We start from the raw sequence: 57,671 nt of genomic DNA, 5'->3' as shown, positions 1-57,671 counted from the left end.
GGCAAACATATGATTCTGTTGTTTCGGTTAGCGGATCTTGTATCTGCTATTCCCATATAGTTAGAGACCTCCTTTGGCGGGATGTGTCTCTAACTATATAAAATTATTAGTAAAAAGTCTAGACTCAAATCTTCAATAATATCAACATGTTGTGTTTTTGTCGGGGGATAGGCCACTGTATGTTCGGCTTATTGGAATCAAACTCCCCAAAATCCGTTATAATCAGCATAATTTTTATGTGTGGTCACACTGGCCCCGGGCGTCAGTACAGGAACAATCTTGGAAATCGTTCCTCCCTTGGCCGTTGACCGCTGAACAATAAAGCCCTTACCCTCGGGGCACATGGTGACGCCGGTGGCGAAATCGGCCTGGCCGCCGCTACCGCCCCAGATCACCGTGCCGATACTCTCCGAAGCACATTGACCGAACAGGTCCACCTCGATGGTACCGTTTATGCTGACCATCTTATGGTTCTTGGCGATAACGTGCGGGTCGTTGGTATAGTCCACCGGGTGAAGTTCAATGACCGGATTGTTGTCAATATAATCAAAGAAATTCCTTGTTCCCTCGACAATGGTGGCCACGATCTTGCCTTTGTGAATGGTCTTTTTGCTTCCGTTGACCGCCCCGCTCTCCAAAAGGCCGATCACATAATCACTGACCAGCTCCGTGTGAATGCCGAGATCCTTCTTGTGCTCCAGAAACTTGCATACCGCAGCCGGAATTCCGCCGATACCGACTTGAAGCGTGGAGCCATCTTCGATGAGGTCGGCAATGTAGGCACCGATGGTTTCATCCATCTTGGTAATTGTTGGCATGGGCAACTCGACCATCGGTTCGTCACATTCGACGAGCAGGTCGACCTGGGAGATATGAATATTGTTGTATCCGTTGGTTCTGGGCATGTTCGGGTTGACTTCGACAATGATCTGGCGCGCCTTTTCAATGGCGGCAGGCGTATAGTCACACCCCAGGCCAAAAGTGAGATTGCCATGCTCGTCCATGGGAGAAACCGTCATCACCAGCAAATCGACACGATCGCTCTGCCTGATTTTTTCGGGGATGTCACCGAAGTTTGAAGGCACATAGGTCGCATAGCCCTGCTTGACCAGTTCGCGCACCGAATCGGTGACGAAGAAACATTCAATGAAAATATGCGGAGCAAAGGAAGGATCCATGTGCGTGTGGTTGCGACGGGATAAAAACTGCCGGACAACAACCCCTTCCAACTCCTCCTTCCGTTCGGCCAATGCGTTCCAGAAAACGACAGGCTCATTGGAAGCCGGTGGCGCCCAGATGACATCTCCCGATTTGACGATTTTTGCCGCGTCTTCCACGCTAACCTTCTTCTGCCGATACATCTCATTTACGCTTAACATGATTGTACAATACCTCCCCCAAATTTGAATTGACCAATAGCAATTTCAATTAATCAGAATGAATCGGTTTTGTTTTTCCGCACACCGGGACAACCGTCTGACCGGATCCCTGGTCCACCCGGACGGATCCCGAACGCAATCGGAAGCGCGGCGGTTATTCAGTTGCCGGAACGCCGACCATCAGGTCGTTTTCCGTCGCCTTTTTTCTGCGCAACATCAATCCGGCCAAACCGGCCACGGCGCAGGAGACGATATAAACGATGAACAAGGCCGAGAAATCCCCAGCCCCGAGGCCGCTTTTCAGGTGCCCGGAACGGTCCAGGATGGCGCCGGCCAGCGGCTGGTACAGGGCGCTGCCGGCCATGGGGAAGACGTAAAGCAGCCCGGTGGCGGTACCGCTGATTTCGATCGGAAAACGCTCCTTGACCGCGGCAAAGCACACGCCGGCCGGACCGGCGCCCAGAAGCCCGAAAAGGGAATTGAAGGTGTAAAGTTCAATGACGGACATGGTTCCATTGCGCAGGTAGATCCAGATGGAGAGCAGGGCCATGCCAAACATGCTGCCGCCCAGAATGCGGCTGTTGGACGGAAAGCGGGTGGCCAGCCAGCCGAAAGCCAGCGGACCGAAAATCCAGCCGAAGGAAAAGATGTTGATGAAATTGCCGGCGGCAGTTTTGCTCATGCCGTAAACCTGCATGAAATAAGGCCCGGACCAGAGGCCGGCAAAGCTGAACAGGACGGCGCCGTTGAAGAAGAACCAGATGGCCATGAGCCAGAAATCAAGGCTCCCCAAAATGGTGCCGAAGGACCGGCCCAGGGGCATGCTTTTGGCCGGGCCGCTGGATGGGGCGGGCTTTTCCACCGCCGGCAGGCCGAAATCCTGGGGTTTGTTGCGCACCAGAAACCAGACCAGGAGGGCGGTGACCAGGGTCATTCCGGCGATGACATGAAAGCTGCCACGCCAGCCGATCTGTTCACTCAGCCATCCCAGGGGTGAACCGGCGACCACACCGCCCAACCCGGCCACGGAGATGACAATGGACGTGGCCATGACATAGTGTCTGCCCGAGAACCAGGCCGTCAGGGCTTTGTAGCTGGGAACCAGCACGGCCGAGAGCCCGAGTCCCACCAGCACCCGCGCCATGAAGGCGGTGGTCACCGTATCGGCCAGGGCAAACAGCACCGATCCCACGCTGGCCACGATCATGCAGATGGTCACCAGCAGGCGGGGACCGAGCTTGTCGGCCAGCACCCCCGAGGGAACCTGCATGAGGGCGTAGGGGTAGAAGTAGGCCGATGCCATGAGCCCGGCCATGGCGCCGGTGGCGTTGAAGCTTTTGATCAGGTCCTGGGCCAGCACGGCCGGGCACATGCGGTGCACATAGACCATCAAATAAGAGAACGAGAGCAGCCCGATGACGATCCATCGGTATCCGGATTCACGATATTCCCTATCTCCCTGAGGGGTCTCTTTGGTTTGCGTTTCGTCCTCTGCAAACGGCACTGCCGTCCTGTCCGGTACATCTACTGTTGCCTTTACATCCATGGTTGCCTCCGCTTGGCGTATGTTAGGATCGGGGATGAAATGAATTGAGCGTAATTGCGCCGGGCTTGTGTTCGTCTTCAAGGCGCATCAAGGGTTGCATACCGGGAGTATGTGGCCGTTGATGCAACGCGGAAGACGGACTCAAGAACAAGCAATTTCGTTTAATTAATAAAATTCCCGATCCTTAAGGTCAATTGATGGGTTACGGCAATAAAATGCCGCAGATTATGAAACGTTGAATATCCGTTAGACTCTGAATTCGGATGTTTTTGTGATCAGTCCTCCCTGCCGTGTCAGTCGACCATCTAAATGGTTTGAAAAGTGCTCCCCAGCAGCCGTAGACAGCGAGTCATGGTGATAAGGCGATTTCTGTCAAAGAATATACCCGCCTGCTTGTCTTTTCATCCGTCTTCTGCGTTGGGCTTTTTCACACATAGCCCCACTATGCGTAAAAAAGCCCGTCTTGAATACGAATGAAAATCCTGCGCATCCTGGTATGTTCTTTTCCGCCAATCGCCTAAAACCCATGTTGTTCCATATAGTGAACCCACGTTCCATCGTTTGGAATATTAAACCCGCGTTGGTCTGTCAAGAGATAAATGAATATGAATTTAATTCAATCTGAAATGATCGGGGAAGTATGCCAGCCCGTTCATTGAGGATCAAACCAATGCCGCAAAAATACACGGATTGGAGATCCGTTTTCTATTTTTAAAGAAAAATGGTCCTGGGGACGCCAACTGGCATCCGTTGCGATTGTATTTGCTGCAAAAACAGCCAGATGTAATTTGGCATGACATTTTTGCAATAAAAAAACAAAATAAACAAGCAGTTGTGTTTTATTTGAGTTGATTGACTTTATTTTACAAAAAATTATTGACATTAAATTTTATTAAATTTAGCCATAAGGACAAAAATAGTTAAAAAATAAAATATGGAGATGGCCTGTGAAAGACAACGATATCGATATCATCGATAAACAGCTCATCAAGTTACTTTCCCAGGACGGCCGCATGCCGGCCAAGGAACTGGCCCAGAAGCTGGATGTTTCCGCACCGACAATCAACTCCCGAATGAAAGCGTTGGTCAAACGGGGGATTCTCAAAGTTGCCGGTCTGGTAGATACGTTCAGGACCAAGAACATACTGGTGGCCATCATTGCCATTCGTGTCGATGACGTTTCCAAAATGGCAAAAATTATCGACCAATTGATGGAGTTCAAACAGGTCCATTGGGCGGTGGCGGTAACCGGACGCTACGACATCTTTGCCGAGGTCATCGTAACCGAAGGCATCGAGTGGATGTTTAAATTCTATGCGGATGAGATGAGTAAACTGGACGGGGTCAGCCATTCCGAATCGTTCATGGTAACCAACACTCGCCGTAAATGGACCCTGCTGCCGCCCGATATCCAGGGGTGGGTTTAGGATCACGGAAAAAGGCAACCACAGATATGAAGATGAAAATTGTCAATGTTCAATCCTGGAAAGCGGACCTGAAACTCACGCGCCCTTACACCATTGCATACCAGCGGGTCGACGCGGTCGAGAACCTGTTCGTACGCATCGAAGCGGAGAACGGGCATGTCGGTATCGGTGCCGCATCCCCTTCCGAAGATGTGACCGGGGAGAGTACTCAGGCCTGTGAAATGGGGCTGGCCGACCAGGTGGCGCCGATTCTGATGGGGGCCGACCTGCGCTGCTGCCGCTCCCTGTTGCGCCAATTGGATGTTGCCCTGGCGAAAACCCCGGCCGCCCGCGCTGCCGTGGATATCGCCCTGCACGATCTGGTTGCCGGCAGTCTCGGTCTTCCCCTGGTGGACTTGCTTGGCCGCGTTCATGATGCCATGCCCACCTCCATCACCATCGGTATCCTGCCGCTGGACGAGATGCTTGCCGAGGCGGCCGAGTATATCGGCCGCGGTTTCCGCTGCCTGAAAGTGAAAACAGGCATCAACGTGGAGGAGGATATCGAACGGCTGATCAAGGTCCGCGAGCAGGTGGGGGCTGCGGTGACGATCCGCGTGGACGCCAACCAAGGATACTCCCCTGAGGAATATGGGCGCTTCATCCGTGAAACGACCAAGGCCGATCTTGAATTTGTCGAGCAACCCCTGCCCCGCTCGGATCTGGACGCGATGCGGGTGCTTCCCGAAGCGGTGAGAAAATTCTCCGCTGCCGATGAAAGCCTGATCGGTCCGGATGATGCGCTGACTTGCCTTATCCCTCCCCACCCTTTTGGAATCTTCAACATCAAGCTGATGAAGTGCGGAGGGATTGCTCCGGGGATGGAGATTGCTGCCATGGCCGCTCGGGCCGGCATCGATCTGATGTGGGGCTGCATGGACGAAAGCATCGTCAGCATTGCCGCTGCCCTGCATGTGGCGTTGGCCTCACCGGCCACCCGCTACCTGGACCTGGACGGCAGCCTTGACCTGGCCGTCGATCTCGTGAAAGGCGGCTTCATCCTGGAAAACGGTACCCTGCGGACCACCGCCGACCCCGGGCTGGGGGTGACCTGCATATAGACAATGGCCGGGTGCTTTTTCTCACCTGGGCACCAATCGGACCTTTTGCTACACAGCCAAAAACAGATATGGAATTGACCAAAATGACTTTTTCTACTCGCAGCATGCGGATTTCCAGGGAGACGACGCCATGATGGGAACGGCCATTATCCTGACCCATGGGAGCCTCGCCCAAATTGACGCCAAAACCGCCCACGGGTTGATTCGCGGTACCGAGCGATTCAACATCATCGGGGTCATTGATGGCAACGCGGCCGGCCGGGATGCCGGAGAAGTGCTCGACGGCAAGCCCCGCAACATCCCGGTGTACGATACCATTGAAAACTTTATGCGGGCCACCGGCATCAAACCGGATTATTGCATCATCGGCGTAGCCCTGAGTGGCGGCCGTTTGAACGACGCCTGGCAGGCCCTGCTCATGGACGCCATCCAGCGGGGCATATCCGTGGTCAACGGCATGCACATGCTGCTCGGCGATATTCCGGCCTTTCGGGCGGCAGCCGAAAAATATCAGGTCGAAATCGTAGACATACGGCGGCTTACCCCTTTCGATCAGCGCCATTACTGGTCGGGCCGCATTTTTGAGATGACGGTGCCGCGCCTGGCGGTGCTGGGTGTCGACTGCGCTGTTGGCAAGCGGACCACCTGCCGGCTGCTGCTGGAGGCCTGCCGGCAGAGCGACATCCATGCGGAGATGATCTATACCGGCCAGACCGGCTGGCTCCAGGGCAGTCCCTATGGATTCATCCTGGACGCCACCTTGAACGATTTTGTCAGCGGAGAACTGGAAGCGGCGGTGGTCCGATGTGAAATCGAGGCAGCACCCGATCTGATTCTGATCGAAGGCCAGTCCAGCCTGCAGAACCCCATCGGGCCATGCGGTTCGGAAATGATCAAATCGGCCAATGTCAAAGGGGTCATTCTCCAATACACGCCTTTCAGGAAATACTTTGACGGGGTGGAAGAACTTGGCTGCCGCCTGCCGACCGTCGATGATGAAATCCGCATGATCGAGATGTATGGCTCCCGGGTGGTGGCGATTACCCTGAACGGAGAGGGGGGCACGGCGACGGACTTGGCGACCTTCGCGGGAGAATTGGAGGCACGCATCGGATTGCCGGTGGTCATGCCGCTGGAAGAGGGGTTGGACCGGATCCTGATCGCGGTTCGCCGGTTTATGGTGGCGCACACCGGGTATCCCGACACAACCATACTGAATGCGGCTTGCTGACGACCGGGAAAGGAACTCCATGTTCGATACCATCATAAAAAACGGTCTGGTCATCGACGGAACCGGCGCGCCGGCCTGCAGGGCCGACATCGGTATAAAAAAAGGCATGATCATTGACATTGCCCCGAGCCTTGACGCAGCGGCCGATGAGATCATCGATGCCGCCGGCAGTGCGGTCACTCCCGGTTTCATCGATATACACACCCATTCGGATTTCAGCCTGTACCTGGATCCCCTGGCGGAAAGCAAGGTGTTTCAGGGGGTCACCACAGAGGTGACCGGCAACTGCGGCGGCTCCCCGGCACCGGTTTTGGCCGACCGGCGGGATGACTGCATGGAGTATATGGCCAGCCTGGGGCCGGTCTGTGTTCGCACGATCCCTTCATCGATCTGGAACTGGACCACCCTGGACGCCTTTTGTGACGACCTGCATGCAAAAGGTGTCGCCGTAAATACGGTCCCCCTGGTGGGACACAGTACCCTGCGCAGCAATGTCATGGGCTACGACAACCGGGTGCCTGCGCCCGATGAAATGAAGAAGATGACGCGCCTTCTGGAGATCGAACTGGAAAAGGGCGCTTTCGGCCTTTCCACAGGGCTGATCTACCACCCGGGCGCCTTTGCCACGGTCGATGAGTTGAGCGCACTGGCCGCGGTGGTGGCGGATGCCGACGGGATGTACAGCACCCACATGCGCAGCGAAGGCCGGTTCCTCTGGCCGGCGGTGGAAGAGGCCCTGGCGGTGGCCGCGCGTTCCGGTGTTTCCCTTGAGATATCACACCTGAAATGTGAATCTCCGGAGCGCTGGGGCAGTGCCGGGCGACTGCTGCAACAGATCGACGAGGCTCGCCAAACCGGCTTGCGCATCGATTTCGACCAGTACCCCTATACGGCCTACAATTCCGGCATGCTGGAACTTTTCCCCACCTGGGCCAAGGAAAACGGCACCCGAAAAATGATTGCCGTGCTCAACGATCCCGAACAGCGCAAGGCCGTGGTGGCCGACATGACCACCGCGTGTGCGGACTGGGAGAACCCCATGGACGGGCTTGGCTGGGATCAGATTCTGCTGACCGGGTACGTCACGGCGCAAAACCGGTCGTTGAACGGGTTGAGCGTTGCGGACATGGCTGAAAAGCGGGGACAGCCCCCCTTGGATGCGGCCCTGGATGTCTTTGTTGAAGAAGCGGGCGGCCTGGGCATGATCGTTTTCTCCATGCACGAAAATGACCTGATCACCATCCTCAAGCACCCGGACGGCATGATCGGTTCGGACGGGCGCGCGGTTTCGCCCTCCGGCCCCTTTTCCGCCAGTCCGGTCCATCCACGGTTTTACGGAACCTTTCCGCGGGTGCTGGGCCGCTATGTGCGCGAGAAACAGGTGCTTTCCCTTGAAACGGCGGTGCGCAAGATGACCGGGCTTCCCGCCCGCAAGCTGGGGCTGAAGCGCCGCGGTCTGCTGCGGGCCGGCATGGCGGCGGATATCGTCATTTTCGATCCGCAAACGATCACCGACAACGCCACTTTCGAAGCACCCCACCGGCTGGCTTCGGGAATCAGCCATGTGCTGGTCAATGGGCAGACCGTTATCGACAATGGCCGTCACACCGGCTGCCTTCCCGGACGGCGGCTGCGCCGGGGGGAATAGGGCATCGTTGAAATAATGCAGGAACCTACCGCTAACAACGGAATTCATATTTACGGTACTCAAAAGGAGGTAACAATGAGGAAAATGGTCGGTGGTCTACTTCTGGTCATCCTGTCCGCGGCATTCTTGCTGATACCGGCTTCGGCCATGGCCGAGAAGGTGCTGTACGCAGCTGGAGATCCCAACGAGCTGGGAGTCACCACGTTCAATCCCATCAAGGTGGAACTGAACCACGAAGCCGTGTCCCTGATTTACGACAAACTGGTCGAGTGGGGACTGGATGGAAACTATTATCCCGGTCTGGCCGAGTCCTGGAGCATCAGTGAAGACGGCCTGGTCTGGAAAATGAAACTCAAGCAAGGCGTGACGTTTCATGATGGCTCGCCCTTTAATGCCGAGGTGGCAAAATGGTTTCTCAAAGAGATGGAAACCGGTCCTTCCGCGTATATGGTCGGTGCCATCGATCATGTGGATATCGATGGACCCCACGCGATTACGATCCATCTGCAGCATCCTGAGCCCAACATGCTCTTTAACCTGTCCCAAACCTTCATGGCTGTTCCCAGCATGGAAGCCTATAAAAAATACGGCGAGGATTTCGGCACCAAGTATGTCGTCGGATCGGGACCTTACATGTTCGAATCCTGGTCTCCGGGCGATAAGCTGGTCCTGACCAGGAATCCGAACTACACCTGGGGCCCGGGGTTTGCAAAAAACAAGGGGCCGGCAAAAATAGACAAGGTCGTCTATCGTGACATCAAAGAAGAGTCGACCCGTTTTCTGGAACTGAAAACCGGCAAACTGGATGTCGTTTTCGCTCTGCCGACAATGTTCATCGAAAAGGTGGAACAGGACAAATCGTTGCGGGTGGTTCGGCTGCCCGGCGACCAGCTCTACCACATGGTCATGAACACCCAGTCACCGCCCCTGGATGACCGCCTGGTCCGCAAGGGTATCGCTCTGGCCGTGGATCAGGTCAGTATTACCAAAAACGTCTTCGCCGATGCCGGCAAACCCGCGTTCACATACCTGATCGACGCTTTGCCAGCCAGCAAGATTGCCGAAAAGGACCAGGTCCGGTTCGATCCCGAAGGGGCCAAGGCCGCTCTTGAGGAAGCCGGCTGGACGGTGGGCAAGGACGGTATCCGTGTGGACAAGGATGGTAATCGCCTGACGTTGAAAATGCTGGCCAAGAACGAATCATCCTACCGCCGGACCGCCGAAGTGATCCAGGCACAGCTGGCCGAGGTGGGGGTGGAGGCCAAAATCACCCTTCTTGATCCGAGCACCATCCGGGCACATCTCAAAAACGGGGATCATCAGTTGGTGGTACGCTCCTATGAATGGGAAAACGCAGATATCCTGGAATGGTTTCTCAATTCCACCCGCCTGGGGTATCCCAATGCCGCTTTCTGGCATGATAACGAGTCCGATTACCTTATGCAGAAAGCCATGACGCGATCCCGGTCTCAGCAGGAGCGCATCGACAATTTCAAAGAATACCACACTTATCTTCTCAACCAGTATGTATGGGCACCCATCTATTTGCCGGATACGATTTTCGGTGTCGGCAAACGGCTGGTGCTGTCGGAGGGATGCCTTGATCGGCGGTTTCTGGGCATGGGCGTCTTGGACTATGATTTGAAATAAACAATTACCGGCCAACCATGCCGCCGTTTCCCGCTGATACCCGGCCGGAAGCGGCGGCATGTGACTGCTGAATTTTCTTGGAAATGCGGACGACTATGTGGCGGTATATCCTGCGCCGGGCGCTGCTCCTGATCCCGATTTTTATCGTGATCTCCATGATCATTTTTTCCTTGGTGCACATTGTACCGGGCAATCCCATCGACAATCTCATGGGACCCGGCATGACCAAAGCCCACGAGCAACGCCTGATCGAAAAATATTACCTGGACAGGCCCATCCCCGTGCAGTACCTGATCTGGTTCAGAAACATGATCCACGGCGATCTGGGGCGCTCCATCGTGGAGAAACGGCCGGTTAGCGAACTGTTGATGCATCACCTGCCGTACAGCCTTTCCCTGGGTCTTACCGCCATTGCGATCTCCTTTGTGCTGGGGGTTTCCATGGGCATTGTTTCTGCGGCCAGAAAGAACAGCCTTTGGGATCACATGGCTATGCTGGTGGCCCTGTTCGGGGTGACCATCCCATCGTTCTGGCTCGGATTGATCCTGATTCTGATTTTTGCCGTCTGGCTGACCTGGTTTCCGGTTTCCGGTTCGGGCAGTCTGCTGACCCTGATCCTGCCGGCGGTGACCGTTGGTCTGGGCGGTGCCGGCCTGGTGGCTCGGGTGACCCGGGTCAGTATGCTCGAGGTGGCCTCAAAGGATTTTATCGTTCTTCTGCACGCCAAGGGATTGGGTAAAACGGCCATTTTGCTCAAGCACATCCTCAGAAACGCCCTGATCCCGGTGATCACTATCCTGGGGCTGAGGATCGGCTGGGTGCTGGGCGGGGCGGTGACCGTGGAGATCGTTTTCGGCCGTCCCGGTCTGGGGCAACTGTTGATCACCGGACTCTACCGGCGCGACTATCCGGTGGTGCAAGGGGCCATGCTGCTACTGGCCCTGGGCATCATGCTGGGCACCTTTTTGGCTGATCTGCTGTATGCCTATGCGGATCCGCGGGTAAGGGATCAGCACAAATAGTTGGCGCCCGTCCACCAAAACCGCTGTCCTGTTTCCGGATTGACACGAGTGAAGACTCGGAAGACCCCGAGAACCCTGTGCACTGCTTTCAGGAAATACCATGACCTCCGTTGAACCGTCGGAAAGCGTGGCTCCGCCAATCAACCCCTGGCTACGCCGTCTCAAAAAGATGAAATCGAACAAGGCCGGTGTGGCCGGCATTGTGATCATCTGCATCCTGATCGGCGTGGCCGCCAGTGCCGATATCCTGGCGCCCTATTCATACAAGCAACAGAATCTAACTGAGATGAACCGTGCGCCGTCGATGGCGCACTTCATGGGAACCGATGAATTCGGACGGGATGTGTTCAGCCGGATCATTCACGGATCTCGGATTTCGGTCTATGTGGGGGTGGTTTCCGTGGGCCTGTCCGTGCTGATCGGCGTAATCATCGGCAGCCTTGCCGGATATTACGGCGGGTGGCTGGATCAGTCGCTCTCCATCGTTACCGATCTGACCTGGTCGCTGCCGGAAATTCTGGTGGCCCTTCTGCTGGTGGCCATTGTGGGCGCCGGCCTGGAGTGCGTCATTATCGCCATTGCCCTAACCTATTGGGCTCAGTATGCGCGCTTGATCCGGGGGCAGATTCTGATGCTGAAAACCGAAGTGTATGTGGAGGCCACCCGTTCGCTGGGCGCCACGGATTTCACCATTTTGTTCCGGCATCTGTTCCCCAATGCCATCGCGCCGGTACTGGTGGCTGCCACCATCGGGATCGGGCAGGCCATCGTTCTCGAAGCGACCCTGGGTTTTTTGGGCATGGGTGCCCAGCCGCCCCTGCCCAGCTGGGGCGCCATGATGAGTAACGGCACCGCCTACCTGTTCATCTCGCCGTGGGTAATCGTTTTCCCGGGACTGGCCATGATGGTCACGGTGCTGGGTTTCAATCTTTTCGGTGACGCGCTGGTCGATATTCTGGATATCCGTGAGGACACCAACCGGTAAGGCGATTGGCGGATAAGCATATACCAGGATGCGCAGGATTTTCATTCGTATTCAAGGCGGGCTTTTTTACGCATAGTGGGGCTATGTGTGGAAACGCCCAACGCAGAAGACGGATGAAAAGACAAGCAGGCGGGTATATGCTTTGACAGAAATCGCCTAAGGCCCACGTGCGGGCATGGGTTAAGGCCAGCGCATACAGGACGCCTGGTCCATTAACGACAGGGATCGTTTATCATGACATTACTGCAGGTAGACGGCCTCCGGGTGAAGTTCATGACCCAGGAGGGAAGTGTCGAGCCCCTGGACGGGGTCAGTTTTATGATCGAACCGGGCCAGATACTAGGGCTGGTCGGTGAAACCGGATCGGGAAAATCGGTTACCGCCCAGGCCATCATGGGGCTTCTGCCTTTTCTGAACGGCGAGATCAGCGGCGGCCGGATCTGGTTCAGGGGGCAGGACATGCTGGGCCTTTCCGAGGAACAGTGGCAGAAAATACGGGGCAACCAGATCTCACTGATTTCCCAGAACCCCATGACCTCACTGGATCCGGTATACCGTGTCGGCCACCAGATCGTCGAGGGCATGCGGTTGCACCTTTCGATATCTGCCGCCAAAGCCCGCCAGCGGGCCATCGATCTGATGGCCTCCCTGCAGATTCCCGATGCAGAGCGGGTTTTTCAGCAGTATCCCCACCAGCTTTCCGGCGGGCTGAAGCAGCGCATCGTTATCGCCATGGGCCTGTGTGCCGATCCCCAGCTGCTCATTGCCGATGAACCTACAACGGCTCTGGACGTCACCGTGCAGGCCCAGATTGTGAACCTGTTCAAGGAAACCACCCGCAACCTGGGGGTTGGCCTTCTGCTGATCACCCATGATCTGGGCGTCATCGCCCAGATTTGTGATACCGTGGCTGTGATGTATGCCGGAACCGTTGTCGAGTCCGGTGATGTCAGCTCGGTGTTTGCCTCTCCCCGGCATCCCTATACCCGTTCGCTGCTGGGGTGTATCCCCACGCTTGGCATGTCCAAGGGGGGCTTGATGGCGATCCCGGGAAATGTGCCCAGTGTGCGCACGTTTCCGCAAGGCTGCCGTTTCCATCCACGCTGCTCCGAGCGGCGATCCTGCTGTGCCACTCAGAAACCACGGATGATCCCGCTGGATCATGAAATTCTGGTGGGATGCCTGAAATATGATCCGCAAAGGAGGAATTGCTGGTGAAGCCCCTGGTTCAGGTCCGTCATCTGTCCAAACATTTTCCGGTGACCGCCGGTGTCCTGCATCGGACCATCGGTGCGGTCAAGGCGGTCGACGATGTCTCTTTCGATATCGGCTGCGGCGAAATCCTGGGAATTGTCGGCGAATCTGGATGCGGGAAATCCACTCTGGCCCGTCTGATCCTGCGTCTGGTCGAACCCACCAGCGGGCAAGTGCTGTTTGGCGGTAAAAATGTCAGCCGGCTTGCCAAGGGCGAGTTGCGCCACCTCAGGCGCAAAATGCAGATGGTCTTTCAGGATCCCCACTCCTCACTGGACCCGCGCAACTCCATCTACCGCAGCCTGATCGAGATGTTTCTGATTCAAAAAGTGGACATGACGCCCCAGGCCATTGGCGACCGGATTGCCGAGCTATTGACCATGGTGGGGCTCAAGCTGGAGCATGGCCGGGCATACCCGCACCAGCTCTCTGGCGGGCAGAAGCAGCGGGTGGTTATTGCCCGAGCGCTCTCCCTGCAACCGGAATTTATCGTTCTGGACGAACCCACCGCGGCCCTGGACGTTTCGGTCCAGGCCCAGATTACCCTGCTTCTCCAGAACCTGCGGGACAGCTTTAACATGACCTACCTGTTCATTTCTCACGATCTGGCCCTGGTTGACTATTTCTGCCACCGAATTGTCGTGATGTACCTGGGACGCATCGTGGAAATCTCACCGGCCAATTTTGCCGACCGCACGCCGCGCCACCCGTATACGAAACTACTGATGGACAGTGTTTTCGTGGCCGATCCGAAATTGCGCAAAACCATCGACCATCATAGTGGTGAGGTCTCCGTCGGTGAAAACCTTTACAACGGATGCGTTTTTGAGCCGCGTTGTGCGTATGCCAGGCCCCTATGCCGCCAAGAGGTACCGCCCTTGGTGGAAACGGCGGCCGGAGAGCATGTGGCCTGCCATTTCCCGCTGCGTTAGGCGATTGGCGTCAATCGGCCGATGCCAGACATGCTCCGGTGGAATTGCCTGTACGGGTGGATATCTGGAATATCGGGTCTTTCGAGATAACCCGCTCGATACCGCCAGGAGCCTCTCTTTTTTTTCAAGAGAAATGCACAAGCAAAGGGTTTGTGCATATACTGCACATTGTAAATTACAGACAAACAGGCAAAGAATCACCCTGTATCTTCAAAATATGGCCTAATTATATTGAATCCTATGACATATTCGTAGAATGGACGACAAGTCAAGCATTGGTTAGGCGCCATAATCGATAAAAATCATCTGCGCAATAATTTCCCATTTCCTCATAATTTTACAATAATGTCGGTCCCATTTTTCCCGCAGCATGTTCCATCCATGCCCCGAATTTATCCAAAAGAAAGATCCTGTTCGGCACTATTTTATAAATATACTTTATGATAACAGCCTAATACAATTTTTGGCAGCATTCCAAAACCGAAGTCGATGTCTGGCACGCTGATTGCTTACGAATTACACCCTTTATGCCTCCAACAGTGAACCATGGCATTAAATTTGGCATCTGACGGATTATTTTTTAATAATTTAGATAGTTAATTAACCAACACCACGAAAGGATGTTTCATGAGTAAATTGAAAGTTGATCATATTTTTACTTCCGAATCGGTCAGCGAAGGGCACCCGGACAAACTCTGCGATCAGGTTTCCGATGCGATACTGGATGCCTGTCTCGAGCAGGATCCCCGCAGCAGGGTGGCGTGTGAGACTGCGGTAACCACGGATTTTGTCATCAACCTCGGAGAGATCACCTGCAGCGGTTGGGAGAAAATCGATCCGGAAGCCATCGCTCGAAAGGTCGTTCAAGAGATCGGCTACGATAGAAAAGAACTGCTTTTTTGCCACGACAGTTTCAAATATCAATGCCTCATCCATCCCCAATCCAGCGACATTTCCCAGGGTGTATCTGAGGATGAAGGACTGTTCAAGGAACAGGGTGCAGGCGATCAGGGCATGATGTTCGGCTATGCCACCAACGCCACGCCATCGTTAATGCCCGCACCGATTCATTACAGCCACATGCTTCTGGAGCATTTGCAGAACATTCGAAAGCAGGGGGATATTGACTATCTCCGTCCGGATGCCAAAACTCAGGTGTCCGTGCTGCACGAAAACGGGAAACCCAAGGCCATCACCAATATCGTCATTTCGCATCAGACGGCGGATGTTCCCCTGGAACGAATCCGCAAGGACATGATCGATGTGACCCGTAACCTGCTTGAACCTACCGGTTTGCTGAACAAGGAGACCACCTATTTCGTCAACCCGACAGGTAAGTTCGTCATCGGCGGCCCCCACGGCGACGCGGGCCTCACCGGACGGAAGATAATCGTGGATACATACGGCGGTGTGGGATGCCATGGCGGCGGTGCTTTCAGCGGCAAAGACCCCTCCAAGGTCGACCGGTCGGCGGCCTATTACGCCCGATACGCGGCCAAAAACATTGTTGCCGCCGGCCTGGCGGAAAAATGCGAGATCCAGGTAGCATATGCCATTGGTGTGGCAAAGCCCCTGAGCATCAATATTGACACGTTCGGCACCGGAACGGTGGATGAGGCTGAAATTCAGAGGATTTTGGAAGATGGGTTGGTCTTCGATTTTCGGCCTGCATCCATCGTAAAGGATCTGAAATTAACCGAACCTAAAAATTGGAGCTACCGCCAAACCGCGGTGGCAGGACACTTCGGGCGGGATCTCTTTCCATGGGAACAGACAGACAAAACCGCCGCTCTGCAGGAAGCCCTCGGCGTCCGAGAGCGTCAAGTGGCGTAACAAAACTCCTGGTTCAGTCATTCAGTCCCGCCAATCGATAAGGCCTTTCGGCGCAGCAGGGTACCGGGAAATATGTCCCCTGGTGTGCCCGAAAGGCACCGGATCGATACGGAGGGTAGCGAAAAATAAATTTCTACTCCTCATTCCGTGAAACTTTAAAAGAGAGAGGTACCATGATTTATCCTTATGAACTGGAAGATGGTAAGAACTACCCCAGCAAAGAAGATTTCACGATTAATCATTCCAGGACAACAGGCAGCGGCATTTATGTAAAACGAAATTTCAAGAAGGGGGAGATGGTTGCAAGAATGACCGGGGTTACGGTCCCCTATATTCTTCAGCACACCCTTCAGATTACACCCTGCCTGCATCTCCATGACCCTCACTTTTCAGGGCTTTTGTTACATTCGTGTGATCCGTTGGTATTTTTGGACATGAACAAGCTTGAAATCTGGGCATTGCAGGATATTGAAAAAGGAGATGCGTTGACCATGGATTACGCCTCAACAGAAGACATCTTGTTCAGACAATTTCCTTGTGCCTGTGGCTCGATTAACTGCCGGGGATGGATAACCGGTCGAAAAGAAACGATCAATGAACACGGTAGGAGATATCTTCGAGACCTGGAAAGGAAGTGTGGATGAACCCACAAAAAGATCGTTTGTGGTGGGAAAGAGATGATCTCTGTTACAAAGACGGGCAGTTGTTTTTTTCAGGGAGTTCAATGGCCGATCTGATCGGTTTAACTGGAACACCGGCCTTTTTTTATAGTGGAAGACGGATTTCGCAAAATATCGAGCGGCTGCACAATGCCCTGAGCCAGCTTGACGCGCATAAAATTTATTATGCCATAAAAGCAAACCGGTTTGCCCCGATTCTGACGTCTATTAAAAGCGGGAGGAAATGCGGGGTGGATGTATGTTCTCCCGGTGAATTGTTACATGCGTTTTCCTGCGGCTTTGAGCGCAGCGAAATCTCATACACGGCGAACTCGATGACCAACGACGAACTCCGGTTGCTGGCTAATAATCCCGACGTGGCGTTAAACTGTGACTCGTTAAGCACCATCCGGCGATTGGGCCAGTTCTGCTCCGGTCGCAAAATCGGAATCCGGGTCAACCCGGCTCTGGGTATTGGCTACAGGGACAATGAGACCCTCAGATATAGCGGAGAAAAAACAACCAAGTTCGGCATATACAGGGATCAGTTTGAGGAAGCCTTGCGACTTGCCAGTGAGAATAACTTCATCGTGGATACCATCCATTTCCATACCGGATGCGGGTATCTGAGCAATCAACTGTCCATATTCAACGGGATCCTGGATGAGACCCATTGGTTTGTGGACCAAGTGAAGGACCTGGCGTGCATCAATTTGGGTGGCGGCCTGGGGGTTCCCCATGACAGGGATGATGCACCGCTGGATTTGGATGCCTGGGTTTCTATTATAAAATCCCATTTTGGAAACAAAGGGGTCACCATTTGTGTTGAACCCGGAGATTATATTGCAAAAGACAGCGGACTTCTGGTTTTGGAAGTCAACACCGTCGAGAGAAAGCAAGAAACGGACTTCATAGGAGTCAACGGCGGGTTTAATCTGGCCATCGAGCCTACTTTTTACGGGTTGCCCTGTGAGCCTGTTGTTCTCAAGCAAAAAACAAGCAAGATGAAACCGGTGACGGTCGTGGGCAATATAAACGAGTCGCTGGATGTATGGAAAGACAATTTCCAGATGCCGGACCAAATACAGGAAGGCGACCCACTTGTTTTTATCAATGCGGGTGGATACGCGTCTTCAATGATGTCCAATCACTGTATGCGGGGACAGGTTTCTGAAAACTTCTTATTTTAAAGGTCATTATGGATCTAACAAAAAAAGACAAAAGGCATGTTATTCATCCGTGGTCGGACTTGGGAAGCGATGCCGAACCCATGGTTATTGAATCCGGCAAAGGCGTCCATGTTTTTGATAGTGATGGGAATCGATATCTTGATTCGATATCCGGCATGTGGTGTGTGAATCTGGGGTATGGCAATGAAGAAATGGCAAAAGCGATTTCCGACCAGTGTGTTCAGTTGGCTTATTATACACCATTTGGCGCCATGGCAAGTCCGCCCTCTATCCAATTGGCCCATGAACTCAGCCAATTGACGCCTGGTGACTTAAACTTTTTTCAATTTACCAATAGCGGCTCGACCGCTGTTGAGTCCGCGATTCGATTTGTGCATTACTATTTTAATTGTCTTGGTCAACCTGAAAAAAAACATATTATCTATCGTGAAAACGCCTATCACGGCAGTACCTATCTGACGGCTTCCTTGAATGGCAAAAAATGTGACCGAAGCTATTTTAACTACATTACCGATATTGTTCATTCTACCTCTGATCCCAATCCTTATAAAAAACCCGAGGGAATGAGCATAGAGGACTTTTGCGACCTCAGGGTACGCGAACTAAAGGATAAAATTTTAGAGATCGGGCCGGATAAGGTGGCCTGTTTTATCGCCGAACCGGTGATGGGTTCGGGAGGGGTTATTGTTCCTCCGCCGGGATATCACAAAAAGACATTGGATGTCTGCCGGGAATACGATGTGCTTTATATCTCTGATGAGGTCGTGACCGCCTTTGGAAGACTGGGGCACTATTTTGCATCCGAAGACGTCTTCGGCATCGTTCCCGATATTATTACGGTGGCGAAAGGGATCACATCCGGTTATCAACCCTTGGGTGCGGCAATCATTTCAGACAAGTTGGTCAATCGGATAAGCGGAGAATCCGCAAGTGAGAATTCCTATTACACAAATGGATTTACTTATTCAGGACACCCGGTGACGTGTGCTGCGGCCTTAAAATATCTTGAAATAATGAAGCGCGAAAAAATAAACGATCATGTCCTCGAGGTCGGTTCTCATTTCATGAAGCGTCTGAAAACGTTAAAGGAATTTCCCATCGTCGGTGATGTCAGGGGAGTTTGTTTGATGGCATGTGTGGAATGCGTGGTCTCAGATAATGAAGAAGAGAATATAGCCGTTGCTCAACGAGTGGATGAACATTGCCAGGCAAAAGGTTTAATTGTCAGGCCATATGAAAATTTATGCATATTATCGCCGCCTTTAATTATTGATAAAGCGGGTGCGGATCAAATTGTGGATATTTTAAGAGATAGCATCATTTCAACAATGAACGAAATGGGATAGTGGCAATTGAACAATCGGCGCTGGCAGGGTACAATAACCCCATGCAAGCGCCATCCACTTTTCGGCACGCCCATTTGGCGCGCCTGTTGCTGGTCGTCCTCCTGACCTGGGTTTGGGGCTGTGCCTCTTCCACCCACGGCACGCCATCGACGAAACCGCCCGGAACAATCGGCAAACGGGCGGATTTGCCGACTCCCCATATCCAGACCATCGGCGTCACCATTCAAGTGGGCGCTTTCGCCAGCGAGCGCAATGCTTCGGCCTATGCCCGGCGGTTGCAATCCCAGGGGTTGGACGCCTACCATTTCATCGATACGGACCGTCTGTACAAAGTGCGTTTCGATCGTTTCCCCACCAAGGCAGCTGCCCTGAACCGCGCCCAAAGGCTGCAGTCCGACGGTATTATCGACGTCTACTACATCGTGCGCGCCTTGTTGTACGAGGATATTGCCGGTGCGACACCGCAATTGCAGCATGATTTGATTCAGACGGCACAGCGCTTCATCGGCGTCGAATATCACTGGGGCGGCACCACCGTGGAAACCGGGATGGATTGCAGCGGGTTGATCCAAACGGTCTACCGCCTTAACGGCATCAATCTGCCCCGTACCGCTCGTGAGCAGTATGCCGCCGGTGATCCGGTATCGCGCAACGACCTGGCCAAGGGCGACCTGGTCTTTTTCGATACCAGCCGCTGGGGCAAAATCAACCATGTGGGCATCTATTGCGGCAACAACGCCTTCATTCATGCCCCCGGCAGCGGCAAGCGCATCCAGACGACGTCACTGTCCAAGGCCTATTACAGGAAGCACTTTGCCGGCGCCCGTCGCTATTTTTGATGGGGGACGGCCTGTAATCAGCTTCAGGAGCCCCTTTCTGCCAACGCGCTGATACCCTCTTCTGACTTCATGCCCTGCCGTCACCGATACCACACCCATTTTGCCGTCCCCTATTGATCAGTACCCAATATGAGTTTTTAAGTTTGTTATATGCTACCTCATTCTGTCTTTTCCTGCATGATCGTCGCGCCTTTGTTCATATGGAAATATCGCCTCCAAAAAGACGAGGTTTGTCAACGCTTTGAAAGCCCCCTAACCCGGCATATGGGCGGTAGTTTTTTTTTATCATTGGCGATTTTTTTATCGAACGGAGTTATGCTTTGGAAACGGTGAATGGTGTTTTCTTGTAAACGAGGAGAAAGTACAGCCCGACTCCGATACAAAGTCCCCACGCCGGTCCAAATTTGGCGATTACCATGCCGACAAAGAAAGCATATCCTTGGCTTGCCGGTTTATTTACCATAGAGATGGCAATATATGCACAGGCAAATCCCGTCAAAATCAGTGTAATGGATAAGGCTACGGGTAGAAGGGGCTTCATGAAAGTAACGACGGGGACAAGCAGAGACAGGATAAATGCCGGCCAGTACCAGTTGAAAAGTCCATCATACAGGGATTTCATATTGCGGTGCCCGGTTTTATACCGCTCGATTAAGAATACATGGACGCCTGTCCACATGGGACCATGTAGCGGAATAAACGGGCCCGCCATAAGAAAATGACCGATATTCTTAAAGAAAAGGGTGAAATGCGTTCGTGTGTTGTTCACGATAATCTTCTCGTCTTTCCGAACGGCAGAGGCTTGTTCAATCAAAGTATTTCCCAGAACGAGATCTCCAAATACGAAGATATAAATCATTATTGCCAGCGGTAGCGCCTTTATAAAGACGTCTATACCCGGCCACCCTACCGAGAAGGGAGAAACGGCTTTGATGTAAGTACCTAATTGGGGAATATGCCATCCCATTTTTATGTCGAAGGAAAGCTCACCGAAAAGCGGACCCACGATAGCAGCCACCAGAAATCCAACCAACAATGCCATGCTGGCCATTATTTTGAAGAACCTAACCTTGTCCTTGGCCTTGGAAAACCAAACGGAAAACATGAGCAAAAAAACAATCCCCCAGACGATTGGAAGGGTGTAGGGCATTTTCTCTAACCTGCCAAACTCTGCATTGAAGGCGGAAATGGCGCCACCGAAGATAATGGCCGCCCTAAGTTCCAGAGGTACCCATTCGAAAAAGCGTGAGCCCAACCCGGTAACGGCGAAAAACAAAAAGATAGCACAGACACATATGGTGACGGCAGTCATTGCCTGGATGGCGGCCAGACCAGGTTCGAACTGTGCCAGAAATCCCATTACCAGCGGAAGGGCGGGCGTTATCCAACCCGGTGCGTATGGCTCACCAAACAGCAAGGTATGGGCAACCAGCCAGAACAACTGAATGAACATGACCGCCCAGGCCACCTCGAAAGGAACATTGAAATACTTCATGGTCAATGCCGCGACGACACCGGCCGTGGCCGTTGTCAATAGTCCCCCTTGAATGATTTCAGGAAGAGAGAAACCAACGTGAACACCCGGAATACGAGCAGTAAAAAGCCACCAATTGATGCCTGGTTGTACCTGTCCGTCTTCTCGCCTTATGGTCATGAATTCGTCCTCCATGGAAAGTTGGTAAACGGTCAATGAACAAACGTTAGGCCTTTCCAGCCGCCTCCAGGGCGGCTTTAATTTTGTCCGGCGTCGCGGGCAGATTTGTGATCCAAACGCCGCAGGCGTTATGGATGGCGTTGATCACGGCCGGGGCCGTGGAGACCATGGCCATCTCGCCGACGCCGGTGGCCCCCAGGGTGCCCCGCTTGCGCGGTGTTTCCCGGGTAATCACGGCCGTGTCGAAGGCGGTCTTCATGCTCGGGAAGGCAAAGGTGCGCCAGTCGGCGGTCTGGCCGGCCTCGTAGCGCTCCCGCAGGGCATAGCCCACCCCCATGTCCATGCCGCCCTGCATCTGCCCCTCGAGATTGTTGGGGTTGATGATCGGCCCGGCGTCCACCGCCGCAGTCATCTTCAACACCCGCACCTCGCCGGTCTCGGTGTCGACCTCCACCTCGGCCAGCTGAATGGCGTGCACGTCGGAGTCCGAGGACGGGCCCTGTCCGGTCTCTGGATCCAGCGGCGCGGTATTCAGCGCCGCCTTATGGCCCACATAGCGGGTGGCCAGCCCGGCGGCGACGAAGGCCGCGTGGGTCTTGGCCCCCACCTCGTCCATGGCTTGTCTGAGCCGCTTCAACGCGTCCACGGTGGCCCCGCCGATCATGAACGTCACCCGGCTGCCCGAGGCCGGTCCGGAGGCGGCCGTGCGCGCGGTGCTACGGGTATCGGCCCGCACTCGGTCCAGGGGCAGTTCCAACACCTGGGCGGCCAGCTGGGTGAGCATGGAGTCGTTACCCTCCCCGGGGTCGGCCGCGGCGGCATAGACCGTCACGCAATCATCGGGCTCCAGTTCCACGGCGCTGATGGATTTGTCGCCCGGGAAGGCGATGCCGAAGGCCGCCGCTCCCAGGCCGATGCCGCGTTTGACCGGTCCGTCGACAGCCTTGGCTGCATCGGCCGTGGCGCGTGCGTACTCGGGTTGGATGGCCTCGCACAGGCCCTCGAAGGCCCACTCGTCGATCGCATGCCCGGTGGCTTTTGTCTGGCCCGGCGCCAGAGCGTTGAGTTTGCGCAAGGCCAACGGGTCCATGTTCAGCTTATGGGCCAGCATGTCAACGGCACACTCCAGGGCGTAGTGCGCCTGGGGCGGCCCGGCGCCGCGGGCCGCGCTGCCCCAGGGGTTGTTGGTGTAGACGAGCCGCGAGGCTACCTTGATGTTGGGAATATAGTAGGAACTGGAAAGCATGTGCAACGCGCGGTTGATGACCACATTGCCGATGGAGTTGTAGGCGCCGTTGTCCACGGTCATGTCCATGGCCATGGCCGTGATTTTCCCTTCCGCGTCGGCGCCCAGGCGAATTCGCATATCGAAGGGATGGCGCTTGGAGGTGATCAACATGGATTCGGCGAGGCTGGGGATGTAGCGCACCGGCCGCCGGAACTTCAAGGCCGCGGCCGCGGCGATGCCCTCGGTGAAAATTTCCAGCTTGATGCCGAACTGCCCGCCGGCAAAGGCCTCCTCGTAGCGGATGTTCTCAAAGCCCAGGGCCGCCTGCAACATGGCCATGTGCAGGTGAATGTTGATACTGCGGCCCATGACGACCAGCTCGGCCTCTTCCCCCTCGCCCTCCATGAAGGCCACGCTGTTTTCCGGTTCCATGGGCGCCTGGTGGTTGATCTGGGTGGTGAAGCGGTTTTCCACCACGGCGTCGGCCGTGGCAAAAACCGCATCGGCATCTCCCTTGATCACCGGCTGGCGAAAGCACAGGTTCGGCCGGTCGGGATGAATCTGGGGGGCATCCGGTGCCAGGGCCTGGGCCGGGCTGCGCAATTCGGTCAGCGGTTCGTATTCCACTTTCACCGCTTCGGCAGCGGCCTTGGCCTGCTCGCGGGTCTCGGCCACCACCACGGCGACGGCGTCGCCCAGGGTGCGCACCCGGTCCTCGCACAGGATCGGCCGGTCGTCGACGATGTATTTCAGCCGGTTGGTGCCCTTGACGTCCTTGGCCGTGAGAGTACCCACTACGCCAGGCATGGCCTCGGCTGCCGCAGTATTGATGGATTTAATGATGGCATGAAAATGGGGACTTCTCACAACCACGATCTCGGCGGCCCCTGGCATCTGAACGTCCGCGGCGAACGGGGCCGTGCCGCAGGCCTTGGCCAGGGCCGAAGGCCGCGGGTGAGATACTCCCATCTTCGCATCGGTGACCTTGGGGCGAATCTCCTCGGGGGCGATCTCTCCTCTCAGGAGACGGCCGGCCAGCCGCACGGCGTCGATTATTTTGGCGTACCCAGTACAGCGGCACAGGTTACGGCGCAGGGCGTGCTTGATCTCTTCGGCCGAAGGGTCGGGTGTTCTGTCCAATAGTGCTTTGGTCGCCATGATCATGCCGGGTGTGCAATATCCGCACTGGATGGCTCCAGCCAAGACGAAGGCCTCCTGGATCAGGTGGCGGTTGTCAGGCGTTCCCAGTCCTTCCACGGAAATAATATCGGCACCATCGAGTTTTGCCACTTTGGTCAGGCAGGACAATACCGCTTTGCCGTTGACGATGACCGTACAGGCCCCGCACTGTCCCTTGCGGTCGCAGGACTGCTTGGTACCGGTCAGGTGGAAATGCTTTCGCAGCAGATCTAGCAAAACCAAATCATCGTCAACAACGACCTGTTTTTGACGACCGTTGACTGTAAGAGCAATCTTTTTCAAAACTTCCTCCTGAACATCATCTTGAGTTGCGATTAGACGTCTGTCTAAACTGCTCAAGGCATTTTAGGTCTTCTGTACAGGCGCATGCATCCGAATAATACTATAATCCCTTGGTCGGTCTGCGGTGCCAGTAAAAGGAGGAGGCCGCAAGCCTCCCCCTCTTTATTTTTTCGCTATTCTCCGTGAACCTTTACCGCAAATTGCGCGAAAACTTCCGGATCGTGTCCGAATACAACGTTAGCATTTTCTTTAGCAGCTATATTTTTCAGCTTCACAAGGCTCTTGTACCATCCTGACATATCACGTATAAGCCACCCCGGAGGCGTCTCGTTAACCCAGTTCTCCTTGAAAAAGATAGTATCTGAAGTAAATAGAAATGACTCTAGTTCATTTAGTCTTGCTTTCATGGATAACATGCCAGGAGTATGTCCGGGAGTTTTGTAAAGCGTGATGCCTTCAAAAAGTTATACTTCATTCCCATAGACAGGCTGCCAATTAAAAGTGGAATCTATGTAATGGGGAATATAAGCGCCAAAGTCCTGTTTAGTCGCAATCGCATAGAAAGCATACTTGATTTCATCTTCATGGGCATAAACCGGAACATCCAAGCCCCGGAACAATTCCAAACCACCGGCATGGTCCAGATGCATATGGCCGATGATTATGGCTGACACATCGTTCACTTTGTATCCGGCTTTTTCCAATTGTTTGTCCAACCGGTTTTCTTCTTCATATCGGGTGATATCGAAAACCTCTTTAACCGGCTCGGGCCAGAGTTCGGTGTGGTTGGGAGCCGGACCGACTTCATAAAGAATCAGTCCGTTTTTAGGGTGCTCAATCAAAACACCAATCATCTGGTAAGCGCGTCTTTTTGATTTAGGATCAGGATTGCTTTTCGTAGCTACGCCGGAAGCTTCAAAGACCCAACCTTCATCCGCTGTCAATGTCCCAAAATCTAAAAGCTGTAGTTTCATAGCAATAGCTCCCTTCCAGTAAATGCTTTGATAGGATAATCCATTGGGCTATCAACGGAAATCAGGATAACCATGTGCAGCTGCTCTAAAAGTACTTTAAAAAAGTAGCCATGGCAAAAACCGATCAATATTTAATGCTGCCAAACCCTTCTGTTACTAATCCACCTTCGTCTATCCACTGCTGCATTCCACCCCATTTAAAAGGTCCATAGAAACCCTGGGCAACATCAAGACGATCCCGTTGAGCACCGCCCAGCCACATCTTTACGATTTTGTAATCACGCATGTATTTTTCAATGTGCCCTTCATATACATATCCGTACGACCCCATCAACTCCATCGCACGGTGGGTGCAAAATTCTGCTGTATCTCCCGCAAAGGACCTTGCTGTTGAGAATTTAGCAATCATTTCTCGTGTCCATGGCTCACCGTAAGTATTCGGTTGGGTTACCTGCCAGGTGACAGAAAGAATATAATTCCTGACAACTTCGATTTTTCTAGCCATTTCTGCCAGGATAGATGCAAAGTATGAACGTTCCCTGACGGGAATGCCGGCAATTTCTCTACCACCAGTCCAATCCAAAGCAATTTCAAAGACGGCTTCAGCGACACCCAGCAATCTCGCCGCACCAGCCAGTCGGCCTAGACCGATAACGTATCCTTCAATTATTTTTGCACCCAGGTTTGGTTGATCGAGGTCCAGGACATACCGTTTGGGCAGTCTGACATTATCGTACACTAACTCCGCATTTTCATCTGAATATGTCATTCCCATTTTTTCAAAAGGCATCGTACAACTGAAGCCCTTTGCATCCGGTGGGACAAATATAATTCCAACACCTTCTGCTCCTTTCCGGGGATCACGCTGTGCGATGGTCCAATAGCCGATATGGCCTTTCAAATATTCACTTTCGAATCGATCGTTGGGTCCCGCAGGGCCGGGCCATATCTTGCGCCCGTTAATGACGACTTCGTCTCCCTGAATCTCCATTCGTGTGCGAATCGTTCGAAAATCAAAGGCAGGATCTTCTATGCTGGCGCCGCCGGAATGTTCGCTGATTGCCGTGCATGCCGTCCATGCGTCTTCACCAGCTATCCTAGGCGCGAATTCCTCAAGCAAATCGTCTCTTTTTGCTGCCATCATAAAGGAGACAACCCAGTGTATCTTCCCTACCATTGTTGCCAGGCCTATCTCAGCTCTGGAAAGTTCAATATTAATCATTTGCCTCACAACCGGCGATAATCCCAATCCGCCAAATTTTTCCGGGAGGTTCGAAGCCGTCAATCCCAGTTTCACACACTCTTTGTAGTACTTGTGCAGTGTTTGTAGAGCCACTTTTTCATCTTTATTCCAGCCACCTTCAAAATCATGACGAACCGGCATCAATGCTTTATTGGTAAATTCCCTGATCGATACTGCCATGGCAATGTCTTCATCAGTGCAGTAACATTTTGCGTATTTATACTTCGGATCAAGCATCTTGTAATACCCTAGGCCTACTGTTTTGCTCATTGTTTCTCTCCTTTACTTTGTTTGTGTAGCGAGTTGTTTGTTAAAACGCGATAAGTCTGAAAGGTTGTTACATATGATCTGGCAATAGGCACTATGCATGCCAGGATAGGGAGGTATGTGCCCAAGGATGCTGATGGAATTTTAACAAGCTGGTTTTATTGATATAATATGGCATTTTAATATAAAAATACCATTCATCTATCAAATTTCACTTTATTAACAATTGTCATAATGATAAATGATAGCTTATCTGGACCGTGCTATTTTACGAAATTAAGAATCACAATTCAAAATGGCTATCTTCAATAGGCGACTGCATATATTGGAGAAGATAAAATGAATAACTACTTGGATCAAAATAAATATTCAATTCAATCGTTATGCAATATTATGAAACCGATTATTGGGGCAGAACTGATGGTGATTAACCGTGCCATGATAGCGGTTGCCGGAACCGGCCCGTATAGAAAAAATATCGGTTTAAAGCGACCACGAGACTCTTATGTGGATTTAACCATAAAATCAGGCAAAGGTTTTCTGATCCATACGCCAAGGGAGGAGAAACAATGTCTGCAGTGTGAAATAAAATCATTCTGTCCCTATACCTCGGTTATCTCCTGCCCTATTATATATCGGGATAAAATAGTCGGTCTTTTTGGGCTTCTGGGCTACGATAAGAACCAGCATAAAAGGATGCTGCGAAAGAGCCTATTTTTATCAAAACTGTCTGATGATATTGGGAATTATATCGCCGGAAAATTCTTAAAGAATGATGTCCTTTTTTATGATTTTGTTAATTCAGAAGCAATGAACAATATTGTCAACGCCATTGATAAAGGCATTATTATTACGGACCATAAAAATAATATCATTAATGCGAACCAATTCGCAGAAGAAGCGATGGCGTTCAAGCGAGAAGAATACATAGGCAAGGATATCGAATTGTTTGGTGACGCACTGAAAATTATTGATTCTTATACAATATCAGATGAAAATGGTAATATTTGCAGGTCCAAGTTTCTCGCAAAGGCAGCACCAATCCATTACAATGGCTCTACTGTCGGCAATGTCCTGCTGCTTAAAAATAACGCAAAAAACAAACCAGCTTCAACCTTCTTCACTTTCGGCAATAGACCGAATACACTAAGGTTTGTAGGCACATCCGATCCGATCATTAAAATGAAGGAACTCATGGCCAAAGTAGCGGCCAATAATTCGCGAATCCTCATCAATGGAGAAACGGGTACCGGAAAAGAACTTGTTGCACAACTCATACATTACAATAGTCCTAAATATAAGGGGCCTTTTGTTGCCCTGAATTGCGGCGCAATTCCTGAAACACTTATTGAAAGCGAATTGTTTGGATATGAAAAAGGGGCTTTTACCGATGCCCGAAAAAGAGGAAGGGCAGGGAAGTTTGAAAAAGCTAACGGCGGAACGATTTTTCTAGATGAAATTGGTAACCTCTCCTTAACTGGGCAGGCTAAAATACTTCGAGTCCTGGACAATGCGATCCTCGAAAGGATTGGCGGTGAAGCATCGATAAAAATTGACGTGAGGGTTATATGCGCAACCAATAAGAATTTGCCTGAAATGGTGAAAAAAAAGCATTTTATGGAAGATTTGTACTACCGTTTAAACGTTGTTCAAATCGAAGTTCCACCCTTGAGAGAAAGAAAAACAGATATCCCTCTACTACTGGATTTCTATCTAAAAGAACATAATCAACAATTCGGCGGCAACCTTCGCGGTTTCAGCAAAAGGGCAATGAGCTATCTTGTCCATTATCAATGGCCTGGCAATGTACGCGAATTAAGAAATGTTACGGAGTATGTCTGCAATCTAAAAACAAATGGATTTGCCGACATAGAAGATCTTCCCCCCTATATATCCCCACTCAACAAAATCCCCGAAAAAGACACGATAGAACCCATCGATACTGAAGAGCTAATGGTCGAAGAAGCTTTGCGCCTATTCGGCAATTCCACCACTGGAAAGCAGGACGCTGCTAAATATTTAGGTATCAGTGTTTCCACCTTATATCGGCGGCTCAAATTGAGGCAAAAACAAAAAAAGAATACACTTGAAAAACCCTTTTAAGCGACCACATGCGAGCCTCAATATCGACATTATCCCAAAGGTTGGTCATAGGCAAAGGCCATCTTGAGTATATTGGCCTTGCTCCACTTGTTATAGAAAGACCTTGACTGCCATCGGTTTGTTTGATTTTGGGCACGATGCCAGCATAAGACGTCAGCTGATCAGTCGACCGTTGAGCCAGAGGGCTCCCGATTTCAAGGACTCGCCGTTCATCGTGGCAATTAACAAAAACGTCAAGGCCCCGATCTTCCAGGTGGCCGACATGGGGCATCCAGGCCGGCGTCCTCGAATTCCTGCCCGGGTTGACCGCGGCGATCAGATAATTGTAAATATTCCTGGGCGAACAGAGAACCATGGTTTGTTGATATTATGAAAGCGGGAAAAAGAGAAGGATGACTGATTTTAAAAGCCCATTGTTCGGACATCGGTTTTCTGGTTCGTTGACACCACCCTGCCCCACACCCAGGCCAGGATCGGCAGTTGTCTGCGCCAGGGGCGGGAAGTCGTGGACATCCCGGATAATGGCTTCTAACCCACCGGATCCTTCAATTGACACTTGGATTTTTACATGTGGCAGTGATTGAATCGGGGTGGTGGGTGTCTGATCACACCACCAAAAAAATACATCAAAATGCGGTTCCCCTGTGGACCTCGAGGTTGATTATTTTAATGATCTCTCGTATCGTTGGGCTGCAATTTTTCGGCCCCATCCGAAAAAGCGTCGGCGATCATCATTTTGTAATTATTAATTAGTTATCCTTTACGCGGTAACGATGTGAGCATCCGTTTGTTAAACGGATTTTTTTAAATATGAGTGAGACCAAAAATACGGTTCCGGCGATCGAACGTGCCGTTGATGTTCTTGAGTGCATCTCCTCGTCTGACAGGGAGATGTCGCTTTCCGACATCATTGAACAAGTCGATATCCCCCGCCAGTCGCTGATTCGAATCCTCAACACCCTGTGTTCAAAAGGGTTCCTTGATAAATCCGGGAAAAGAGGACTCTACCGGATCGGTTTGAAATTTTTGTACTTGGGGCATCGCCTCCATGACAAATACGATCTGCGTAATTCCGCCTGGAAACACATGAAGGCGCTGTCGATTCAAACGCGAAAAACAATTGAACTGGCGACCTTGGACCGCGATCAGCTGATCCTGTTGGAGCAGATTCGTGGAAGCGAGAGCATGTCGCTCTATTCTCGCGTTGGCAGTGCCATCCCATATCTTCATGCCGTTAGTGTCGGCAAGGTTTATCTCTCCTTGATGAGCAAAGAGAAAAGGCGTCAGGTCATCAAAAAAATAGGCATGCCGGCCATCACCAAATATACGATTACCGATCCTGAAATTCTCGAAACCGAGCTTATCCAGGCAAAAAAATGCGGCTTTGGATTCGAGGACCAGGAATTAAGGGAGGGGGTCAGAAGGATTGCCGCCCCGATCTTTAACTCTTCCGGAAAGCATGTGGGATGCATCGGGATTTCAGCTCCCATCTTTAATTTTGACCTCAAGGATAAAGAAAAGTATGGTGAACTGGTGGTCGATGCCGCCCGGAAGACCTCAGCGGATATGGGATACCCGTACGATCCCAAATAGGGGGAAATCGGAATATCGCGACGCCCGCTATTTCAACCGGCTTGCCAGGGGTGAATGGTTCACGAGGTGATCCGCCAGCTCAGTGACCTCCTCCCGCACCAACGGATCCAGGCGCCGGACCCACCGCCGGGGAAAGCTGGAGAGCCCATAAAACGCGCCGGCAATCATACCGGCAATGGCACCGGTGGTGTCGGCGTCGCCCCCCTGATTGACCACGCCGATAAGACAATCCGCAAAGCTTTCCGTGGAGAACAGGTAGTGGAATACGGTCTGCATGGTATCCACCACATAGGCCGAGCTGCCGCCCAGATAGGGGCGATAGCGAAATTTGGCGAATTGGCCGACCAGTTCGTCGGCAAGGGTCTGCAACTGATCCAGGGATGCGCCCTGCATGGCCTGATGAACCATGCGGCCGACGGTGATGCAGGCGGCATCGGACATGGGATGGTGGTGGGTGAGATGGGCCTGGGCCACGGACCATTCGGCCAACCGCTTCTCGTCACCCAGGCTCGCCAGTGCCACCGGCACCATGCGCATCACCGCCCCGTTGCCCGCATCCCATTCGTTGGGCGGCATTTCCAGAGATCCGGTGTGCATGAACTCGCGGATGCCCCGGGCACAGGTGGCGCCGATGTCCACGGGGCGGCTTTTCATCCAGTCGACAAAATTTTGGGCAATGGCGGTCAGATCCCAGCCGCCGGCATCCCGAATGGCCCGGGCGATGCAGACCGACATTTCCGTATCGTCGGTGACCCGTCCGGCCTTCAGATAGAGCCAGCCCCCGCCGACGATCTTCTTGTGAACGCCATACTTGAACCGGATCTCCATGGGCGTCATGAACTCGGTCGTGGCCCCCAGGGCGTCACCTATAGCCATCCCCAGAAAAGCGGCCCGGCCCCGCTGCTCAATCGTTTGCCAATGTTCGGGTGAAAACTCGACGGGCATCTGTTTTACCTCAGTACGATCGAAGGGTGACATCATATTCGCCGCCGATCACCAGTACCTCCTCTTCTCCCTGGAGGATGCCGGCGTGCAGGAAGGCGCCATCGAAAAAGATCTTGGGAACCGGCACCCGCGCTTCAATCACCAGGGTACCGAATTCCCAGGCCCGCTCAAAATCGCGGGTGAAGGAGTTCAGGTTGTTGAGCCGTACCACGGCATGGGTGTTGTCCGGCTGTTCGACGATTTCGTGTTCGGCAAAATCGTAAACGCCACGATACAGGGTCATGTGGCGGCGCTCAGGATTCCGGCGCGCCAGTTCGTACTGCACGAACTCGTACAACAGATCCAGTTGCGAAAGGATGGCATTGGTACGCGCCGCCCCGTTCAGGCGCTCACGCATGTAGTCAAGATAGGCGTCGCTCTCCCGGCTCTGGATGCGCTTGCCGTGAAACGTGGGCGGAATGCCCAGGCGGCTCTCCACCCAGCCCTTCATCACCGCTCCCTCAACGGAGTTGGCATCGTAGAGCCAGCCGCGCAGGAATCTCAGGTAGCTGTTCTTGAGGCTGAGCTGGCCGCTGGGGTCTTTCTGCCGGCGCCACTGGTGGAGATGAAAGGCCACCTCCATATAATCCTGATAACTCCGTGCGCGTTCGTCCCAGGTCTCCAGCCGGTCCAGAAGTTTGAAAAAATGACGGTGGGTGGACCGCACCCCCTGGATATGAAGGGGCCTGGGGCACTCGTTAAACACCCGGGAGGCGATCTCCCATGGTGGCAGATCGCACATGTTGGTCAACGGACGCATGGCACTCTCAGGCAAACAGACGGGTAATCTCATCCGCATCAAAACAGGGCCAGGGCACCGACACCTCATTTTCAACGGCGTCGATTCCGGGGCCGCTGTCGGTGACTTCGCCGATATCGGTCACGGCAATTCCATACTCGCGCAGGTCGGCGACCAGCGTTGCAGCAACTTCGGCACGGCAGCTGATCAGCAGGCTGCCGGAACCAATCAGGCCCAACGGGTCGATGCCGAGAATCGCCCCCATCTTTCTGGTTTGGGGATACACCGGAATGGCATCGCGCCGGACACGGATACCCCGGCCGCCCGCCTGGCTCAATTCGGCCAGAGCGGTGGCGAGTCCCCCCTCGGTAACATCGTGAAGCGCGGAAACACCGCCCACCCGCCAGGCGATGCGCGCCTCGGGCAGGATGCTGATCATCTGCTGGAAAGCGGCGCAGCAATCGATCTCGTCCGCCGGCATCCCTTTTTCGATAAGCAGCAACCTGAACTCGGCGGCAATAATGGCCGTTCCCTCCACGGCAACGCCCTTGGTCACCAGCACCCGGTCGCCGGGGGCCATACGGCCCTTGCGGATCAAATCGTTGCGGGCAACCGTGCCGGCCATCATGCCGGCCACCACCGGCCGGCGCACGGCATCGGTGATCTCGGTGTGCCCCCCGCACAGGGTGATGCCCTGGTCGGTACAGGCATCGTGCAGGTCGGCAAAAATCCGGCGCACCTGCGAACGTGAAAAACCGCAGGGCAGCAGCAGGGTGGTCAGCATCCAGCGGGCGGCGGCACCGGCGGTGGCCATGTCGTTGGCGTTGATCGAAACGGCGTAGCGCCCGATGGATTCGGTAGCAAAGGTGATCGGATCGGTCTTGAGCACCAGAACCGCTTCGCCTTCGATGTCCACGGCAGCCGTATCTTCGCCCACCGTCGGTCCCACGATCACCGAAGGATCCGTCATCGGGTACTGATCCAGAAGTTCCCCCAGAAAGAGGTTGGGCAGCTTGCCGGCCGGCAGCACCATCCCGTCGCGGATAACCGGTTTCAATTCGTCCAGGGAAGCCACCACGAAATCAGCGCTAAGTGCGTCCGGCACCCCTGACCCGTTGCTGAGATAGGCGGTCAGGGCGCCGGCCCGGCGGCCGGCTTCGACATCGAAAAGAAAATCCCCCACCATCAGTACATGTGCCGGGTCCACGTCCAGCCGGGCGGCCGCCAGACGCACCCCTTCACCGGACGGTTTGATTTTAGCCGGATCCTCGCGGGTCACCAGCACATCGATGCCGGCCGCGGAAAAACCGGCAAAATTCTCCAGGGCCTTGATGACGGATGTCCGGCTGTTGCGGGTGAGAATCCCAACGGGCAGCCCGGTGGCCTTTATCCAGGCCAGCAGCGCTTCGGCACCGGGATTGGGCATCGACACCGCGGCGCCCTGCATTTCGAACTGTTCCAGCTGGATGGCCATCTCGGCCCGGCGGGCCCTGTCGTCGACCCCGGCCATATACTCCAGCACGGGGGTATGGTCGGGGCAGCCAATGGTCCGTTTGATCACGGAAAAATCAAGGGCACCCGGACAGGTCAGGGTGCCATCGAAATCGAAAACCACCGCATCGATGCGATAAGCGAAAACCGGAACCGGCTCAACCGGCATCGGCTTCGGGGAAGTACTCAACAGATCGCTCCTGAAGTTTGTATTTCTGTACCTTGCCGCTGGCGGTCATCGGAAAGCCGTCTACAAAGGCCACGTACTTGGGAATCTTGTAACGGGCAATCTGGCCCCGGCAAAAATCCTTCACATCCTCGCCGGTGATGTCGGCGCCGGCCTTCCGAATGACGAACGCGCCCACCTCTTCGCCGTACTTCTTACTGGGAATCCCCACCACCTGGATATCCGAGATGCCGTCCATGCGGTAGAGGAACTCCTCGATCTCACGCGGGTAGATGTTCTCGCCGCCACGAATGATCATGTCTTTATGGCGGCCGGTAATGGCCAGGTAGCCGTCTTCATCCACCACCCCCAGGTCGCCGGAGTGGAGCCAGCCGTCGCTGTCGATGGCTTTTTCCGTGGCCTCGGGCATTTTATAGTAGCCCTTCATCACGCTGTATCCCCGGCAGCAGACTTCACCCTGCTGACCGGACGGCAGCACCACGCCGGTTTCCGGATCGACGATCTTCATCTCGATTTCGGGCATGGCCCGGCCCACGGTCTCCGTCCGGCGCCGGATATCGTCATCGGGCAGGGTCTGGGTCACCACCGGAGAATTCTCGGTAAGTCCGTAACAGATGGTGACCTCGCTCATGTTAAGCTGGTCGATCACCTGGCGCATCACCTTCACCGGGCAGGGGGAGCCGGCCATGATCCCGGTGCGCAGGGTGGAGAAGTCGAACTTGTCGAAGAGTTTATGCTCCAGCACGGCGATAAACATGGTCGGCACCCCGTATAGCGCCGTACAATGCTCCTGCTCCACCGAGGCCATCACCTGCACGGGGTCGAACTTCTCCAGGATTACCGTGGTCGCAGCGTGGGTCACGATCGCCATGATGCCCAGCACACAACCGAAGCAGTGAAACAGCGGCACGGGCAGACAGATCCGGTCCTTGGCGGTAAACCGCTGGTTCTCCCCGATCCAGAAACCGTTGTTGCCGATGTTGTAGTGGGTCAGCATGACGCCCTTGGGAAATCCGGTGGTCCCCGAAGTGTACTGCATGTTGACCACGTCGTGGGCGTCCAATTCGGCCTGGCGGGCGGCGTATGCATCCTTGCCGGTCATGGACGCCAGGGCCATTACTTCCGGCAGGCTGTACATCCCGCGGTGCTTCTCCTGTCCCAGGAAGCATACCCGTTTGAGTTCGGGGAAGCGCTCGCTGGCCAACCGGCCGCGCTCCTGGCTTTTCAGCTCCGGCACCAGATCGTAAATCGTCTGAAGGTAGTCGGTATCCTGGTAGCCGTCGATGATGAACAGCGTCTCGGTGTCGGACTGCTCCAGCACATAGGCCACCTCGGCGCTCTTGTAGTTGGTGTTGATCGTAAGCAGGATGGCGCCAATTTTGGCCGTGGCAAACTGCAGGGCGACCCAGTAAGGAATCTTGGTGGCCCACACGGCCACTTTCTCTTCCTTGGCAACGCCCATGGCCATCAGTCCGCGGGCCAGCTGGTCGACCACATGGGCGAACTCGTTGTAAGTGAGGCGAAAATCCCGGTCGACATAGACGATCGCATCGCCGTCGCCGTTCTCGGCCACCGCGCGATCCAGGATCTGCCCCAAAGTCAGGGATTCCAAAGCTGGTCTCGTCATGGGCACCTCCTAACGCGGGATGTAGAGCACGGCATAGATCGACGCCGGCTGGGCCCCCTTGCAACTCACGTAATGGGGCACGATGGAATTGTAGTAAATGCTGTCGCCGGCTTCCAACTCGTAGACCTCGGTGCCGTAGGTCACTTCCACCCGGCCGGAATAGACCACGATAAACTCCTCGCCCTCGTGGCTGGAAAGGTCCTTGGTCTTCTCCGACTCCGGCAGCAGCTCCACATAGAAGGGTTCCATGTGCCGGTCGCTCTTGCCGCTGCCCAGGGAGTAGAATTTCAGGGCCACGGGTTTGTCCTTGCCGCGCAGCATGCTGATCTCCTCTTTGCGCGCTTCACGCCGGACCACCAGGGGATCCTTGCTGATCTGATCGTCCAGGAAGGTTCCCAGACGCACGTCCAGGGCACGGGCAATCTTGAGCAGAGGGCCCAGGGAGGGATAGACGTCGTCGTCAACAACGGTGGAAAGAAAGCTGACGTCAAGGCCTGTCCGTTCTGACAGGGTTTCCAGCGTCAAATCCTGCCGCTCCATGAATGTCCGGATTCGCTGACCGACTTTTTCAGTTTTCATAAATCGTTCTCCTCCCTTTCTGTTCAAGTTCATTCCTGATGTTTCGCTTGGACGCCGGATATGTTACTCTGCCCGAAAAACCAGCAAGCTGTCCCTATAACCCAAACCGTTTCACAGGCAAAGGCTTTTTTGGAACCGTCATGTCCCCTCGCCCGAATCCATTGCCGGAACAGGCCGAAGCATGCTTCCATCGGTTGATAAACGCCCTGTTCCGCCGCTGGCCCCGTCCGGCCCCGCCGCGGTGCCTGCTGCGCGGCTGCCGCATCGTCGCCCACCGCGGGGCGCACGACAACCGGCACTGTTTGGAAAACAGCCTGGCGGCTTTCGACGCGGCAGTGGGTGCCGGCGTTTGGGGCATTGAGCTGGATGTGCGCGGAACCCGGGATCAGGTGCCGGTGGTATTTCACGACGCCGATACCCGGCGCCTTTTCGGCCAAAATGCGCGCATCGCCGACATGCCGCTGGCCGCCCTGATGCGCCACTTTCCCCGGATTCCGACCCTGTCGGCGGTAATCCGGCGCTATGGCGGCCGCATTCACCTGATGCTGGAAATCAAGGGGCACGAAAATGACCGGCCCGCCGTTCCGGCCCGTCGCCTGCAGCCCATCCTGGCCCCTCTTTCCCCCGGCCGTGATTTTCATTTGATGAGCCTGCATCCGGAAATCTTCGCCGATTTTGATTTTCTTCCTAAAAAGGCGCTGCTGCCCATTGCCCGACTGTGCACCGACCGGTTCAGCCGCCTGGCCATCGCTCGGGAGTGGGGCGGAGTGGCCGGCCATTACCTGGCGGTTACCCGTGGCATGCTGAACCACCATCACCGGCTGGGCCAGGGCATCGGCACCGGTTTTGCCGACTCCCCGCGCAGTCTGTTTCGGGAGGTGAGCCGGGGAGTGGACTGGATTTTCTCCAACCGGGCGGTGGCCATGCAAGCGCTTTGCGACACCGCAAAGCGACATGCCCAAGGCAAAAACCCAAATGACATTTGATCAGGCGACTATTTGTCTGGTTCCCTCGCTGCGTGGGAACCCCACCTGATCAGATACAAAACAACGCGCTCCCACGCAAAGCATGGGAGCGAGGGGAAATGTGTTATAAGGCGGTTATTTTCCCGGCGGGCGGGTGATGGTCTCCAGAATATCGAAATTCTGGGTTCGATTGAATTCTTCCATGGGGTCGACCATCCACTGGTTTTCCGGTCGTAAGAACGATCCACCGGGAACGGCCAGTCCTTCGTCGGACAGGCCGATGAAGATGGAAAGCGGCTTGCCCCTGCCGGCGACGGCCGCCCGGGCGACGTCCTCGAGCCGGGGAGGAAGATAATCACCGGCGGTGAAGGCAGTGGCCAGTGCCGTACCGGTGGCGACGTAGGTGGGATTCAGATGGATATTGATGGTGGTGCCGAGTTCAGCGGAAACGCGGCTCAAATAATCGATGGCCTTATGGATATCCGTCACCGCTTCGTCGTCGCTGATTCCCGGTACCGGCTTTTGCATGAAGTAGCATTTGAGCGAAAAATTGTATTTCGCCAGTTTTTCGGCAAGGGATTCAAATGCCTTCAGGGTCAGGCCCTTGTCAAAAACATCGTTGCGGATATGATCATCGAAGGCCTCGAACCCGATGGCGATCTCAAGGCCGGTGGGCGTGTCTCCCTCGGCCAATGCCCGTGAGATGAATTCCAGTTCGGCAACCTCCACATATTCCGGCCGGGATTCCATGCACACCATGGACAGGTTGGGCATAAACTGATTCAGCCTGGCAACGAGATACATGAGCGCCGTGGAGGAGAAGGTATCTTCATCCAGCACCGATCCGTTGTTGCTGATGATCACCTTCTTAACGTCCTTGAGATGCTTTTGCACCTCGGGGTCGGCAAACAGGTTGTCGACCTGCTGTATCAAGGATTTGTAGTCCACATGCTCCTGGGAGACCTTGGAGGGCAGATTGCACCCCAGGCAACGCGACCAGCGACAGGCCTGGGTATAGAAAACGACAAACAGGACCAATCCCTCGGGCGAATTTTGAAACCACATCTGGGCGATCTGCGACGGATCATGGTCCTGGTTGAAGTTATAGGTCTTGCCGGCCTTGGTGTTGCCGTAAACAATCTGCCGTTTGACCGCATTGGATTCACGCATATTCACGATTTCCTTCTGTTTTTCTTTACGAACCATAAGAAATATGAACCATAAAGAGTATGAGCCATAAGCGTCAACAATCAGGCGATGTCCAGTGACACCACCGGTTCCGCCCGGGTTCCCTCTTCCATCCGCTGAATGGCGGCTTCCGTGGCCTTGGTCAGCGCATCCATTTCCAGAATGCTTCCGGCCATCTGGGGCAGGGCCTGTTTGCGGAAACTGGAAATGTCGTCCAATGCCGCATTGATATCCACAAAAGCCTTTTTCAGGGTTTCCATGTCCAGCTGGGTGCTGCTGGCCCGTTTATGGATTTCCGTCCCCTGGGTACGGAGTTGGGAGGCGGTCTGGGCAATCAACCGGTTGGTGGTTTTGTTCACCGCATCGATCTTATCCAAAACGATCCGCTGATTGGCCAGGGCCAGGGCCACGGTGACGGCCACATTCAGGGCGTTGATGGTGACATGGATACCGCGGTCGACGCCCTTGACCAGCTCCTTGTTGTTGCGGATGATGATCTCGATGGCCAGCACGCCCTGCTGATTGACGGCCAGTTGCTGCTGAAGATCCTGGATGCGCTGGCGCAAGGGAAACAGGATCTCATCTTCGATGAACCGCCGGCGCGGGTCCTCTGTCGGGATTTCACGTTCCAGGGCATAGGAGAATTTCTGGTCGATGAGCATGCCCAGCTCGATGGTCTGCTGAAGCCGGTGGGTCAGCTCACGCATGGCCTTCTGATCCTGGTTCAGGGTGACATTGTCCCGCTGAAGAACTTTCTTCCCCTCTTCCAGGGACCGCATGATGGCATCGATAACGGTCTGGGAAGATTCGAAACGGGTGAAGAACCGTTTCAGCGGAGTGCCCACGCCCGGCAGAAAACCCAGGGTGCGGCTGAACCAGCCGGCCTTGAAATCGAACTGGCCGGGGTCGAGTTCCTCGACTGTCATCTTCAGGTTGACCAGGGCGTTGGCCACCTCGCCGCCGTCCTCGCCCCTTGCGGCGAGCTTGCTGATGGGGTCTTTGAGCATGGCGGATCGGTGGGCGGCCTCTTTCTGGCTCTTGCTGCCCAGGTGTTCCACCGCCGCCTTGTTCTGCTGGCAGGCATCGAAACTGGACGGCACCTCGGGATTCAGGTTTAAAACGGCCTGGACGAAAGCCGTGGCCTGCTGGTCGAGCTGGGGGTCGGGTGTTTCGGAGACGGTAATCGTCTGGGGATCAACCAGTTCCACGTCATGCCGGATCGCCAGCGGATCGGCCAGAACCAGCGCCTGGCCGGTCTGACTGGGGGTTGCGGTCATCAATACCTCCTTTGGGTTGGGTCAAGGGTCTCATAATCATGGGCCTGGGAAGCCAGGGCATGCAATTGCGCGATGGCGGATTCGATGTCGCTGTCGGCAAATTTTCGATCCTGGGGCCACCGGGCGACCGCCGCGGAGATGCGCTCCATCTCGGTCATGGCGGCTTCGTTGCCGGCCATCAACCGGTCGATCGTCTCGATCTGCCGGTTCCATAAATCCAGACGCGCCTGCAGCGACGGGCGCGGGTCGGCGTCCTCCTGGCCCGGCTGCGATTTTTCGTCGAGGTCCCGCAAGCGTTCATGGATGTAAGCCAGATCGATGGATGCAGCGCTTTTCAGGACACTGGCCACGGTATTCAGATTGTCCAGTACGCTCAGTGACACCTGTTCCGCGGCCCCCAAAAACCGGCCATGCGTGATTTCTCCGGGCCTGAGCTTCTGCCCCAGAAGCGCCTTGACATTGTCCAGCTTGATCTGGATGTTTTTGAGTTGGGCGATTCCCGTGTTGGCGGCGCGCTCTAGTCCGTCCACCGTGATGCACGACCGCAATCCATCTTCGATTCTGCCGATCAGGCGGCGTTCGTACTGTTTCTGTCTGTGGTGAAGCGATTCAAGGTAGCGGCTGCCGATGGCCTCATGTCTGAAAAAGATCTGCAGCACGGCCCACGCCGGGCCAAGCAGCGTCAACCCGACGGCCGCCCCCAGAAGTACCGGAATATCGAACAGGCTTCCCACCACACCGACGCTGACACCCAGGGCAATGGCGTAAATGGTGACGGGGTGGGCCAGACCGGTCCGGACCACGGCCTTCTGGATGGCGGCGGGAAGATAGTCACTGGTATCCGGCGGCCCTGAACCCGGACGGGTGGATGGTTCGTCTGTCATGTTACCTGCACTGAGCAAAATTAGTAGTCTTCCCGCGCCAACACCATTTCCACCCGGGGCAATCGATACATCCAGGCCCGGCGGGACTCCCCGGGGGCCTGCGGCAGGGGGTGGCTGCCGCCGTATCCGATGACGCGCAGTCGGTTGGCATCGATGTGGTAGTTCGTCTTCAGGTAGCGGGCCACCGCATCGGCACGCTCCCGGGACAGCCGCTGGTTCTCGCCGGCATTCCCGCGCACGTCCGTATGCCCGTTGATCATGACCCGGAAATGGGGATAGTGCTTCAGCCGCGCCACCGCATCGTCGAGCACCCTTTTGGCCATCGCATCGAGTTGCGACGTCCCCTGCTGAAATACAATCGGATCGACCTTCAGCGTACCCACCGTTTTCAATGCATGCCATTGGCTGTCGCTCAAAGGGGAAAATGGCGTCTCCAGCGAACTGACCACCCCCGCAGCGCCACTATTGCCGCCGGGCGTGGTGAAGGAACCGGTCAGGCCTTTGGCAAAGAGGGTGCTCAGAAAGCGGCTGTTGGTCAATCGATACGGGTCGTCATCCGGAATCGGGCTTTCGGGAAAATTGCCGGCATTCACAAGAATCCGGGCGCTGGCCGTAATGGTGTCCACCAGCCCTTCGTCGGCGACCTGGCCCGGTGCGGCAATGCCGAACCACGCTTCGCAATTATCACCGAAGTTGGCCCACCGAACGCCTTTGAGCATGGCCACGACGGCGTCTTTCTCCAGCCCGGTGGCGGACTCGACCTGGTCGGTGAGTAGGTCGGGATTGTCACGGTATTTTTTCAGCACCCGAAAGTAGGTGCCCACCAGCAACCGGACCACTTCCGGCCTCTTCTTGAGGGTTTTGCGTCCGGCGATCAGGATATCCACGATCAGCCGCTCGGTGTCCTCGGTACCCAGCAGTTTGACGATGCCCGGATCGTTCAGGGCACGCGATACATCGGGCTCCCAGCAGACGGCCACATCGGTCTGACCGGCCAGGAGTTTATCCACGGCATCGCGGGAGCCGTTGGTCTCGATGCGCAATTTACCGCGCGGCAACAGCTCCGGTGCATTGAAGTGATCGGCGGCCGCCTTGGCCAGATGATGGCTCGGGCTGTTCGGAGTGAACGCCACGCGGATATCCGCACTCCCTTTGAGTGCATCCAGGCCGGCCACCTTGTCTTTGCGGGCCAGGATGGCGTCTCCGCCCTTGGACTCGTCGATGACCATGACCATGGCCCCGGGGAAGTTGCGGGTCGCCCCGTTGAGAATGAATGAATCCACGGTGGCCACGGCGAAATCGATATCGCCCGCTTTCAGCCGGTCCATCCGGCGACCATAATCGGCCTGGTCGTCTTCGCAGATGAGAATATAGCCGGCCCGGCGCATGGCCGCTTCCATCTCCGGCGACCGCAGGATAAAGTAGCCGACCCAGTTATCCAGGGCCACGACGATTTTGCCTTTGGTTTTGGCTGCGTCGGTGGTGGCCTGCTGTTCGCTGTTTTCAAAATAGGGCAGAAAAAATTTGACCGCCAGGGCGCCAATGACAACGATGACCACCATGAGCAGGGCACCCACGAGATTTCGATTCATTCCGGCAACACCTCCTGTCGCTCGTCATGCTGGAATGGGGATGCGGCAGGCAGCCGGCTATTCGGAGAACGCATCGTCGTCAAAGGATTCCGATTCCGCCAGGACCGCTTGCAGTCCCTGCTGCAGCTGCGCCGGATTGTCCGCGGACTTGTAGATGGTGCGACCCGGCTGGTTCAGGGCGTGTTGCTCGCCGATACAAAACCCGATGCTGTAGATCGTGATCGGCGAGGTGGACAGAATTTTTTCCACCACATTCCGGAGTCGCTCGCTGGAATCGGCGTAACCGTCCGTAACCACCACAATGGTGTATTCGCCATAGCCCAGTTGGCGTTGTCCCTGTTCGGTAAAGGTTTGATACGCATGGATCATGGCGTCGGACAGGGGGGTTTTGCCGCCAGCCTGGATCAGGCCGATCGTCCGGATAAAGGTATCACGATTGCCGGTGGCCAGCGGCAGGGTCAGCAGCCCCCGCTTGTGGAAGGCATACAGCCCCAGATTGGCGTCGTCCGGTACGCTCTTGGACCAGGCCATTACCGACTTTTTGGCCACATCGATCTTCCGGCTTGCCCCGGAGCACTCACTGTCGTCCATGCTTCCGGATCCGTCAAAAATCAGCAGGTAGTTCCTGGCCATCATATTTTCAGCCAGGTCGCCGCCAGGCTCCTCCTCAGATAAGAACGGCCAGTTGGCCGATTGGGCGACCGGCTGGGGCGGCGCCTGCGGTGCGGGGGCGGCCGGTTGGGGAATTTTATGCGCAGCACCGGCCTGGGGGGGAGGCGGGGGCTCGTCGGAGCAACCGATCAGCGCAAGCGCCAACACCACCAAAAAGAGAAAAAACGGCTTGGTCGTCATTTTCGTCCTCCGTTGACCCATCTTTCAGTCCAGGGGAATAAAGGCCTCGTCTTCGGCTTCGATCTGGATGATCCGGAACACCACCCGCATGTTGCTCAACCACTCTTCCTTGGTCCGGGGCTGCGGGTATTTTGGCTGGTCGATCCCGTGTCCGATCACCGTGAACTGACTTTGATCCAGCGGAACGCCCGCATCCTTTGCGAACCGGATGACACTGTCACGAACGGCAATGGACCGGTTCATGCTCAGATTCTTGGCCGCCTGCCGGGTCCGCTTCAATTCAATGGGAGTGGCCCCTTTCTTTTCCAGGCGACGATATTTATGCGGGTCGCTGTGCCCCTCCACCGTGATCACGGCACCGCCATAAGTCGAGGCCAGATCGACGATCCGCCGAAACCCATCGGCGTACAGGTTTTCCGGGAAGTCATTCTGATTGGGCTGGAAATTGATTTCCAGGCTGAACAATTCCCCCTCACCCAAGGTTCCCATGGCCTGCTTACGGGCCACCACCTGGGCCACGGCAGCCGTTTTGAAACGGGGTGCCGGTACATCGTCGATCCCCGTCAGGCCCTCACGCAGGGAGTCGTAATTCCACCGCGCCTGTTCCAGAGGAGAATTGCGGCCAAGCAAGCCGAGGGTGATGAAGGAGGATTGGATTTCATTCACCAGCCGGTTCATTCCGCGCGGCCATTTCTCATCGCCGAAAAATCGGACGTTGCCCCTGAAGCCGGCAAACTCGCAATCCCCGTACAGGGCTTCGGCATCGGCGGTGGCCTGGGCGCTGTCAAGCAGGATGGCGGCCGACGTCGAAATCAGCGACTGGTAGGCGGACAGGTCCTTCTCCTTGTGTCCGAAACGTGCCTTGAGTTCCTGGGTGCCCAGCAAGAGACCGTGCACGAAGGCTTCGACCCGATCCCGATGGGCCTGGAAGAAGTCGCTGCGAACGGCATACACATCGGCGATGATCCGGTTGGCCGTTTTCGTGGAGAGCATAATGCGAGCGCCCCTCACCGACCCCTCGGCACCGGTGCCTACGGTGCCGTTGGAAGTCAGCATCAATCCGTCGGGGATGATGACGAATGCCGCGTCCACATCTTTTTCGAAAATGGCCTCGGCCGGGGTATCGGCAGTACCGCTCAGGTCCCTGGTCCAGCGGATATCGATATCCGTCAGCGACAACCCGGCATCTTTCAGGATCTTGGCCAGGTAATCCACATGGGGACCATAGGCCTGGATGGCAACGGTTTTCCCCTTTAAATCCCGGGCCGAACGGATGCCGCTTTTGACCACCAGGCAGTCACCACCATTGCTCCAGGTCAATTGATAAACGACCACCGGTCGGGTCCGTGGGTCCTGGTTCAAAACCTCCGCGGCCAGATTGATCATTCCCATGGTGCCGCGCAGGAAAGGGCTCTCACCGCGCATGAACGCGTCGATCTGCTTTTTGAAATCATCCTGGCGGACCAGGTTCAGGGCAAGCCCCTGCTTGGCGAAAATGCTGCCGGCGGCCGTTTTGGCGCTGTTGCCGTTGGCCAGGATCGTGGCCATGTCCCCGCCCCAGGTAATTAACGGCACGGTGATGGATTTGCCGGGTTTGACCTCGCCAACGGCGGTCTTGATTTCCGTGACCAACGGGGGGGATTGAATGGCCGCCGCCATGCTCCAGCAGAGCAGCATGCAAACCAGACTGTTGAGCAAACAACGGCAGACCCTTTTGCATCGCATCGGTTTCATATAATCCTCCATGGGCATCGAATTCTTTCTTAATGGCGTCCGCCTACCTAATCGGCTGCAAAGGCATTTTCCATTAATTTTCACTCAATCTTGATGGTCTCGTAAAAAGTTGCCGTTCAGACGGATTCGTAAGAAGCCCGAGATCAAGGCTTGCGAATCCTGAGGAATGAGGCGTATTAGTAATACTCCGCAGTGACGAAGGATACGCGTAACGCCGATATCGGGATTCTTACGAATCCGTCAATCTTCCAAAAGCGCCGCCTGGGCCCGCCCCTTCTCCTCATCCACAAAATAGAGCAGGACGGCGCCGGCGGCAAACAGGATCAGCACCGAGGCGATACTCCAGCGAGCGGCCAGCGCACCGACGGCGGCAGCCTGTTCGGCGGTCGGGGATGGCGGCATCAATAGCCGGCGCATCAACAGGCCGACACCGCCCACCAGCACCGGTCCGATGATGGCGGCAAACTTGCCCAGCATGTTGTAAAACCCGTAGAACTCGGCCGGCTTGTCCGCCGGGATCAGGCGCGCATAGTACGATCGGGAGAGAGCCTGGATGCCGCCCTGGACCAGGCCGATCACCACCGCGAGAACGTAGAACTCCTCTTTGCGGGTCATGCTGATTCCGAAAAACGTGGCCGCCACGTATACCGCAAGGGCGATGTAGATTCCCCGCCGCGGCCCCGTGCGCTGCCCCAGGCGTCCGAAGGCCAACGCCGCCGGAAACCCGACGAACTGGGTGATCAGCAGCGCCAGCAGCAGGTCGTTGGCGGCGAACCCCAGGCTCATGCCATAATCCACGGCCATGCGGATAATCGTGTCCACGCCGTCGATGTATAGCCAGTAGGCGCAAAGAAACAGCAGTACGGTCTTCATGTGCCGGATGCGGCCGAAGGTGTGCCTGAGCTGGGCGAACCCGCCGGACCAGATGCCGGTGCGGTCCGCGGATGCCTTTGCTGTTTCGGGAACCCAGCAAAGGGTGAAAAGCGTAAAGCCGCCCCACCAGAGGGCCACGCTGAGAAATCCGACCTGCACCGCCTGGCCGGCATCGGCCAGTCCGAAACGCGCCGGCATCATTACCATCAGCACGTTGATTAAAAACAGCAGGCCGCCGCCCAGGTAGCCCATGGAAAAACCGAACCCCGAGACAAAATCCACATCCTTTTCACCGGCCACCTGGGGAAGGAGCGCGTCGTAGAAAATATTGGCGCCGGAAAAACCGATCACCCCCAGGGCGTAAACCACCACGGCCAGCGCCCACTGCCCCTGACCGACAAAATAGAGGGCGGCGGTCATCAGCACGCCCAGGTAGGCGAACAGCGTGAGGAAACGCTTGCGCGCGCAGCCCCGGTCGGCCACGGCCCCCAGAATCGGCGCGGCCAGGGCCACCAGCAATCCGGCGGCCGCATTGCCCACACCCAGCCTGGCGGTACTCAGGTTGACGTCGACCCCGGAACTCCAGTATTGTTTGAAAAAGACAGGAAAAAAACCCGCCATCACGGTGGTGGCAAAGGCGGAATTGGCCCAGTCGTACATGGCCCAGCCCCAGACGGCTTTTCGGTGTGGCTTCATGATCCGGTTGCTCCTTATCGAATGCAGCCATTCTACCTTGAATCCACAAGCCGTCAACCCTGATTGGCACGCAGATGAATTTCCTTCGACGGAGAAAGCCGGTTTTGGGAATGGATACGAACAACAACAACTTCTCGCTGCCAGTGTCGTTTCAGGATGGGGATTTCGATACGCACTTCAAGGTCTTCTACGAGTTGATGGCCAACCGGGTAACCGAAATCCTGCTGGTGGCCAGCCCCTATGACGCCTATATTCTCGAGGAAGACGGCAGCCTGGCCACCAAGCTGATCAACGAATACCGCGGGCTGAACCTGAGCCGTCCGCCGCGCATCACCCAGGCCGCCACCGCCGCCCAGGCGATGACCATGCTGGACGAGAAAGCCTTTCACCTGGTCATCGCCATGCCGCATCTTGACGACATGGACATATTCGACCTGGGGCGGCGGATCAAGGCGGCCCATCCCGACCTGCCGGTGGTCTGTCTGGCCCATGGGGTACGAGGGGTCTACCCGCCGCCGGAGGGCAAGGACTGCTCGGGCATCGATCAGTTTTTTATCTGGTTGGGTGATGCGGACCTTTTGCTGGCCATCGTCAAAAGCATGGAAGACCGGCTCAATGTGGCCGCCGATACCCGCCGAGCCATGGTGCGCGTGTTGATCCTGGTGGAGGATTCCCCTCTTTACACTTCCTATCTGCTCCCGCTGATCTACAAGGAGGTGGTCAACCAGACCCAGGAAGTACTCGAAGAGAGCCTCAATCAGGAGCACCGGCTGCTCAAAATGCGTGCCCGGCCAAAAATTCTCGTGGCCAAGAATTATGAACAGGCCATTTCTCTTTACCGCCAGTACAGTGACTATCTTTTCGGCATCATCTCCGACACCCGCTATCCCAAAGGCGGAACGCTCACGGCCGATGCCGGCTACACCTTCCTGTCGGAAGTGCGCCAGGCCATTTACGACCTGCCACTGCTCCTGATCAGCAACGAGCCGGAAAACAAAACCCTGGCCGCACGCATCCCGGCAACCTTCCTGGACAAAAACAGCGATGCCCTGCTGGATAAGATCCACCATTTTTTCCGTAACAGCCTGGGATTTGGCGATTTTATCTTCCGCCGGCCGGGCGGCAGCGAAATCATCCGTGCCGCCAACCTGAAAGCGCTGGAGGAAATCCTGCCTTCGGTGCCCGACGAATCGTTGCTCTACCATGCCAAACGCAATCGGTTTTCCAACTGGATCATGGCACGCAGCGAAATCGCCCTCGCCTCGCGGTTGAGAAAAGCCAGGGCCGCCGATTTTCCCGGAGCGGATGCCATCCGCCAGTTCATCATCAGTCACATCCACGCCTTACGCAAATGGCGCCAGAAGGGCGTGGTGGTACAGTTCAACTCCAGCGATTACGACCCGGACATCTCTGACTTCGCAAAAATCGGCAACGGATCGTTGGGCGGAAAAGCCCGCGGACTGGCCTTTGTAACCAATCTGCTGCGCAAATCGACCGATCTGGAGCAGCATTACCCGGACGTGACCATCCGCGTGCCCCAGACCCTGACCATCACCACCGAGGGATTCGATGCCTTTGTGGCCCACAACGGTCTGGATCCATCGGCCATTACCGATCTTTCCGACGACGATATCGCCGCCATGTTTCTGAACGCCGGGATGCCACCCTGGCTGGACGACCAGTTGGCCGACTACCTGCGGTCGGTCCACCACCCCCTTTCCGTCCGCAGCTCGGGTCTATTGGAGGATGTCCATCATCACCCCTTCACCGGCCTTTACAAGACCTACATGGTCCCCAACAACCATACCGATTTTGCGGTGCGCTGCCGGCAGTTGACCAGTGCCGTGAAGCTGGTCTACGCCTCGACCTGGTTCCGCGAACCACGAACCTTTCTGAAAGGCACCGCCTATCGGCTGCGTAGCGACCAGATGGCGGTAATCGTCCAGCAACTGGTGGGCAGCCGTCAGGGCGGTTTTTTTTACCCGGACATCTCCGGTGTGGCCCGGTCACACAACTTCTATCCGGTGGCACCGCTCAAGGCCGAGGATGGCGTGGCGCGCATCGTCATGGGATTCGGCCGGGGCATTCCCGAAGGCGAGCCCTCGGTGCGGTTTTCTCCGGCCCATCCCCAGGTAATGCCGCAATTTTCCAAGGTCGAGGACACCCTGGCCAACGTCCAGCGCACATTCTGGGCCCTGCGCCTGGCCGGCATGCCGGACGACCTTTACTTTGAACGGGGGGTCAATCTGGAGATCCGCCATGTGGACGATGCCGAAACCGAAGTGCCGGTGCAGCGCCTGGCCAGCACCTACATTGCCGCGGAAAACCGCATCCGTGACACGGTTCAGGTGCCCGGCAGCCGGATCCTCACGTTTGCCCCGGTGCTCAAATACGATACGTTTCCCCTGCCGGCCCTGCTCAAGGATCTTCTGGCACTGGGCCGCGAGGGCATGGGCTGTCCGGTCGAATTCGAATTCTCCGTCGACCTGAACGGGGATGCAGAAAAGCGCGGCACGTTCAACATTCTGCAAATGCGTCCCATGTCCGCCGGCCAAGACCACCTGGATGTGGCCATCACCGACACCGACGTCGCCCGGGCCTTGTGCTATTCCACCGAAGCGCTGGGGCACGGCCGCAAGCATAACATCGCCGACATCGTGTATGTGCGCCCCGATACCTTCGATCCCGCCCGCACCCCGGCCATCGCCCGGGCCATTGCCGCGTGCAACGAAACCTTTCGGAAAACGAACCGGTCTTACCTGCTGGTGGGCCCGGGCCGCTGGGGCTCATTTGACCGCTGGCTGGGCATCCCGGTAAAATGGCACGATATCGACGCGGTGGGGGGCATGGTGGAAATCCGTAATGATCAGATCAAGGCGGATCCGTCCCACGGATCGCACTTTTTTCATCACATCACGGCCAATGGCATCCCCTACCTGACGATCACCGAAGGCGGAGGCGACACCATTCGCTGGGACCGACTGAAGGCCCTGCCGCACCGCTGCCAGGATGACTATCTGGGGCATATCACCCTTGGCCATCCGCTGATCATCAAGTGCGACGGCAGACAGATGCGCGCCGTTGTCCTTCTGGAAAATTCCAACCCGGTATGATCACCCATTTTCTCAAGCCCGCCGCCTGCGGACCGGTTTCCCCCTGGCGGGACCGGTTGGCAGGTCATTTTCCCTGCGGTCCTAAAGGAAAATCAAAAACCGTCGATAAGGCCCTCAATGAACAACAACGGCCAGTCGGGATCGAACGAACGGTTTCCGGAACTGGCCGTCGCTACCATGAGGAAGGAGTGCCTGTCATGGCTCAAAAAATGGAGATTGTCTTTTTCGACGACCTGGGTTTCGGATGGCTGATGGATGCCGGACAAATTGAACGCCTGCGGGAAAAGCAGACCATTGAAGAAATTCTGATCCAACGATCCCTCGCCGAACTGCTGGGCAAAACCAAATTGATATAATTCCAACGCCCCTTCCCCGCTTCGCGCGCCGGTCAGTCCACCATCGACCCGCCGCAGTGGCCGCCATCGCGCTCCGCCACCAATTTACAAATGATTGCCTCACCAACCCTGCCCGGACAGCCCATGCGCCTTGGGGGTAAAATCCTCAGGGCGCTTCATCAACCCGTTTTTCCCGGCACCCATACCGAAAAGTGGTATTCTATCTATTTTAAAATCGATTTCATCCTTCATTTGACATTTGGGCTTTGGCATTTGGCATTTTCCCACTTTCGGAAATGGTGCGTGTTCAGGAACAGCCGGTTTTTGATTTTACTTGCGATTGCCCTTGGGCCCCACATGATTTGCTCTTGAAAAAATAAGCAGATGCGCTACTGTGATCCGTATGCAAACGAAGTCCTTGAAATGGGTCTTGATTCTTTTGATCGCCATCTTCCTGGTCCCCGTCCCCTGCGCCTGGAGCCAAACCGCCGCCCCTGCAGAAAAGCTGACCCTGATCAGGGCCGTCATGTGCGAAACCATCCAGGAGTATGCACCGGTCAATCCGGCCGTTGTATTTTCCATTGAGCTGGGACGGGTCTCATGCTTCACTGACTTTGACACGGTTCCCAAACAGACCTTTATCCACCATAAGTGGTACCGCAAAGGCAGCTTGATCACGGATAAACGGCTGACCATCAATCCGCCCCGCTGGTCCTCATTTACCAGCATGCAGTTGAGGGAATCCGACAAGGGCCCGTGGCGGGTGGAAATCACCGACGAAAACGACACTATTTTACACACCCTGCGCTTCAGTATTACGGATTAAGCCCCATGGATCCAACTCCATTTTCTCCAGGATTGCGCTGGCAGGATATCGCCGACATCCTGTTCAACAGTTACATCCTCTTCAGGCTTTACGTGCTGTTTCGGGGAACCAACGTCATCCGGATGATTATTGCCATTGCCATGCTCTGGATGACGGAACGGTTGGCCGTGAACATGGGCCTGATCGTCACCTCCTGGGCCATGCAGGGCATCATTACCGCCGCCGCCCTGATCATCATCATTGTTTTCCGCAACGAGATCGCCAGTGTTCTGCAGACCCGCGATTTTAAATCTTTTTTCTGGGGGATTCCCCAACGTCAGGTACGCACGCCGGTGGACATCATTGTGGAAAGCGTCTATGAACTGGCCCGGCGCAAACTGGGCGCCCTGATCGTCCTGCCGCTGAAAAAAGGACTCGAGGCGGTGGTGCAAAGCGGGGTGGTCTGGCAGGGAAAGCTCTCCCGGGAAATGCTGCTGAGCATTTTCTGGCACGGCACACCGGTTCATGACGGTGCTACCATCGTCCAGGGCGATCAGATCACCGAGGTGGCCGCCATTTTACCGCTCTCCAAGCGGAACGACCTGCCCGGCAATTTCGGCACCCGCCACCGTGCCGCCGTGGGCCTTGCCGAGCAGAGCGACGCGCTGGTGATTGTTGTTTCTGAAGAGCGTGGGCGGGTCACCGTCTTCCAGGAAGACAAAATCATTCAGATCAACGACAACATCGAACTCGACCGGATTCTGCGTGAACATGCGGGAGAGGCCGCTGACCGTGGCGGAATGAAACGCCAGACCATGGAACTGAGCATCGCGGCCATGATCTGCCTGCTGAGCATTACGGGCATCTGGTTCAGTTTCGCGCGTGGCCTGGAAACCCTGGTCACATTGGAAGTGCCGGTGGAATTCATGAACCGCGACCCCAAAATGGAAATTTTCTCCGCTTCGGCCAGCAGTGTCAGCCTGCAGCTGTCCGGTTCGGGCTCCCTGATCAAGTCGATTCGCCCCGATCAGGTCAAGGTCAAGCTGAGCCTGGACAATGCGGTGCCGGGCGGCAATCTGGTTCCCATATCAAGAAACACCATCACCCTCCCGCCGGGAATCCAGCTCAAACAGGTGGATCCCCAGGCACTGGAGGTCAACCTCGACGTACCGGTTCAAAAAACCGTGGCGATTCAGGCGGAGTGGTCCGGCAAGCTGCCCAAGGAATTGATTCTGGAAGAGGCCCGGCTGATTCCCGACAAGATCACGATTGTGGGCGGCAGCCTCATGCTCAAGCAGATCGAGACCATCTACACCGAAAAAATCCCCCTGGACGGGATTACCACCGGGGGAACGACAACGGTCAGTCTGGTGCTGCCCCCCTCCTCCCTGAAGTTGGAGAACGGAGCCAAAAATCGTGTGGAGGTGGTGTACAAAGTAAAGCAGCGGCCGGCGTCATCATCCTGATCGGGGATAGATGCCGACCCGGGAAGCACTATAATTGCGGGTCGAAAACACAGTTCTCAGACCCAAAGTCGTCTTTTTCTTTCAAAGGGCAATCGGGAACAAAGGGCACACCGTCGATCCGGTAGAAGTACCGGAACGGTTGAGTGGCCGGCAGCGTCACCTCCCATGCCCCGGAAATGTTTTTGGCCGGCCGCGGACTGAACCGGTCGAGGGATGTGAGCAAAACGACCTCGTGCGCATCTGGTTTTCTGAGGATCAGGGTCACGGCGCGTCCCTCCCGACGATAATCGTGGGCAGCACACCCGGCAATCAGCAGGCAGCCCGCCACAGCCATCCACACCATCGGTTTCAAACCTGGCCCTCCACGGTAAGGATTGAGTTTTCACCGCCGAAATCGTCCCTTTCGCGCCCCGGCAGCGTCGGATCCGCCATTTGGCGATCCCCGTCAAGAATATAAGCGAAACGGTGCTCACCGGAGGGCACCTTCAGTTGAACTTCCCAGTAGCCACTGTTCCCGACAGGCTGCAGGGGCCTCCGCTGCCAGCCGGTAAAGGAACCGGCCAACTCCACCTGACGGGCGGACGGTTCATAAATGACAAACCGGTTGACTTGGGGTGCCGGTGCCGGTGGAGAAAAAGAAACAAAAAGCAGCAGCGCGGCGAAGGCAAACCCGGCCGTGGCATAGGCCACCGGCCGGATCAGTCGCCTGAGCCAGCGCTGTTTGGCCTCCGGCACCGGCGGACGGTCCGGCAGCATGGCCATATCGACAGGCATGCGCAACCGCTTCTCCTGCAGGAGGAGTTCGCGGGTATCCTGGTAAAAGGGCTGCTCCGAATGGATTTTGTCCACAAATTGGACTTTTTCGTCAAGGTCCAGTTCATTGTCAATATACATGCTTGCCAGAAAGTCGTCCATCAGCCACCTCCTGAACCGAGTATTTCCCTTAGCCTTGTCCGGGCCCGGTGTACCTTTACCTTGACGTTGGCCTCGCTCAGATTCAACACCCGGGCAATCTCGCGATAGGTAAGATCCGCAGTGACCACCAGGGAGATCAGCTCCCGTTCCACCGGCGCCAATTGTCCGATGGCCGCCAGCATACGGGCCAGCGCCTCTCGATCGATCATCTGCTGCTCCGGATCGCCGGCCGGGTCCGGGTGGGCATCCACATCGGCCATCGGATCGGCTCTCTTTTTACGCAACGCATCCAGCGCCGCATTGCGGGCGATGGTGTAAAGCAAGGTGCGGCTCTCCTGCTCGCCATAACGGCCCAGGTAACGGACAAAGCTCTCCTGCACCAGTTCTGTGGCCATGTGGGTGTCTCCCGTCATGCGCAGCAGATACGCGTACAGCCGCCCCTTGTTTTGGTTGTAAAAATTGGCCCCGTTTTTCACTGGTCCCATTCAGCGATTGTCCGGAAAAAATACTGTCGGCAAGCAATCCGCTGGCTCACTTTTCAGGGGAAAGCCTCCTGCGACTTACCGGCCGGCACTAAGTCAGATGTCGTGGTGTCTTGTTTACGGTTCGACGATCCGGTACCACCCGCCTTTCGGGAATATGGATAGAGTGGTGGAACTGCCGGCGGTCGATTGAACATCGACAATCGATTATTGCGTTTTCGTATGCCAATTGAAAACTCATGACAAGGTTGCCTCTGGCAAGCGGGTTGGCTACTTTTCTGCGGATGGATTGTATATGAATATCGCGCCGGTTTCGTTAACAGTTTTCGGTTCATCCTGGTCTTCCAAGTAGAAAGTGCCGTCCACAACCACATCAACGGTGCCACTCAAATCAAGCACCTCGCCTTCAATATATTCACGATCAAATTCGATGATCAGGTTGTCGTCGATGTAGCAGTACCGAAGGGAAATGGCATCGACCACGATCGAAACGGTCGGTTCGTCATCGCCGCCGGAATCGTAAGAGATCGTCATCGTGATGCCACTCGGGTCTTCGATGACCACCTCATCTTCCTCGAGATAGTATGGGATGATGGCCTTGACGGTGTTGTCGTCATTATTGTTCTTTCTATAATTCTCAGTATTGGTGTTGCTGTTGACCACGATTTTCGATGGTGCAACGACCATGCTGGCACAAATGATCGGCACATATAACAGGCTGATAGCAACGAATGCCGACAGGATCATGAAAAATCTTGCACGAAACGAAGATGAGGTTATCGAACGCATGTAAGCCTTCCTTTCTCGAATAGAAACTGCTTGGTTTAAAAATTGAGGTCGAATCAGGATTATTCCAGAAAATCTACCTTGCGCCACCGGATCCACCACCACCGGAACCGCCTCCAGATCCGCCGCCCCCGGATCCACCACCAGATCCACCGTTTCCAGACCCGCCACCACTGCCATGACCGCTGGAACTTCCGCTCGTGCCGCCCTTACCGATTGAACCGGCATGCTGGCTGGCAATTTGGCGGGGGGAAGCAAAGCGGATCTGTTTGGCCATCCGATGGCGCAACTGCTTCATTTCCCGGTAGGTGTATCCATTTTGCAAGGCCTGTCCCAGGGTCTCGGCAACCTCCGTCGAGGGGATACCCAGGCGCGCCATGGTGCGTACGGTCTGCATGGTCTGGATAGCCAATTCCATTTTTTCCGCACGGTTGCGGGTCTGCTGGCGGGTCCGCACCTGAAGTTGCGCCATCACGGCTTCCATGTCCGCAGTTTGCATGCCTGCCGCCAGGCTGTCCGCAACGGCCCGGGTGGCGGCATCGATCCGGGATTCAACAGGTAGAGAGCGGGCCATCCGATTGGCCACCGCGTACCGATTGCGCACGGTCTCCATGGCACGGACGACCTGCTCTTCACCGGCTTTTTTGGCCATCCCCTCCATGGCTTTGTTCATCACCGGCTCGGTGGGCAGCCCTGCCCTGGCGGCATCCATCACCACTTGCCGGGCCTGCACCTGGATTTGTTGCCGGAAGCGGTTCTGGACCATCTGAGTCAACATTTCACGCGCCGGCGTTTCGGGAATCCCGAGGTCACTCATTTCACGGATCTGCTGCTGAATGCTTTGCATGGCCGCCTGGGAGAGTTCTTGCGATTCCTCGGCAAACGCCACCGCCTGAAAACCGGCGATGATAAAAACGATCAGTAGAATTCTTTTCATATGTCCTCCAGGTCTGTAATTGTATTTCTTAGCATTTAAACGGATCACATAGGAAATGGTTACAAGGCAACTGCATTTTTTTCCAATGCGACGATCCTCAAGCAGACCCGCTGAAACACGAAAAGAGGAAGGGGAGCTTTTGCCGGGAAAATTATAGAAGGTTCTTACTTGGAATTCAGGCGCGCCCCGAAAGTAGCATTCCGAAGCGCGCCTGATAGGATTGTTAGTTGGTTAGCACTTCTGTTTATTCAGCGGCTACGTTGGCATCGAACACCGGCGGCATAATGCGGCGGAAGACGATATCACTGCCTTCGGCCCCTTCATCCAACCAGCTGCCGTAGAAACGGGAACCGTCCGGCGTCATACGCAACTGCACTTCGCCCTGCTCCTGGTCGCCTTTGGCCATCCAGTCCCAACCCGTAACCGTTTCACCGGCATTTGCCCCATCACTGTCAGGGTTCACCACCCATTCCTTTTCATAATACGTTTCCCCCTTATCGACGGAAACGCTCCAGAACAAATCCTGGGGGACCGGTTCTTCCTGCTCACCGGTTTCGGGATCCTTTTTGGGGTTGGTGGATGTTCCATAGGCGACATAGAAAACAGCCGCATCCTGCTTGTCTTCCGCAATACCGGTCCAGACGCCGCCGGACTTGATCGTTCCCGGGACAGCTACGATACGCGGCTCGATCACCGACTCCTTGTGGTTCGGGAGTTGTGAGAGATTGCGCATCGCTTCGAATTCGCCAGCCTCGTAGAAGTTGCACTCCTCGACCTTGTCACCGGCACTTTGCGTACCGCTCGGGTAGGTCCAGGTTCGACAGTGATCAACCCCGCTTCCATCAGGATCGGTTATCCAGGTCTGGCCGCCGTCAAACGACCGGCGAATGTAAAAGTTGTAGTTGTCATTCCCGTTGCGGGCAGCCGCCCAGTTGGCAGTGTAGCTGAAGCCCACGGTAACAAAGTCGCCGCGGATGGCACCGCGATGGGCGCGGGCATCGTCAAAGGGGTTTCCTATGGTTTGCATATTCCCATCTGCGTCGTAAACCAAATCGCCATTTTCGTCATAGACCCTCGCGCCGGTGGGATCATCCAGGTTTTCAACGGTCTGGGTCCACTCAACGACTTTGACCGCTCCATAGGCATCGTCCTGGTCAGGATCGCCCTGGCTATCAGTTGTGACCGTCGGCGTCACCGAACTCACGTTCTGGACACCGTCGGCGTAGTAGCCTTGGCCACTGTCTGGATCCACGACCCAGGTACCGACAATGCAATCTGCGTCGTAGGGGTTGAACGTGTTGCTGTCCGCATCCTCGATATTGTATCCGACAAGAATGCCATCTTTTTGCTTGGCTACTTTTTTATAAGTAGTTCCATATTCAGGAATTACCCAACGCCGCAACAGGATATCCGAAGGACGGCCTGATCCCTCGGGGCCCTGCTTGTGCACCATCAACTGGGTGGTACCGGTCGTGCCGAAAGCGCCAAGCCCCTGGGGCAGGAAACGGCCGCGCCGGGCGTTCTCGTATGCCAGTTGGGAACGACCCAGGTAGTCCAGAATTTCAGCTCCTTCTTCGTCCACCAGGTAGACCAGTTCCCCCGGGTCAACATAGTTGTCGTCATCGGCATCGATAAACTCGGGACGGTTGACGATACGGCCGGCAGAGACCAGATCCGGGTTCTTGAAGTCAAAGCTGTGGTAGATGACATTCTTGCCCTCTTCGGGCAAATAGGCGTCGTTACCTTCCCCGGTTCCGTCTTCTGGCTGTTCACCGGTCCCGACATCCTCCGGAGGCCCGGCGCCGGCGCCCTTGGTCTCCTCGTAGGTGATGATCGCCCAGGCACTGACGCCGATCGAGCCGTCGGGTTTGGTGAAGGCATACGGCTGCAGGAAGATGTTGCCGCGCGATGCACCGGTGTCGCCGTCGAGCAGGCGGCCGTCCTCGGTGATGGCAACATGCTTGATTTCATCCTCATAGTTTGTAAACTTATAAAATCCGTTCTGGTTGATACCAGCAGGCGCGCCACTGACGTTACCGGCATCGATCAATCCGTGTACCATGTATGCATAGGCGTGCGTCCCATCGGCATCATCGGATGTTGCATCGGGGTTTGTTATCGGGATATAGCCCAAAGCGTTATACTGTGGGTGTTCGGGATCTTTATAATTGTCATCAACAACAGGGATCCCAGTTGAGTTTCCGTTCTCATCGACCCCCAGTTCGACCATAATATTGTCGGTATTGACAACATCGTTGTCCGTCAGGCGCACCGGCAGGGACATGGGCACCAGGGCCTTGGGGCGCGAGACAACGTCCAGTTCATGCTCGGGGTCACCGCCCGCTACAAAATTCTCGTCAACCGTGGTGTGGTCGCCCCAAGCCAGATAACTGTACCAGATGTCGGTTTTGTGGCTGGTCGTGGCGCCGCCCCAGCCCGGTCCGGGACCGAGGGCTTTGCCGGGCTTGACGCCATTAGGGTCTTCCTGCCAGACCATGGCAAACCCGGCACTTCCCGCCGCACCCACAAAGATCTGGTTGACATCGCGGCGGCCGCTGGTGACCCGCTCGGGTTTGAAC

At 55.5% G+C, this 57,671-nt stretch carries 45 protein-coding genes and 1 pseudogene (2 of these 46 cut by a window edge); 21 read left to right on the top strand and 25 right to left on the bottom strand.

The window, feature by feature from the left end; all coding sequences use genetic code 11:
• The 3 genes from GN112_RS34605 to GN112_RS27025 all read right to left on the bottom strand — a co-directional run.
• Positions 1–56: the beginning of a hypothetical protein gene (locus GN112_RS34605; protein ID WP_231716904.1), read on the bottom strand. The gene continues 1,201 nt to the left of window position 1, outside the view; the window shows 56 of its 1,257 coding nt (coding positions 1–56); its start codon is at positions 54–56; its stop codon lies beyond the left edge, outside the window.
• A 141-nt stretch (positions 57–197) separates the two neighbouring features.
• The gene (locus GN112_RS27030; protein ID WP_155313010.1) at positions 198–1,379 is read right to left on the bottom strand and encodes an acetyl-CoA hydrolase/transferase family protein; all 1,182 of its coding nucleotides are present in this window, start codon (positions 1,377–1,379) and stop codon (positions 198–200) included.
• Between the two features lie 154 nt (positions 1,380–1,533).
• Positions 1,534–2,925, bottom strand: coding sequence for an MFS transporter (locus GN112_RS27025; RefSeq protein WP_155313009.1), 1,392 nt, complete (start codon positions 2,923–2,925; stop codon positions 1,534–1,536).
• A gap of 947 nt (positions 2,926–3,872) precedes the next feature.
• On the opposite strand from GN112_RS27025, the gene GN112_RS27020 reads away from it, so the two are divergent.
• The 14 genes from GN112_RS27020 (at position 3,873) to GN112_RS26955 (ending at position 20,041) form a co-directional block, all read left to right on the top strand.
• Entirely contained in the window at positions 3,873–4,352 is a 480-nt protein-coding gene (locus GN112_RS27020; protein WP_155313008.1) for an Lrp/AsnC family transcriptional regulator, read from the top strand.
• Between the two features lie 26 nt (positions 4,353–4,378).
• Complete coding sequence (locus tag GN112_RS27015; protein WP_231717147.1) at positions 4,379–5,452, top strand: mandelate racemase/muconate lactonizing enzyme family protein; 1,074 nt, start codon at positions 4,379–4,381, stop codon at positions 5,450–5,452.
• Positions 5,453–5,582: 130 nt separating this feature from the next.
• A complete protein-coding gene (locus tag GN112_RS27010) occupies positions 5,583–6,683 on the top strand; it encodes an N-acetyltransferase DgcN family protein (protein ID WP_197743419.1) in 1,101 nt (366 codons plus the stop codon).
• Positions 6,684–6,702: 19 nt separating this feature from the next.
• A complete protein-coding gene (locus GN112_RS27005) occupies positions 6,703–8,331 on the top strand; it encodes an N-acyl-D-amino-acid deacylase family protein (RefSeq protein WP_162459137.1) in 1,629 nt (542 codons plus the stop codon).
• A 75-nt stretch (positions 8,332–8,406) separates the two neighbouring features.
• Positions 8,407–9,981, top strand: a complete 1,575-nt coding sequence (locus GN112_RS27000; RefSeq protein ID WP_162459136.1) for an ABC transporter substrate-binding protein — start codon at positions 8,407–8,409, stop codon at positions 9,979–9,981.
• Positions 9,982–10,076: 95 nt separating this feature from the next.
• The gene (locus GN112_RS26995; protein WP_155313005.1) at positions 10,077–11,003 is read left to right on the top strand and encodes an ABC transporter permease; all 927 of its coding nucleotides are present in this window, start codon (positions 10,077–10,079) and stop codon (positions 11,001–11,003) included.
• 100 nt (positions 11,004–11,103) lie between these two features.
• Positions 11,104–11,988, top strand: coding sequence for an ABC transporter permease (locus GN112_RS26990; RefSeq protein WP_155313004.1), 885 nt, complete (start codon positions 11,104–11,106; stop codon positions 11,986–11,988).
• 234 nt (positions 11,989–12,222) lie between these two features.
• Entirely contained in the window at positions 12,223–13,206 is a 984-nt protein-coding gene (locus tag GN112_RS26985; RefSeq protein WP_155313003.1) for an ABC transporter ATP-binding protein, read from the top strand.
• A complete protein-coding gene (locus GN112_RS26980; protein ID WP_197743418.1) occupies positions 13,203–14,174 on the top strand; it encodes an ABC transporter ATP-binding protein in 972 nt (323 codons plus the stop codon). The genes GN112_RS26985 and GN112_RS26980 overlap by 4 nt, the downstream gene beginning before the upstream one ends.
• 627 nt (positions 14,175–14,801) lie before the next feature.
• Positions 14,802–16,007, top strand: a complete 1,206-nt coding sequence (gene metK, locus GN112_RS26975) for a methionine adenosyltransferase (protein ID WP_155313002.1) — start codon at positions 14,802–14,804, stop codon at positions 16,005–16,007.
• Between the two features lie 173 nt (positions 16,008–16,180).
• Positions 16,181–16,651 carry an SET domain-containing protein-lysine N-methyltransferase gene (locus tag GN112_RS26970; RefSeq protein WP_155313001.1) on the top strand — a complete coding sequence of 157 codons (471 nt, stop codon included), beginning with the start codon at positions 16,181–16,183 and terminating at the stop codon, positions 16,649–16,651.
• The gene (locus GN112_RS26965) at positions 16,648–17,856 is read left to right on the top strand and encodes a diaminopimelate decarboxylase (RefSeq protein WP_155313000.1); all 1,209 of its coding nucleotides are present in this window, start codon (positions 16,648–16,650) and stop codon (positions 17,854–17,856) included. Before GN112_RS26970 ends, GN112_RS26965 begins: the two co-directional genes overlap by 4 nt.
• A gap of 8 nt (positions 17,857–17,864) precedes the next feature.
• Positions 17,865–19,202: an aminotransferase gene (locus GN112_RS26960; RefSeq protein ID WP_155312999.1), complete on the top strand. Its 1,338-nt coding sequence runs from the start codon at positions 17,865–17,867 to the stop codon at positions 19,200–19,202.
• Positions 19,202–20,041, top strand: coding sequence for a C40 family peptidase (locus GN112_RS26955; protein ID WP_155312998.1), 840 nt, complete (start codon positions 19,202–19,204; stop codon positions 20,039–20,041). The genes GN112_RS26960 and GN112_RS26955 overlap by 1 nt, the downstream gene beginning before the upstream one ends.
• A 313-nt stretch (positions 20,042–20,354) precedes the next feature.
• Here the strand turns inward: GN112_RS26955 and GN112_RS26950 are convergent, their stop codons facing one another.
• From GN112_RS26950 to GN112_RS26930, 4 genes and pseudogenes are all read right to left on the bottom strand, one after another.
• A complete protein-coding gene (locus GN112_RS26950; RefSeq protein WP_155312997.1) occupies positions 20,355–21,695 on the bottom strand; it encodes a hypothetical protein in 1,341 nt (446 codons plus the stop codon).
• 46 nt (positions 21,696–21,741) lie between these two features.
• Positions 21,742–24,405 (bottom strand): molybdopterin-dependent oxidoreductase, encoded by a 2,664-nt coding sequence (locus GN112_RS26945; protein ID WP_155312996.1) that lies wholly within the window; start codon positions 24,403–24,405, stop codon positions 21,742–21,744.
• Between the two features lie 173 nt (positions 24,406–24,578).
• Positions 24,579–25,259, bottom strand: a pseudogene (locus GN112_RS34600) (N-acyl homoserine lactonase family protein).
• Positions 25,260–25,503: 244 nt separating this feature from the next.
• On the bottom strand, positions 25,504–26,892 hold the full coding sequence (locus tag GN112_RS26930; protein WP_155312993.1) for an acyl-CoA dehydrogenase family protein: 1,389 nt from the start codon (positions 26,890–26,892) through the stop codon (positions 25,504–25,506).
• A gap of 336 nt (positions 26,893–27,228) precedes the next feature.
• Here GN112_RS26930 and GN112_RS26925 point away from each other — a divergent pair, with 336 nt between their 5' ends.
• Positions 27,229–28,992: a sigma-54 interaction domain-containing protein gene (locus tag GN112_RS26925; protein ID WP_155312992.1), complete on the top strand. Its 1,764-nt coding sequence runs from the start codon at positions 27,229–27,231 to the stop codon at positions 28,990–28,992.
• Between the two features lie 810 nt (positions 28,993–29,802).
• Complete coding sequence (locus tag GN112_RS26920) at positions 29,803–30,585, top strand: IclR family transcriptional regulator (protein ID WP_155312991.1); 783 nt, start codon at positions 29,803–29,805, stop codon at positions 30,583–30,585.
• A gap of 27 nt (positions 30,586–30,612) precedes the next feature.
• Here GN112_RS26920 and draG read toward each other — a convergent pair whose 3' ends face one another.
• The 5 genes from draG to GN112_RS26895 are packed head-to-tail and all read right to left on the bottom strand — an operon-like array spanning position 30,613 to position 36,192.
• Positions 30,613–31,530, bottom strand: a complete 918-nt coding sequence (draG, locus tag GN112_RS26915) for an ADP-ribosyl-[dinitrogen reductase] hydrolase (RefSeq protein ID WP_155312990.1) — start codon at positions 31,528–31,530, stop codon at positions 30,613–30,615.
• A gap of 10 nt (positions 31,531–31,540) precedes the next feature.
• Positions 31,541–32,329: an NAD(+)--dinitrogen-reductase ADP-D-ribosyltransferase gene (locus GN112_RS26910; protein ID WP_155312989.1), complete on the bottom strand. Its 789-nt coding sequence runs from the start codon at positions 32,327–32,329 to the stop codon at positions 31,541–31,543.
• A 7-nt stretch (positions 32,330–32,336) separates the two neighbouring features.
• Entirely contained in the window at positions 32,337–33,989 is a 1,653-nt protein-coding gene (locus tag GN112_RS26905; RefSeq protein WP_155312988.1) for an HAD-IA family hydrolase, read from the bottom strand.
• Positions 33,958–35,613, bottom strand: a complete 1,656-nt coding sequence (locus GN112_RS26900) for an AMP-binding protein (RefSeq protein ID WP_155312987.1) — start codon at positions 35,611–35,613, stop codon at positions 33,958–33,960. Before GN112_RS26900 ends, GN112_RS26905 begins: the two co-directional genes overlap by 32 nt.
• A 9-nt stretch (positions 35,614–35,622) precedes the next feature.
• Positions 35,623–36,192 carry a helix-turn-helix domain-containing protein gene (locus GN112_RS26895; RefSeq protein WP_155312986.1) on the bottom strand — a complete coding sequence of 190 codons (570 nt, stop codon included), beginning with the start codon at positions 36,190–36,192 and terminating at the stop codon, positions 35,623–35,625.
• A gap of 140 nt (positions 36,193–36,332) precedes the next feature.
• On the opposite strand from GN112_RS26895, the gene GN112_RS26890 reads away from it, so the two are divergent.
• Positions 36,333–37,178: a glycerophosphodiester phosphodiesterase gene (locus tag GN112_RS26890; protein WP_162459135.1), complete on the top strand. Its 846-nt coding sequence runs from the start codon at positions 36,333–36,335 to the stop codon at positions 37,176–37,178.
• Between the two features lie 114 nt (positions 37,179–37,292).
• On the opposite strand, the gene GN112_RS26885 is transcribed toward GN112_RS26890, so the two are convergent.
• From GN112_RS26885 to GN112_RS26855, 7 genes are all read right to left on the bottom strand, one after another.
• Positions 37,293–38,327: a hypothetical protein gene (locus tag GN112_RS26885; RefSeq protein WP_155312984.1), complete on the bottom strand. Its 1,035-nt coding sequence runs from the start codon at positions 38,325–38,327 to the stop codon at positions 37,293–37,295.
• A gap of 80 nt (positions 38,328–38,407) precedes the next feature.
• On the bottom strand, positions 38,408–39,622 hold the full coding sequence (locus tag GN112_RS26880; protein WP_155312983.1) for a toxic anion resistance protein: 1,215 nt from the start codon (positions 39,620–39,622) through the stop codon (positions 38,408–38,410).
• A complete protein-coding gene (locus GN112_RS26875) occupies positions 39,622–40,506 on the bottom strand; it encodes a hypothetical protein (RefSeq protein ID WP_155312982.1) in 885 nt (294 codons plus the stop codon). The genes GN112_RS26880 and GN112_RS26875 overlap by 1 nt, the downstream gene beginning before the upstream one ends.
• Positions 40,507–40,526: 20 nt before the next feature.
• Positions 40,527–42,098 (bottom strand): phosphate ABC transporter substrate-binding/OmpA family protein, encoded by a 1,572-nt coding sequence (locus tag GN112_RS26870; protein WP_155312981.1) that lies wholly within the window; start codon positions 42,096–42,098, stop codon positions 40,527–40,529.
• Positions 42,099–42,155: 57 nt separating this feature from the next.
• Positions 42,156–42,950, bottom strand: coding sequence for a vWA domain-containing protein (locus tag GN112_RS26865; RefSeq protein WP_162459134.1), 795 nt, complete (start codon positions 42,948–42,950; stop codon positions 42,156–42,158).
• Between the two features lie 24 nt (positions 42,951–42,974).
• On the bottom strand, positions 42,975–44,684 hold the full coding sequence (locus GN112_RS26860) for an ABC transporter substrate-binding protein (RefSeq protein WP_197743417.1): 1,710 nt from the start codon (positions 44,682–44,684) through the stop codon (positions 42,975–42,977).
• Positions 44,685–44,924: 240 nt separating this feature from the next.
• Positions 44,925–46,253, bottom strand: coding sequence for an MFS transporter (locus GN112_RS26855; protein WP_155312978.1), 1,329 nt, complete (start codon positions 46,251–46,253; stop codon positions 44,925–44,927).
• A gap of 110 nt (positions 46,254–46,363) precedes the next feature.
• On the opposite strand from GN112_RS26855, the gene GN112_RS26850 reads away from it, so the two are divergent.
• The 4 genes from GN112_RS26850 (at position 46,364) to GN112_RS26835 (ending at position 51,972) form a co-directional block, all read left to right on the top strand.
• Positions 46,364–49,366: a PEP/pyruvate-binding domain-containing protein gene (locus tag GN112_RS26850; protein WP_155312977.1), complete on the top strand. Its 3,003-nt coding sequence runs from the start codon at positions 46,364–46,366 to the stop codon at positions 49,364–49,366.
• Positions 49,363–49,722: a hypothetical protein gene (locus GN112_RS26845; protein WP_155312976.1), complete on the top strand. Its 360-nt coding sequence runs from the start codon at positions 49,363–49,365 to the stop codon at positions 49,720–49,722. Before GN112_RS26850 ends, GN112_RS26845 begins: the two co-directional genes overlap by 4 nt.
• 382 nt (positions 49,723–50,104) lie before the next feature.
• Entirely contained in the window at positions 50,105–50,527 is a 423-nt protein-coding gene (locus tag GN112_RS26840) for a DUF2914 domain-containing protein (protein ID WP_155312975.1), read from the top strand.
• Positions 50,528–50,532: 5 nt separating this feature from the next.
• Positions 50,533–51,972: a diadenylate cyclase gene (locus tag GN112_RS26835; protein WP_155312974.1), complete on the top strand. Its 1,440-nt coding sequence runs from the start codon at positions 50,533–50,535 to the stop codon at positions 51,970–51,972.
• A gap of 28 nt (positions 51,973–52,000) precedes the next feature.
• Here the strand turns inward: GN112_RS26835 and GN112_RS26830 are convergent, their stop codons facing one another.
• From GN112_RS26830 to GN112_RS26805, 6 genes are all read right to left on the bottom strand, one after another.
• Entirely contained in the window at positions 52,001–52,324 is a 324-nt protein-coding gene (locus tag GN112_RS26830) for an early set domain-containing protein (RefSeq protein ID WP_155312973.1), read from the bottom strand.
• Positions 52,321–52,887, bottom strand: coding sequence for a glycogen-binding domain-containing protein (locus GN112_RS26825; protein ID WP_155312972.1), 567 nt, complete (start codon positions 52,885–52,887; stop codon positions 52,321–52,323). The genes GN112_RS26830 and GN112_RS26825 overlap by 4 nt, the downstream gene beginning before the upstream one ends.
• Positions 52,887–53,372 (bottom strand): RNA polymerase sigma factor, encoded by a 486-nt coding sequence (locus GN112_RS26820; protein ID WP_155312971.1) that lies wholly within the window; start codon positions 53,370–53,372, stop codon positions 52,887–52,889. Before GN112_RS26820 ends, GN112_RS26825 begins: the two co-directional genes overlap by 1 nt.
• A gap of 267 nt (positions 53,373–53,639) precedes the next feature.
• A complete protein-coding gene (locus GN112_RS26815; RefSeq protein ID WP_155312970.1) occupies positions 53,640–54,335 on the bottom strand; it encodes a hypothetical protein in 696 nt (231 codons plus the stop codon).
• Positions 54,232–55,092, bottom strand: coding sequence for a hypothetical protein (locus GN112_RS26810; protein ID WP_155312969.1), 861 nt, complete (start codon positions 55,090–55,092; stop codon positions 54,232–54,234). The genes GN112_RS26815 and GN112_RS26810 overlap by 104 nt, the downstream gene beginning before the upstream one ends.
• Before the next feature lie 244 nt (positions 55,093–55,336).
• Positions 55,337–57,671, bottom strand: partial view of a choice-of-anchor O protein gene (locus tag GN112_RS26805; protein ID WP_155312968.1) — the 3' portion only. The gene runs 1,997 nt beyond the window's last position; the window shows 2,335 of its 4,332 coding nt (coding positions 1,998–4,332); its start codon lies beyond the right edge, outside the window; it ends in the stop codon at positions 55,337–55,339.

Origin of the sequence: Desulfosarcina ovata subsp. ovata, assembly GCF_009689005.1 — a bacterium.
GTDB classification, from domain to species: domain Bacteria; phylum Desulfobacterota; class Desulfobacteria; order Desulfobacterales; family Desulfosarcinaceae; genus Desulfosarcina; species Desulfosarcina ovata.
Note: the sequence above shows the minus strand (reverse complement) of the source record. Positions and strands in the feature narration are given on the sequence as shown.

Coding starts and splice junctions, on each gene's coding strand:
- GN112_RS27030 (WP_155313010.1), bottom strand. CDS start 1,379: ATGTTAAGCGTAAATGAGATGTATCGGCAGAAGAAGGTTAGCGTGGAA.
- GN112_RS27025 (WP_155313009.1), bottom strand. CDS start 2,925: ATGGATGTAAAGGCAACAGTAGATGTACCGGACAGGACGGCAGTGCCG.
- GN112_RS27015 (WP_231717147.1), top strand. CDS start 4,379: ATGAAGATGAAAATTGTCAATGTTCAATCCTGGAAAGCGGACCTGAAA.
- GN112_RS27010 (WP_197743419.1), top strand. CDS start 5,583: ATGATGGGAACGGCCATTATCCTGACCCATGGGAGCCTCGCCCAAATT.
- GN112_RS27005 (WP_162459137.1), top strand. CDS start 6,703: ATGTTCGATACCATCATAAAAAACGGTCTGGTCATCGACGGAACCGGC.
- GN112_RS27000 (WP_162459136.1), top strand. CDS start 8,407: ATGAGGAAAATGGTCGGTGGTCTACTTCTGGTCATCCTGTCCGCGGCA.
- GN112_RS26995 (WP_155313005.1), top strand. CDS start 10,077: ATGTGGCGGTATATCCTGCGCCGGGCGCTGCTCCTGATCCCGATTTTT.
- GN112_RS26990 (WP_155313004.1), top strand. CDS start 11,104: ATGACCTCCGTTGAACCGTCGGAAAGCGTGGCTCCGCCAATCAACCCC.
- GN112_RS26985 (WP_155313003.1), top strand. CDS start 12,223: ATGACATTACTGCAGGTAGACGGCCTCCGGGTGAAGTTCATGACCCAG.
- metK (WP_155313002.1), top strand. CDS start 14,802: ATGAGTAAATTGAAAGTTGATCATATTTTTACTTCCGAATCGGTCAGC.
- GN112_RS26970 (WP_155313001.1), top strand. CDS start 16,181: ATGATTTATCCTTATGAACTGGAAGATGGTAAGAACTACCCCAGCAAA.
- GN112_RS26965 (WP_155313000.1), top strand. CDS start 16,648: ATGAACCCACAAAAAGATCGTTTGTGGTGGGAAAGAGATGATCTCTGT.
- GN112_RS26960 (WP_155312999.1), top strand. CDS start 17,865: ATGGATCTAACAAAAAAAGACAAAAGGCATGTTATTCATCCGTGGTCG.
- GN112_RS26950 (WP_155312997.1), bottom strand. CDS start 21,695: ATGACCATAAGGCGAGAAGACGGACAGGTACAACCAGGCATCAATTGG.
- GN112_RS26930 (WP_155312993.1), bottom strand. CDS start 26,892: ATGAGCAAAACAGTAGGCCTAGGGTATTACAAGATGCTTGATCCGAAG.
- GN112_RS26925 (WP_155312992.1), top strand. CDS start 27,229: ATGAATAACTACTTGGATCAAAATAAATATTCAATTCAATCGTTATGC.
- GN112_RS26920 (WP_155312991.1), top strand. CDS start 29,803: ATGAGTGAGACCAAAAATACGGTTCCGGCGATCGAACGTGCCGTTGAT.
- draG (WP_155312990.1), bottom strand. CDS start 31,530: ATGCCCGTCGAGTTTTCACCCGAACATTGGCAAACGATTGAGCAGCGG.
- GN112_RS26910 (WP_155312989.1), bottom strand. CDS start 32,329: ATGCGTCCGTTGACCAACATGTGCGATCTGCCACCATGGGAGATCGCC.
- GN112_RS26900 (WP_155312987.1), bottom strand. CDS start 35,613: ATGACGAGACCAGCTTTGGAATCCCTGACTTTGGGGCAGATCCTGGAT.
- GN112_RS26895 (WP_155312986.1), bottom strand. CDS start 36,192: ATGAAAACTGAAAAAGTCGGTCAGCGAATCCGGACATTCATGGAGCGG.
- GN112_RS26890 (WP_162459135.1), top strand. CDS start 36,333: ATGTCCCCTCGCCCGAATCCATTGCCGGAACAGGCCGAAGCATGCTTC.
- GN112_RS26885 (WP_155312984.1), bottom strand. CDS start 38,327: ATGCGTGAATCCAATGCGGTCAAACGGCAGATTGTTTACGGCAACACC.
- GN112_RS26880 (WP_155312983.1), bottom strand. CDS start 39,622: ATGACCGCAACCCCCAGTCAGACCGGCCAGGCGCTGGTTCTGGCCGAT.
- GN112_RS26875 (WP_155312982.1), bottom strand. CDS start 40,506: ATGACAGACGAACCATCCACCCGTCCGGGTTCAGGGCCGCCGGATACC.
- GN112_RS26870 (WP_155312981.1), bottom strand. CDS start 42,098: ATGAATCGAAATCTCGTGGGTGCCCTGCTCATGGTGGTCATCGTTGTC.
- GN112_RS26865 (WP_162459134.1), bottom strand. CDS start 42,950: ATGACGACCAAGCCGTTTTTTCTCTTTTTGGTGGTGTTGGCGCTTGCG.
- GN112_RS26860 (WP_197743417.1), bottom strand. CDS start 44,684: ATGAAACCGATGCGATGCAAAAGGGTCTGCCGTTGTTTGCTCAACAGT.
- GN112_RS26855 (WP_155312978.1), bottom strand. CDS start 46,253: ATGAAGCCACACCGAAAAGCCGTCTGGGGCTGGGCCATGTACGACTGG.
- GN112_RS26850 (WP_155312977.1), top strand. CDS start 46,364: ATGGATACGAACAACAACAACTTCTCGCTGCCAGTGTCGTTTCAGGAT.
- GN112_RS26845 (WP_155312976.1), top strand. CDS start 49,363: ATGATCACCCATTTTCTCAAGCCCGCCGCCTGCGGACCGGTTTCCCCC.
- GN112_RS26840 (WP_155312975.1), top strand. CDS start 50,105: ATGCAAACGAAGTCCTTGAAATGGGTCTTGATTCTTTTGATCGCCATC.
- GN112_RS26835 (WP_155312974.1), top strand. CDS start 50,533: ATGGATCCAACTCCATTTTCTCCAGGATTGCGCTGGCAGGATATCGCC.
- GN112_RS26825 (WP_155312972.1), bottom strand. CDS start 52,887: ATGGACGACTTTCTGGCAAGCATGTATATTGACAATGAACTGGACCTT.
- GN112_RS26820 (WP_155312971.1), bottom strand. CDS start 53,372: ATGGGACCAGTGAAAAACGGGGCCAATTTTTACAACCAAAACAAGGGG.
- GN112_RS26815 (WP_155312970.1), bottom strand. CDS start 54,335: ATGGCAGTGGTGGCGGGTCTGGAAACGGTGGATCTGGTGGTGGATCCG.
- GN112_RS26810 (WP_155312969.1), bottom strand. CDS start 55,092: ATGAAAAGAATTCTACTGATCGTTTTTATCATCGCCGGTTTTCAGGCG.